58 protein-coding genes, 3 tRNA genes and 2 pseudogenes (2 of these 63 cut by a window edge) are annotated in these 55,351 nt (G+C 60.7%); 33 read left to right on the top strand and 30 right to left on the bottom strand.

The features are described 5' to 3' along the window. The 3 genes from J5286_RS08485 to J5286_RS08475 form a co-directional block, all read right to left on the bottom strand. On the bottom strand, positions 1–769 hold the start of the coding sequence (locus J5286_RS08485; RefSeq protein ID WP_209189927.1) for a valine--tRNA ligase. Its footprint begins 2,075 nt before the window's first position; only the first 769 of its 2,844 coding nucleotides appear in the window; it begins with the start codon at positions 767–769; the stop codon falls past the left edge of the window. Between the two features lie 120 nt (positions 770–889). Then, on the bottom strand, positions 890–1,828 hold the full coding sequence (locus J5286_RS08480; protein ID WP_209189926.1) for a DUF2497 domain-containing protein: 939 nt from the start codon (positions 1,826–1,828) through the stop codon (positions 890–892). A 222-nt stretch (positions 1,829–2,050) separates the two neighbouring features. Beyond that, positions 2,051–2,713, bottom strand: a complete 663-nt coding sequence (locus J5286_RS08475; protein WP_209189925.1) for a protein-L-isoaspartate O-methyltransferase family protein — start codon at positions 2,711–2,713, stop codon at positions 2,051–2,053. A gap of 717 nt (positions 2,714–3,430) precedes the next feature. On the opposite strand from J5286_RS08475, the gene J5286_RS08470 reads away from it, so the two are divergent. After that, positions 3,431–3,504 (top strand) — tRNA-Cys (locus J5286_RS08470). A 181-nt stretch (positions 3,505–3,685) separates the two neighbouring features. Here the strand turns inward: J5286_RS08470 and J5286_RS08465 are convergent. Further along, positions 3,686–4,129, bottom strand: coding sequence for a BA14K family protein (locus J5286_RS08465; RefSeq protein WP_209189924.1), 444 nt, complete (start codon positions 4,127–4,129; stop codon positions 3,686–3,688). 213 nt (positions 4,130–4,342) lie between these two features. On the opposite strand from J5286_RS08465, the gene J5286_RS08460 reads away from it, so the two are divergent. Beyond that, positions 4,343–4,984 (top strand): DUF47 family protein, encoded by a 642-nt coding sequence (locus J5286_RS08460; protein WP_209189923.1) that lies wholly within the window; start codon positions 4,343–4,345, stop codon positions 4,982–4,984. Continuing rightward, positions 4,984–5,988, top strand: coding sequence for an inorganic phosphate transporter (locus J5286_RS08455; RefSeq protein WP_111561368.1), 1,005 nt, complete (start codon positions 4,984–4,986; stop codon positions 5,986–5,988). Before J5286_RS08460 ends, J5286_RS08455 begins: the two co-directional genes overlap by 1 nt. 10 nt (positions 5,989–5,998) lie before the next feature. On the opposite strand, the gene J5286_RS08450 is transcribed toward J5286_RS08455, so the two are convergent. Then, a complete protein-coding gene (locus J5286_RS08450) occupies positions 5,999–6,283 on the bottom strand; it encodes a hypothetical protein (protein ID WP_209189922.1) in 285 nt (94 codons plus the stop codon). Positions 6,284–6,400: 117 nt separating this feature from the next. Between J5286_RS08450 and J5286_RS08445 the strand changes: the two genes are divergently transcribed. Then, positions 6,401–6,475: transfer RNA gene (locus J5286_RS08445), tRNA-Asn, on the top strand. A gap of 152 nt (positions 6,476–6,627) precedes the next feature. Here the strand turns inward: J5286_RS08445 and J5286_RS08440 are convergent. From J5286_RS08440 to J5286_RS08420, 5 genes are all read right to left on the bottom strand, one after another. Further along, entirely contained in the window at positions 6,628–6,810 is a 183-nt protein-coding gene (locus J5286_RS08440) for a hypothetical protein (protein ID WP_209189921.1), read from the bottom strand. A 109-nt stretch (positions 6,811–6,919) separates the two neighbouring features. After that, complete coding sequence (locus J5286_RS08435; RefSeq protein WP_209189920.1) at positions 6,920–8,143, bottom strand: MFS transporter; 1,224 nt, start codon at positions 8,141–8,143, stop codon at positions 6,920–6,922. Positions 8,144–8,322: 179 nt separating this feature from the next. Then, on the bottom strand, positions 8,323–8,757 hold the full coding sequence (locus J5286_RS08430; protein ID WP_209189919.1) for a hypothetical protein: 435 nt from the start codon (positions 8,755–8,757) through the stop codon (positions 8,323–8,325). A gap of 121 nt (positions 8,758–8,878) precedes the next feature. Then, positions 8,879–9,469 carry an alpha/beta hydrolase gene (locus J5286_RS08425; protein WP_209189918.1) on the bottom strand — a complete coding sequence of 197 codons (591 nt, stop codon included), beginning with the start codon at positions 9,467–9,469 and terminating at the stop codon, positions 8,879–8,881. A 9-nt stretch (positions 9,470–9,478) separates the two neighbouring features. After that, entirely contained in the window at positions 9,479–9,679 is a 201-nt protein-coding gene (locus J5286_RS08420) for a hypothetical protein (RefSeq protein WP_112941478.1), read from the bottom strand. Positions 9,680–9,984: 305 nt separating this feature from the next. Between J5286_RS08420 and J5286_RS08415 the strand changes: the two genes are divergently transcribed. From J5286_RS08415 to J5286_RS08400, 4 genes are all read left to right on the top strand, one after another. Then, positions 9,985–11,430: a cryptochrome/photolyase family protein gene (locus J5286_RS08415; protein WP_209189917.1), complete on the top strand. Its 1,446-nt coding sequence runs from the start codon at positions 9,985–9,987 to the stop codon at positions 11,428–11,430. Beyond that, positions 11,427–12,764: an NAD(P)/FAD-dependent oxidoreductase gene (locus tag J5286_RS08410; RefSeq protein ID WP_209189916.1), complete on the top strand. Its 1,338-nt coding sequence runs from the start codon at positions 11,427–11,429 to the stop codon at positions 12,762–12,764. The genes J5286_RS08415 and J5286_RS08410 overlap by 4 nt, the downstream gene beginning before the upstream one ends. Further along, positions 12,761–13,603 carry a DUF1365 domain-containing protein gene (locus J5286_RS08405; RefSeq protein WP_209189915.1) on the top strand — a complete coding sequence of 281 codons (843 nt, stop codon included), beginning with the start codon at positions 12,761–12,763 and terminating at the stop codon, positions 13,601–13,603. The genes J5286_RS08410 and J5286_RS08405 overlap by 4 nt, the downstream gene beginning before the upstream one ends. A gap of 164 nt (positions 13,604–13,767) precedes the next feature. Further along, complete coding sequence (locus J5286_RS08400) at positions 13,768–15,027, top strand: SAM-dependent methyltransferase (protein ID WP_113236999.1); 1,260 nt, start codon at positions 13,768–13,770, stop codon at positions 15,025–15,027. A 117-nt stretch (positions 15,028–15,144) separates the two neighbouring features. On the opposite strand, the gene J5286_RS08395 is transcribed toward J5286_RS08400, so the two are convergent. Further along, on the bottom strand, positions 15,145–15,978 hold the full coding sequence (locus J5286_RS08395; protein ID WP_209189914.1) for an SDR family NAD(P)-dependent oxidoreductase: 834 nt from the start codon (positions 15,976–15,978) through the stop codon (positions 15,145–15,147). A 100-nt stretch (positions 15,979–16,078) separates the two neighbouring features. Next, positions 16,079–16,765: a ChrR family anti-sigma-E factor gene (locus tag J5286_RS08390; RefSeq protein WP_245205583.1), complete on the bottom strand. Its 687-nt coding sequence runs from the start codon at positions 16,763–16,765 to the stop codon at positions 16,079–16,081. A gap of 188 nt (positions 16,766–16,953) precedes the next feature. Between J5286_RS08390 and J5286_RS08385 the strand changes: the two genes are divergently transcribed. From J5286_RS08385 to J5286_RS08365, 5 genes are all read left to right on the top strand, one after another. Continuing rightward, positions 16,954–17,994, top strand: a complete 1,041-nt coding sequence (locus J5286_RS08385; RefSeq protein ID WP_111561358.1) for a cysteine synthase A — start codon at positions 16,954–16,956, stop codon at positions 17,992–17,994. Positions 17,995–18,000: 6 nt separating this feature from the next. Next, positions 18,001–18,738 (top strand): alanyl-tRNA editing protein, encoded by a 738-nt coding sequence (locus J5286_RS08380; RefSeq protein ID WP_209189913.1) that lies wholly within the window; start codon positions 18,001–18,003, stop codon positions 18,736–18,738. Between the two features lie 21 nt (positions 18,739–18,759). Continuing rightward, positions 18,760–19,629, top strand: a complete 870-nt coding sequence (gene sseA, locus J5286_RS08375; protein WP_209189912.1) for a 3-mercaptopyruvate sulfurtransferase — start codon at positions 18,760–18,762, stop codon at positions 19,627–19,629. Between the two features lie 2 nt (positions 19,630–19,631). Then, the gene (locus tag J5286_RS08370; RefSeq protein ID WP_047510110.1) at positions 19,632–20,192 is read left to right on the top strand and encodes a GNAT family N-acetyltransferase; all 561 of its coding nucleotides are present in this window, start codon (positions 19,632–19,634) and stop codon (positions 20,190–20,192) included. 109 nt (positions 20,193–20,301) lie between these two features. After that, on the top strand, positions 20,302–20,772 hold the full coding sequence (locus J5286_RS08365) for a DUF1203 domain-containing protein (RefSeq protein WP_209189911.1): 471 nt from the start codon (positions 20,302–20,304) through the stop codon (positions 20,770–20,772). A 63-nt stretch (positions 20,773–20,835) separates the two neighbouring features. On the opposite strand, the gene ald is transcribed toward J5286_RS08365, so the two are convergent. Continuing rightward, the gene (ald, locus tag J5286_RS08360; protein WP_209189910.1) at positions 20,836–21,954 is read right to left on the bottom strand and encodes an alanine dehydrogenase; all 1,119 of its coding nucleotides are present in this window, start codon (positions 21,952–21,954) and stop codon (positions 20,836–20,838) included. A gap of 162 nt (positions 21,955–22,116) precedes the next feature. On the opposite strand from ald, the gene J5286_RS08355 reads away from it, so the two are divergent. The 4 genes from J5286_RS08355 to J5286_RS08340 all read left to right on the top strand — a co-directional run bounded on the left by J5286_RS08355 (position 22,117) and on the right by J5286_RS08340 (position 26,068). Then, entirely contained in the window at positions 22,117–22,578 is a 462-nt protein-coding gene (locus J5286_RS08355; RefSeq protein ID WP_209189909.1) for an Lrp/AsnC family transcriptional regulator, read from the top strand. A gap of 73 nt (positions 22,579–22,651) precedes the next feature. Beyond that, the gene (locus tag J5286_RS08350; protein ID WP_209189908.1) at positions 22,652–23,533 is read left to right on the top strand and encodes a DMT family transporter; all 882 of its coding nucleotides are present in this window, start codon (positions 22,652–22,654) and stop codon (positions 23,531–23,533) included. A gap of 89 nt (positions 23,534–23,622) precedes the next feature. Beyond that, a complete protein-coding gene (locus J5286_RS08345) occupies positions 23,623–23,955 on the top strand; it encodes a PilZ domain-containing protein (RefSeq protein ID WP_209189907.1) in 333 nt (110 codons plus the stop codon). Positions 23,956–24,079: 124 nt separating this feature from the next. Further along, the gene (locus tag J5286_RS08340; protein ID WP_209189906.1) at positions 24,080–26,068 is read left to right on the top strand and encodes a bifunctional 2',3'-cyclic-nucleotide 2'-phosphodiesterase/3'-nucleotidase; all 1,989 of its coding nucleotides are present in this window, start codon (positions 24,080–24,082) and stop codon (positions 26,066–26,068) included. 31 nt (positions 26,069–26,099) lie between these two features. Here the strand turns inward: J5286_RS08340 and J5286_RS08335 are convergent, their stop codons facing one another. Further along, positions 26,100–27,068 carry a LysR family transcriptional regulator gene (locus J5286_RS08335; RefSeq protein WP_209189905.1) on the bottom strand — a complete coding sequence of 323 codons (969 nt, stop codon included), beginning with the start codon at positions 27,066–27,068 and terminating at the stop codon, positions 26,100–26,102. A 144-nt stretch (positions 27,069–27,212) separates the two neighbouring features. On the opposite strand from J5286_RS08335, the gene J5286_RS08330 reads away from it, so the two are divergent. Continuing rightward, positions 27,213–27,827: an FMN-dependent NADH-azoreductase gene (locus tag J5286_RS08330; protein WP_209189904.1), complete on the top strand. Its 615-nt coding sequence runs from the start codon at positions 27,213–27,215 to the stop codon at positions 27,825–27,827. Positions 27,828–27,896: 69 nt separating this feature from the next. Here the strand turns inward: J5286_RS08330 and J5286_RS08325 are convergent, their stop codons facing one another. The 3 genes from J5286_RS08325 to ilvA form a co-directional block, all read right to left on the bottom strand. Continuing rightward, a complete protein-coding gene (locus J5286_RS08325) occupies positions 27,897–29,117 on the bottom strand; it encodes a GGDEF domain-containing protein (RefSeq protein WP_449089910.1) in 1,221 nt (406 codons plus the stop codon). A gap of 294 nt (positions 29,118–29,411) precedes the next feature. Beyond that, positions 29,412–29,741 (bottom strand): HlyU family transcriptional regulator, encoded by a 330-nt coding sequence (locus J5286_RS08320; RefSeq protein WP_112979568.1) that lies wholly within the window; start codon positions 29,739–29,741, stop codon positions 29,412–29,414. 61 nt (positions 29,742–29,802) lie between these two features. Further along, complete coding sequence (gene ilvA / locus J5286_RS08315) at positions 29,803–31,053, bottom strand: threonine ammonia-lyase (protein ID WP_209189902.1); 1,251 nt, start codon at positions 31,051–31,053, stop codon at positions 29,803–29,805. A gap of 196 nt (positions 31,054–31,249) precedes the next feature. Between ilvA and J5286_RS31175 the strand changes: the two are divergent. Next, positions 31,250–31,582 (top strand): annotated as a pseudogene (locus J5286_RS31175) (VanZ family protein); the annotation flags it as partial. Positions 31,583–31,629: 47 nt separating this feature from the next. On the opposite strand, the gene J5286_RS08310 reads toward J5286_RS31175, so the two are convergent. After that, positions 31,630–31,714, bottom strand: a tRNA-Leu gene (locus J5286_RS08310). 473 nt (positions 31,715–32,187) lie between these two features. Then, complete coding sequence (gene wrbA / locus J5286_RS08305; RefSeq protein ID WP_209189901.1) at positions 32,188–32,784, bottom strand: NAD(P)H:quinone oxidoreductase type IV; 597 nt, start codon at positions 32,782–32,784, stop codon at positions 32,188–32,190. A gap of 294 nt (positions 32,785–33,078) precedes the next feature. On the opposite strand from wrbA, the gene J5286_RS08300 reads away from it, so the two are divergent. From J5286_RS08300 to J5286_RS08280, 5 genes are all read left to right on the top strand, one after another. Then, the gene (locus J5286_RS08300) at positions 33,079–33,852 is read left to right on the top strand and encodes a competence/damage-inducible protein A (protein WP_209189900.1); all 774 of its coding nucleotides are present in this window, start codon (positions 33,079–33,081) and stop codon (positions 33,850–33,852) included. A 107-nt stretch (positions 33,853–33,959) separates the two neighbouring features. Beyond that, positions 33,960–34,802: a universal stress protein gene (locus tag J5286_RS08295; protein ID WP_209189899.1), complete on the top strand. Its 843-nt coding sequence runs from the start codon at positions 33,960–33,962 to the stop codon at positions 34,800–34,802. A gap of 190 nt (positions 34,803–34,992) precedes the next feature. Further along, entirely contained in the window at positions 34,993–35,490 is a 498-nt protein-coding gene (gene gpt, locus J5286_RS08290) for a xanthine phosphoribosyltransferase (protein WP_111561338.1), read from the top strand. Between the two features lie 185 nt (positions 35,491–35,675). Then, positions 35,676–36,263: a hypothetical protein gene (locus tag J5286_RS08285; RefSeq protein ID WP_209189898.1), complete on the top strand. Its 588-nt coding sequence runs from the start codon at positions 35,676–35,678 to the stop codon at positions 36,261–36,263. A 593-nt stretch (positions 36,264–36,856) separates the two neighbouring features. Then, positions 36,857–40,678, top strand: a complete 3,822-nt coding sequence (locus J5286_RS08280; RefSeq protein WP_209189897.1) for a vitamin B12-dependent ribonucleotide reductase — start codon at positions 36,857–36,859, stop codon at positions 40,676–40,678. An 83-nt stretch (positions 40,679–40,761) separates the two neighbouring features. On the opposite strand, the gene J5286_RS08275 is transcribed toward J5286_RS08280, so the two are convergent. Continuing rightward, positions 40,762–41,247: a BON domain-containing protein gene (locus J5286_RS08275; protein ID WP_209189896.1), complete on the bottom strand. Its 486-nt coding sequence runs from the start codon at positions 41,245–41,247 to the stop codon at positions 40,762–40,764. Positions 41,248–41,355: 108 nt separating this feature from the next. After that, positions 41,356–41,532, bottom strand: coding sequence for a hypothetical protein (locus J5286_RS08270; protein WP_209189895.1), 177 nt, complete (start codon positions 41,530–41,532; stop codon positions 41,356–41,358). A 500-nt stretch (positions 41,533–42,032) separates the two neighbouring features. Here J5286_RS08270 and J5286_RS08265 point away from each other — a divergent pair, with 500 nt between their 5' ends. After that, the gene (locus tag J5286_RS08265; RefSeq protein ID WP_018900140.1) at positions 42,033–42,359 is read left to right on the top strand and encodes a hypothetical protein; all 327 of its coding nucleotides are present in this window, start codon (positions 42,033–42,035) and stop codon (positions 42,357–42,359) included. Between the two features lie 80 nt (positions 42,360–42,439). On the opposite strand, the gene J5286_RS08260 is transcribed toward J5286_RS08265, so the two are convergent. From J5286_RS08260 to ftsZ, 3 genes are all read right to left on the bottom strand, one after another. Continuing rightward, positions 42,440–42,640 carry a hypothetical protein gene (locus J5286_RS08260; protein ID WP_018900141.1) on the bottom strand — a complete coding sequence of 67 codons (201 nt, stop codon included), beginning with the start codon at positions 42,638–42,640 and terminating at the stop codon, positions 42,440–42,442. Between the two features lie 44 nt (positions 42,641–42,684). Beyond that, a complete protein-coding gene (locus J5286_RS08255; protein ID WP_209189894.1) occupies positions 42,685–43,533 on the bottom strand; it encodes an oxidoreductase in 849 nt (282 codons plus the stop codon). A 194-nt stretch (positions 43,534–43,727) separates the two neighbouring features. Then, positions 43,728–44,759 (bottom strand): cell division protein FtsZ, encoded by a 1,032-nt coding sequence (gene ftsZ, locus J5286_RS08250; RefSeq protein WP_051110811.1) that lies wholly within the window; start codon positions 44,757–44,759, stop codon positions 43,728–43,730. A 223-nt stretch (positions 44,760–44,982) separates the two neighbouring features. Between ftsZ and J5286_RS08245 the strand changes: the two genes are divergently transcribed. Both J5286_RS08245 and J5286_RS08240 read left to right on the top strand, forming a co-directional pair. Then, a complete protein-coding gene (locus J5286_RS08245) occupies positions 44,983–45,195 on the top strand; it encodes a hypothetical protein (RefSeq protein ID WP_026283302.1) in 213 nt (70 codons plus the stop codon). A 77-nt stretch (positions 45,196–45,272) separates the two neighbouring features. Further along, positions 45,273–46,276 (top strand): annotated as a pseudogene (locus J5286_RS08240) (ketopantoate reductase family protein). Positions 46,277–46,354: 78 nt separating this feature from the next. On the opposite strand, the gene J5286_RS08235 reads toward J5286_RS08240, so the two are convergent. Next, entirely contained in the window at positions 46,355–47,518 is a 1,164-nt protein-coding gene (locus tag J5286_RS08235; protein ID WP_209189893.1) for a pyridoxal phosphate-dependent aminotransferase, read from the bottom strand. A 212-nt stretch (positions 47,519–47,730) separates the two neighbouring features. Between J5286_RS08235 and J5286_RS08230 the strand changes: the two genes are divergently transcribed. The 6 genes from J5286_RS08230 (at position 47,731) to J5286_RS08205 (ending at position 52,548) form a co-directional block, all read left to right on the top strand. Further along, complete coding sequence (locus J5286_RS08230; RefSeq protein WP_209189892.1) at positions 47,731–48,489, top strand: DsbA family protein; 759 nt, start codon at positions 47,731–47,733, stop codon at positions 48,487–48,489. A gap of 143 nt (positions 48,490–48,632) precedes the next feature. Further along, positions 48,633–49,070 (top strand): type II 3-dehydroquinate dehydratase, encoded by a 438-nt coding sequence (gene aroQ, locus J5286_RS08225; RefSeq protein WP_047510061.1) that lies wholly within the window; start codon positions 48,633–48,635, stop codon positions 49,068–49,070. Positions 49,071–49,088: 18 nt separating this feature from the next. After that, positions 49,089–49,568, top strand: a complete 480-nt coding sequence (accB, locus tag J5286_RS08220; RefSeq protein ID WP_112941510.1) for an acetyl-CoA carboxylase biotin carboxyl carrier protein — start codon at positions 49,089–49,091, stop codon at positions 49,566–49,568. Positions 49,569–49,578: 10 nt separating this feature from the next. Beyond that, positions 49,579–50,925, top strand: a complete 1,347-nt coding sequence (gene accC, locus J5286_RS08215) for an acetyl-CoA carboxylase biotin carboxylase subunit (protein ID WP_209189891.1) — start codon at positions 49,579–49,581, stop codon at positions 50,923–50,925. Between the two features lie 5 nt (positions 50,926–50,930). Then, on the top strand, positions 50,931–51,551 hold the full coding sequence (aat, locus tag J5286_RS08210) for a leucyl/phenylalanyl-tRNA--protein transferase (protein WP_209189890.1): 621 nt from the start codon (positions 50,931–50,933) through the stop codon (positions 51,549–51,551). A 67-nt stretch (positions 51,552–51,618) separates the two neighbouring features. After that, positions 51,619–52,548 carry a DUF2167 domain-containing protein gene (locus J5286_RS08205; protein ID WP_209189889.1) on the top strand — a complete coding sequence of 310 codons (930 nt, stop codon included), beginning with the start codon at positions 51,619–51,621 and terminating at the stop codon, positions 52,546–52,548. 10 nt (positions 52,549–52,558) lie between these two features. Here J5286_RS08205 and J5286_RS08200 read toward each other — a convergent pair whose 3' ends face one another. From J5286_RS08200 to gatB, 5 genes are all read right to left on the bottom strand, one after another. Then, positions 52,559–52,990, bottom strand: a complete 432-nt coding sequence (locus tag J5286_RS08200) for a DUF2155 domain-containing protein (RefSeq protein ID WP_113010746.1) — start codon at positions 52,988–52,990, stop codon at positions 52,559–52,561. A 108-nt stretch (positions 52,991–53,098) separates the two neighbouring features. Further along, positions 53,099–53,497: an NADH:ubiquinone oxidoreductase subunit NDUFA12 gene (locus tag J5286_RS08195; RefSeq protein WP_018900154.1), complete on the bottom strand. Its 399-nt coding sequence runs from the start codon at positions 53,495–53,497 to the stop codon at positions 53,099–53,101. A 105-nt stretch (positions 53,498–53,602) separates the two neighbouring features. Next, positions 53,603–54,067 (bottom strand): GNAT family N-acetyltransferase, encoded by a 465-nt coding sequence (locus J5286_RS08190; protein WP_209189888.1) that lies wholly within the window; start codon positions 54,065–54,067, stop codon positions 53,603–53,605. Positions 54,068–54,077: 10 nt separating this feature from the next. After that, positions 54,078–54,584, bottom strand: coding sequence for a GNAT family N-acetyltransferase (locus J5286_RS08185; RefSeq protein WP_209189887.1), 507 nt, complete (start codon positions 54,582–54,584; stop codon positions 54,078–54,080). Between the two features lie 63 nt (positions 54,585–54,647). Then, positions 54,648–55,351, bottom strand: partial view of an Asp-tRNA(Asn)/Glu-tRNA(Gln) amidotransferase subunit GatB gene (gene gatB / locus J5286_RS08180; protein ID WP_209189886.1) — the end only. 802 nt of this gene lie beyond the right edge of the window; the window shows 704 of its 1,506 coding nt (coding positions 803–1,506); its start codon lies off the right edge, out of view; the stop codon is at positions 54,648–54,650.

The raw sequence follows: 55,351 nt of genomic DNA, 5'->3' as shown, positions 1-55,351 counted from the left end.
CGTCTTCAGGGTTCACCGCGATGCCGGTATCGCCGAGCATAGTCTCCGGACGGGTCGTTGCGACGACGATGTAGTCGCGCGTCTCGAATTCCGTCGGCTTGCCTTCCTCGTCGAAAGCGACCGGATACTGGTAGGTGACGCCCGCTTCCAGCGGATAGCGGAAGTGCCAGAGATTGCCCTTGACCTCCAGCTGCTCGACTTCCATGTCCGAAATCGCGGTCAGTAGCTTCGGGTCCCAGTTGACGAGACGCTTGTCCTTGTAGATCAGGCCTTCCTTGTAGAGGCTGACGAAGACTTCAAGGACGGCCTCGGACAGGCCCTCGTCCATGGTGAAGCGCTCGCGCGACCAATCACAGGAGGCGCCGAGGCGCTTCAACTGGTTGAAGATCAGGCCGCCCGACTCGTTCTTCCACTCCCAGACCTTCTCGATGAAGGCTTCGCGGCCCATGTCGCGGCGGCCCGGAAGCTGCTGCTCCATCAGCTTGCGCTCGACGACCATCTGCGTGGCGATGCCGGCATGGTCCATGCCCGGCTGCCACAGCACGTCCTTGCCGCGCATGCGCTCGAAGCGGACCATGATGTCCTGCAGCGTGTTGTTCAGCGCGTGGCCCATGTGCAGCGAACCCGTCACATTCGGCGGCGGGATCACGATGGTGAAGCTTTCGGCGCCCGGCTTGGCGTTGGCGCCCGCGCGGAAAGCGTCCGCCTCGTCCCATTTCGCGGCGATCTTCGGTTCAACGGCTGCGGAATCGTAGGTCTTTTCGAGCATTTTTGGACCAAATCTGGAGGTTTTCTGGATGCGGGTTGTAAATAGGATGCCCGCCAGCAAGTCAATAAAAAAGCCGCCCCGGGGACCGGAGCGGCTCTTTGTAAAAAGCGACGGATCCGATCAGCGGCGCGGGCCGCGCGCCACGCGCTCGATCTCTTCGCGCACGAGGCGCTCGACCAGGGTCGGCAGGTTATCGTCGAGCCAGTCGCGCAGCATCGGGCGCAGCATGTCTTCGGCGATCTCATCCAGCGAGCGGCGCTCGGCGCCATCGATGGCGGCGGCCAACTCCTCGAACGAGCGGGCGATCTGCAGGCCGGCATCCTGCGACAACAGCGACTGCTGGGTTTCTTCCATCAGGCTCGGCAGAAGGCGATCCGACATCGGCGCGGAGACCGGCCCGGCGTAGAGCGGTTGTGTTGCGACCGGCGCGGCAGCCATGGGCGGAGCGATGGCGACCTGCTCCTGAACCGGCGCTGCTGCGGGCTGAACGGCTTCGGCCTCTACGGCCACCGGCTGCTGAGGCGGCATTTCGAACGCCATCGGGGCTGGTTCGTCAGCCAGCACGGGCTCGGGTGCGCGCTGCGGCGCCGGAGCCGCCTGCTGCATCACCGGGTGCTCCTCGACTGCCTGCGGCGGCTGAGCTTCCATGACGGGAGCCGGAGCGACAGGCGCCGGCTGCTGGCGGAATTCCAGAGGCGGCTCGCGCTGCGGCTGAAGCGTGTTGCGCTCGGAGGCGGCGCGAACGCGGGCGGCGACATCGGCGAGCGACATGGCGGCGCGCGGCGCTTCCTGCGCGGGTGCGGAGCCAGCGGAATTGGCGGCAACGAAGCGCGGATCGGTCTGCTGCGGTGCGGGATCGGGGAATTCCACGCCGGCATAAGCCTGATCGACAGTCAGATGAATGTCGGAGCCGTGATCGTCTTCATCATCACCGTAAACAGGCGGCAGCGATGCGGAGAGTGCCCTGCCCGCGCCCGGCTCATTGCTTTCGATGATCTGGCGGATCGACGCCAGGATTTCTTCCATGGACGGTTCACGCGCTACGCTTGGCTGAGCCATATCTATCCCCGTTATTCTCAAACAACGACCGGATTGCGAGGTGTCGGCATCCGAATCACCCAGACTGTAGGATAGCCGATCGGGGAAAAAAATCATCGCGAATCAAATGACTGTCGGTTTGCACAGTTTTCTCAAACGTCAATGACTGCTTCGATGGTCCGCCTGAAACAGAAACGGGCGCCAGTGGCGCCCGCATCATCAAGAACCCACGTCGCGCGTAACTCAGAACACGAATTCGCGTGCCTTGGCAAAGCCCGGCAGCGGCTTGACGGAAGCATTGAAGAAGACGTTTTCGGACACCGCGCCGCGCTCGCTGACGAACACCGTCGCACGCGCCGAGCCACCATATCCCTTGATGGTGACAAGGCGGCCGCCTTCACGCAGCTGCGAGAAGAGCGAAGCCGGAACCTCTTCCACGGCGCCGTTGACGAAGATCAGGTCGTACGGCGCGCCCTTGGCGCTGCCGGCTTCAAGCGATCCCGTGACGACAGAGACGTTGGCGTAGTCGGCGAGGTTTGCCGTCGCTTCAGCGGCAAGCGCTTCGTCTTCTTCGAGAGCGACGACCGAACCGGCGAGCTTGGAGAAGAGTGCGGAAACATAACCCGTGCCGCAGCCGACATCGAGAACGACGTCATCCTTGGTCACGGCTGCAAGCTGCAGCAGCTTGGCGAGCGGCGACGGCTGCATCAGGAAACGAGCCGGCTTGCCCGCCTGCGCCGGACAGATTTCGACGTCGGTGTCGATGTAGGAGATCGCCTTTGACTTTTCCGGGACAAAAGCCTCACGCGGCACGGCAAGGAAAGCGACCTGCACGGAGTGCGAGGTGACATCCGTGGTGCGGATCTGGTTGTCGACCATGTTGGCGCGTGCCGTCTCGAAATTCATAGTGTCCTCTCGCCCAATGAAAAGCGCTTATTGCTCATCCGTGTCTTAATCGCAGGGCAACCGGCTTTCAAGGCTTCCTGAGCGACTGCAGCAAGAATTCGGACAGTGTGGCCAATCGCCCAGGACCTTCAGAAAAATCCATGGTGACGTTCATAAGATTGTGATAATATTGCAACCGGAGGAATAAGGAGGAGAAGATCATGTCAGTCATAGCTGAATATTTCTCGCTGTTCGACTTTTTCATCGTCGCCGCGCTGATCGCAATCATGTGCTGCGGCTTACTCGGAAAAGAGACAGGCTGAGGTTCGGACATCGTCTCCCGCAACCAACACGTTCAGGTGATCGTCAGCTTTATTAGCGATGACTTTAACCAATAAGAACGATGGCCAGCGGGGTCTAATGGCGAAATCAGCTCTTTTGGGTGGTCTCTTTATCGGAGGCCTATTTGCAATCATCGTGATGATACCGCTTGTGCACGCGAGTGTGCCAAGTGTGGCGACCAACGGTGTATCGCCGCTCGTCTCGCTGCGAGGTAACTGACAGACGCGCGGCTGAGCTGCGGGCACGTTCCGCGGGCCTTAGTTCAGGCAGTGTCGGCCGGCCATGTTCCATAGCCAATTTTGGCGTCTGAAATCCCCAGGTTTTTGCACAACCCCCTTGCGCTTGTTTTCTATTCATTCTAAATGCCGCCCACGCTTTCGAAAGTAAGCGTCGTGAGGCCTCGTGGCGGAGTGGTGACGCAGAGGACTGCAAATCCTTGTACCCCGGTTCAATTCCGGGCGAGGCCTCCAAATTTTCTCACCGACAAATGATGTGATTGTGTTTGGGGCGGTAGCGATTTCGCATCAGCGCGTGATCGAACACACCAATTCGCGCTCCTGCCGCATTAAGCATTAAAAACCTGACCGCCGTGTAGGGCGATCAGGTTTATATTCATTGCATACAAGCCCCGCTATGCGAGCCCCGGCTCGTTCACGGGCCGGCGCACTGGCGGCGGGGGCCGTAGTTCGGCTGGTATGTGTTGTCGGATGCGCGATACGAGCGGTAGCGATTATAGCACCAACTCACATGGTCGTTGCCGACATATCTGGGCGCGCGCGGTTGCGAGGCGATAAGTCCGCCTATCAGAGCGCCCGCCGCCAGACCACCAATAATCAGACCGGCGTCGTTGTGACGATGATAGCGGTCATAGTCGTGATTATAATAGCGCCGATCATAACGTCTGTCGTAGCTATATCTGTTGCCGCAGCGGTAGTAGGCGCACCGGTTTCCGAAATGTCCGTTCCTGACACCGGAATCGCCAAAACTCCCGCGGCTCTGAACAGAGTGCGAATCGCCCCAGTTTTCGGCAAATGAGGGCCCTGCCCCGCCAATTGCGGTTGCCAATGCCACGATCATGATTGCAAGCTTTCTCATCTCACACACCTTCGAACAATTAATACGGCTCGCGTTTCGAACGCTTGAAAGAGAAACGCATTCCTAAGCGCAGTGTTCCCATAGCGAAGACGAGACTGATCTTGCGCCGGGGAAAACCGCAAAAGAATTGGCGCTGGCTCGATTGTGACACTTTTATTGCGAAGTGCGCTATTTTATGAGGAACGCACAAAAAATTTCATATGGATGGATAATATGCTGAGCTGGTTTCGGAAACTCATGCCCCGCGAAGACCGGTTCTTCGATCTCTTCGCGCAGCACGCGAAAACAGTCGTGGGCGCGGCCGAGGCGCTGAATGAGCTGCTCTCCGGACACGACACCGAAAAGCATTGCGCGCGCATCGTCACGCTGGAGAACGAGGCTGACGATATCACCCGCGATGTTCTGCTCGCCGTTCGCCGCAGCTTCATCACGCCTTTCGACCGGGTCGACATCAAGGACCTCATCCAGTCGATGGATGACGCGATCGACATGATGCACAAGACAGTCAAGACCATCCGCCTGTTCGAGCAGAAGAGTTTCGATCCCGTGATGCAGGAGATGGGCAAGACGATCGTCGAGGCCGCGCACATGATCGCCGAGGCCATTCCGCTTCTTGAGCGGATCAACGCCAACGCCCCTCGCCTGACGGCGATCGCCGAGGCGGTGACGCGGATCGAGGGACGGTCGGACGAACTGCACGATCAGGGTCTGAAAGACCTCTTCCACCGGCACGGTGCCACCAACCCGATGGCCTATATCATCGGCAGCGAGATCTACGGCGAGCTCGAGAAGGTCGTCGACCGCTTCGAGGACGTCGCCAACGAGATCAGCGGCATCGTGATCGAGAACGTCTGATGGACGCCACCCTTGCCTTCCCGCTGCTTGCCGGGCTGATCGCGGTCGCGCTGTTCTTCGACTTTCTGAACGGCCTGCATGATGCAGCGAACTCGATCGCGACGATCGTCTCGACGCGCGTGCTCAGGCCGCAGTTCGCCGTCGCCTGGGCGGCCTTCTTCAACTTCATCGCCTTCCTGTTTTTCGGGCTGCATGTCGCCGAGACGCTCGGGACCGGGATCATCGATCCGGCCATCGTCTCGCCGATGGTGATCTTCGCGGCGCTGATGGGCGCGATCATCTGGAACATCGTCACCTGGGTATTCGGCATCCCTTCGAGCTCGTCGCACGCGCTGGTCGGCGGGCTGGTCGGCGCCGGGCTCGCCAAGGTCGGCTTCAGCTCGATCGTCTGGAGTGGTTTGCTCAAGACCGCCGGCGCGATCGTCATGTCACCGATGATCGGCTTCCTCCTGGCGCTGTTTCTCGTGCTCATCGTTTCGTGGCTCTTCGTGCGGCAGACGCCGTTCGCGGTCGACCGCACCTTCCGCATCATGCAGTTCGTCTCGGCGTCGCTCTATTCCCTCGGACACGGCGGCAACGATGCGCAGAAGACCATGGGGATCATCGCCATCCTGCTCTATTCGCAGGGCTATCTCGGCGGAAGCTTCCATGTGCCGCTGTGGGTGGTGCTCTCCTGCCAGTCGGCGATGGCGCTGGGCACGCTGTTCGGCGGCTGGCGCATCGTGCATACGATGGGATCGAAGATCACGCGGCTGAACCCGATGCAGGGCTTTTGCGCGGAGACCGGTGGAGCGCTGACGCTGTTCGGCGCCACATGGCTCGGCATTCCCGTTTCGACCACACACACCATCACCGGCGCGATCATCGGCGTCGGCGCGGCACGGCGGGTATCCGCCGTGCGCTGGGGCCTTGCGGGCAATATCGTCGTCGCCTGGGTGGTGACGCTGCCGGCCGCAGCACTGATCGCGGCCGCCTTCTACTGGATCGCCGGCCTCTTCGCCTGAGCGATTAATATCAGGAGGCGGAATTCCGCCTCCTGTGCCACCACACCGAAAATCGTCGTCTCATCCGCCGCGCGATATGCAGGTCGTGCGACAGCAACAGCACGCCGAGCGGAATCATCCAGAAGCCGAGAATCGGAAGAAAGCCCAGACATCCGCCCAAAACCAGCAGTCCGCCGATCAAAAGCCTGGCTATGCGCGACTTTGGAAGCGGAATGCGGGTTGGCCCCATGACGATGTGGCCGGTGGTGTGATCGATGCCAAAGCGTTTGGCGGTGTTTTTCGGGGTCTCGGTCATCCACAGGATGTGGGGATAACCTGAATGATTGCAAGGAGATGTCATTTTTTTGAAAAAACCTCTTGGCAAATCGAGCAAGCATTTGTATTAGCCCACTCACACCGCGGCGAGCGGTGATCCCTGGTAGCTCAGCGGTAGAGCATTCGACTGTTAATCGACAGGTCGCCGGTTCGAATCCGGCCCGGGGAGCCAGTTTCTAAAAGGTCTGCATTGAAAAATGCAGGCCTTTTTCTTTTCCGAAATCAACGTGATAGGTTTTGCACCGAGATACCTCGGTGACTGCCTTCGCTCGCTTCATCCCCGCGGACAGTCAAGCTGCGGGGATGAACGGCAATCCGACGATATCAGTAGCTGCAGGAGCGTCCATCGCTCGGCCTGAAGCCATCTGAACAGGCCCGGTTCATGGAATCGCCCGGCACATAGCCGGATGCCGACCCCGAAGACGTTGGGACGCTGTTGCAGCCGGCCACGAGCGCCGAAAGGCCAATCAGCGTAAGCGCCATCAGCGCGGTTGAAATTCGTTTCATATGGACCTCTCCTCAAAACTGTTTCGGATATTAAGCTAGCACGCAGCTACGAAATGCCACGCAAATTTCTTGGGTCGGGCTAGATGCACATCTGTGGCGGCTAAGCCCCCTACCCTTGCAGCGTGTCGACCTTGCGAAGATCCGGGAACAGCCGCGTCCACATGAGCACCACGACGATGGTCCCAACGCCGCCGATCACGCCCGCAGCAACCGGGCCCATCATTCCCGCAAGCATGCCCGATTCAAATTCGCCCAGTTGGTTCGAGGTGCCGATGAAGAGCGAATTGACGGCGTTCACACGTCCGCGCATCGAATCCGGGGTCAGAAGCTGAACCAGAGAACTGCGCACCACGACGCTCACCGTATCTGCTGCGCCAACAACCAGCAGCGCAGCTATGGATAGCGCGATATTAGTCGATACGGCAAAGACGATGGTCGCGACGCCGAACACAGCCACGGCGGTCAACATCTTCGCTCCGACCCTGCTCGTCAGCGAGCGTCTTGCCAGAACGATCGACATGGAGAGAGCGCCGACGGCCGGGGCCGCGCGCAGCATGCCCAGCCCCCATGGGCCGGCATGAAGGATATCGCTGGCGAACATCGGGAGGAGTGCCGTGGCGCCGCCCAGCAGAACGGCGAAGAGGTCGAGCGAGATCGTGCCGAGCATCACGGGCTTGCTCTTGATGAAGGAGACGCCGGCGAAGACCGAGGCGAGCGTCACAGGTTCGCGCTTGCTCGGCGTCCATTCCATGCGGATCGAAATGACGTTGATGCTTGCGACGGCAAACAGGACGGCGGCCACGGCGAACGGGGCGACGGCATCGACGCCGTAGAGCAGTCCACCCAGCGACGGGCCGACGATCAGCGCCGTCTGCATCATCAAGGTGGATGTCGCCACCGCGCGCTGGAGCAGCGAGGGTGGCATGATGCTGGGGAGAAGGGCTGCCATCGTCGGGCGCTCGAAGGCGACGGTCGCGCCCATGATCGTCACCGCCGTCAGGATGCCCGCCGGTGTCCGCCAGTTCTGCCATGTGGCGACAGCAAGTGCCGCCGACACGGTGGCGAGGATCAGCTGGCAGACGAGGCCAATACGCCTTCGGTCGAAACGATCGGCGACGTGGCCGACCACGAAGGTCAGCACCACCATCGGCAGAAACTGGCAGAGACCGACCATGGCGAGCGCGAAGGCGCTGTGGGTCTGATCGTAGATCATCCAGCCCATCGCGATGGCGACGCATTGAAAGGAGAGAGAGGAAAAGACGCGGGAAGCCGCGAAATTGAGATAGCCGGGATGGCGCAGAACGCTATCCTGGTGAACTGCTGATGCATCCATGAGAAAACTGTCCGGCCCGCTGCCGACAGCGCGCCTCTGGGGGTTGTTGCTGCAACGGTTTCCGCCCGGACCGGCGTGCTTGTCAATGGCAGCGGGGCCGCTTTCCGTTCGGCTCTGCTAAAACACGTGATCGTGACCGCCGGCGGTGCTTGCCGCGGCGGTCATCCGATCAGGGATCGTTATCTCTTCTTCTTCGTCGAACGGACTTTGACCGGTGCCGGCGGCGGGATCAGTTCGGCGTCGGCGTAGCAATATCCGGCGACCCAGCCGTCGCTGGCGAACAGCTTGGAATCACCCTCGGCGTGCCACTGGCAGGTGAGCGAGTTGGCGTCCCATGCGGTGACGGTTACATCATAGACGCCCTTGCCGGCGAAGGTGGTCTTGGGATTGCCCGTCAGACGCCAGCCCTCGGCCGGCTGCATCGTCCATGACACCCGCTGGCCCTGGCGGGCTTTCTGCTTGATGCCGAATTCGGGGGTCTGGCAGCGGTTGGTGGCGGGATCGCAGTTCATTTTCGCCGTCGACATCTGCGTCGGCGTATTTGTGACCACCGTCTGGCAACTGCTGAGCGTAAACGCCACGAGTGTCATGGCCAAGGCAACTTCATACCACATATCCGGCCTCCCATCCGTCACATGCTGTCGATGGGGACCACATTACAGCATTACGACAACTGTCGCGCTTCACCGTTCGGGTGATACCGGCACGTACGTTTACATCGAACGGCAATGGCGATCAGCCAAGCGAGGTGTGCGACGTGTGTTCCGGTACGTATCGCCTCGGCGCCTTCGCCTTCTCCCTGAGATTGTCGAAGAGCGCATAGCCGCCGGTCCAGCGACCGAAGCCGCTGGCGATGTTGATGTGGCCCGCCAGACCGATGTTCCGGAGTTCGGTCTTCCACAGACGTGCGTAGAGCGTCAGGCGGTCGAGCTCCATGTAATGGTCGTTCAGGCTGCCGACGGTGATGCTGGGGAACGGCAGCGCCCGTGTCGGCATCGGCCCGAAGCGGATGGCGGCATCCGGGTGCCGCCGTTCCGTGGGGCGCAGGTCGCAGGGAGCGACCAACAGCGCGCCCTTGATGCGGCGCGCCGATGGCCGGTCGGCGAACTTCGCTGTCAGCAGGCAGCCGAGACTATGGGCAACGATATAGGCCTCGCCGTGCTCAAGCAGCACTGCTTCGAGCCGGTCGGCCCAGCGATCAACCAAGGGATCGTCCCAGTCGTCCTGCTCCACCAGAACGCTGTCGGGGCGGTCGCGGAGCCAGTAGCGCTGCCAGTGGCCCTGGTCGGAGCCGTTGAGCCCGGGAATGATCAATGTCGCTGTCATCGCCCTCTCCTAGAAATCGGAATAGCGCGGGCTGTGCATGAGCGCAGAGATTTCGTCGGTCATCTGCATGATGCGCTCGCGCAGATCAGCGCCCGTTCCATCCTCTATGTCCTCGCTACCAAAGCAGTATCGTGCCTCGTGCAGCTCGAGCCTCGCTTCCAGCTGGTCGCGGATGGTGCAAAGGCGATCAAAATGCCTGATGATACTCATCGTCGTCTCTCCTGTGCGGCCGCATTCTCCGGCCGCCATCTGATGAGAGCAGTATTCTCTATCTTTTTAGTGGATTAAAGGAATGAGCATCCCTGCATGCGCGAACGAGGGGAAAAATCGGCATGCCGATCTCGCCTGAGGGCGACGATCGACCCGCCAGGCGACCCGCGACGCGCGCAACCACCGATGCTGTCGGATAATTTACCGATGTGCCGTGTTAAATCTTTATGCGGGCTGAAACTTTTGATCCACACTCCCCGTAGCTTCGTAACAGAAGCAACACAGAAACAAGGGGATCACATTCATTGTCCGACGATGCAGCAAAGCCGCTTATCCTCTGGTTTCGCAAGGATCTTCGCCTCGACGACAATCATGCGCTGCATGCTGCCTGCCGCACCGGACGCCCGATCATTCCCCTTTATATACGCGAGCCCTCCTCTTCCGGCACCGGGCCTCTGGGCGGCGCGCAAGAGTGGTGGCTGCATCATTCCCTTGTGTCGCTCACGGCATCGATCGAAGCGCTTGGCGGCTCGCTCAATCTCTTGAGCGGCGATGCGCTCGATGTGCTCGGCGACCTGATCAAGAAGACGGGTGCGGACACCGTCATGTGGAACCGCCGCTACGATCCGCCGGGCATAGCCATCGATACGCGCATCAAGCGGGAACTCGAGCAGCAGGGCCTGGATGCGCAGAGCTTCGCCGGCCAGTTGCTGCATGAGCCGTCGCGGCTCAAGACGGGTGGCGGGACGCCTTACCGTGTGTATACGCCGTTCTGGCGGGCGCTCGAGGGTGCCGGTGAGCCGCCCCACCCTGTCGGTGCGCCCAAGAAGGTCGAATTCGCGCCGGAGCTGCCCGCAAGCGAGAAATTGGCGTCCTGGAAGCTTCTGCCGACCAAGCCGGACTGGGCCAAGGATTTCGCCGAAGTCTGGACTGCCGGCGAAGAGGCGGCGCGCGAGCGGCTTGCCGATTTTCTTGATGAAAGCCTTCAAGGCTACAAATCCGACCGTGATTTTCCGGCCAAGCAGTCGACCTCGATGATGTCGCCCTATCTGGCACTCGGCGTGATCTCGCCTGCCCGCATTTGGGAAGAGACGCGTGGACTGGATGTGCCGGCGGACGATCTGGTTCACTTCCGCAAGGAGCTCGCCTGGCGCGAATTCTCCTACCATCTGCTGTTTCACTTCCCGAAGCTGCCCTACGCCAACTGGAACGACCGCTTCGACGGGTTCGAATGGAGCAACAGCACCGCGCATTTTCGCGCCTGGACGAAGGGGATGACCGGCTATCCGATCATCGATGCCGGCATGCGCCAGCTCTGGAAGCACGGCTTCATGCACAATCGGGTGCGGATGATCGTCGCCTCGTTCCTGATCAAGGACCTGATGATCGACTGGCGGCGCGGCGAAGCCTGGTTTCGCGACACGCTTGTCGATGCTGACCCGGCAAGCAATGCGGCGAGCTGGCAATGGGTGGCGGGCTGCGGTGCGGATGCCGCTCCCTTCTTCCGCATCTTCAATCCGGTGTTGCAGGGCGAGAAGTTCGATCGCGATGGCGCCTATGTCCGCGAGTTCGTTCCCCAGCTTGCCGCGCTCGACACCAAATACATCCACAAGCCGTTCGCCGCACCGCAGAGCGTGCTCGACAAGGCGGATATCAAGCTTGGCGAAACCTATCCCAAGCCGATCGTTGACCACGCGACCGCCCGCGACCGGGCGTTGAAAGCCTACAACGCCGTAAAGGACGCAGCATGAATGCCCATTTTCACCACCCGCACAGTCGCTTGAAGATCGCGGTCATCGGCTCCGGCGTCTCCGGGGCATCGGCGGCATGGGCGCTCAATCCGCTGCATGACGTCACGCTCTATGAGAAGGAAACGCGCGCCGGCGGCCACACAGCCACCGTGGATGTCGACTACGATGGAGTGCCCATTTCGGTCGACACAGGCTTCATCGTCTATAACGAGCCGAACTACCCGAACCTGACCGCGCTGTTTTCACGGCTCGGCGTCGCCACCCATGCCAGCGACATGAGCTTTTCGCTCTCGCTCGACCACGGCAAGCTGGAGTGGAGCGGCAGCGGGCTGTCTTCAATCTTCGCGCAGAAACGAAACCTGGTGCGCCCGTCCTTCCTCCTGATGATCCGCGAAATCCTCCGCTTCAACAAGACCTGCCTCATCGACCGCGCCGCCGGCCACCTCGCCGCGCGATCGATCGGCGACTATCTCGACTGGCGGGGTTTTTCGCCGGGGTTCACCAACAATTATCTGGTGCCGATGGCAGCCGCGATCTGGTCGACGCCGGCCGCGAAGATGATGCAGTTTCCGGCCGAGCATTTCGTCAACTTCTTCGACAATCACCGTCTGATCTATTCAAGGCAGCACCAGTGGCGCACGGTGACCGGTGGCAGCCGAAACTATCTGGATAAACTGCTTGAGCCTCTGGGCGACCGGTTGAAACTCGGGCTCGGCGTGAGCGCCGTCATCAGGACCGAGAGTGGCGTCACTATCGTCGACGAACGCGGTGAGCAGCGCCGCTTCGACAAGGTGATCCTTGCCGCGCACAGCGATCAGACGCGGCGCATGCTTGCAGACGCAACCGAGCAGGAAAAGCGGCTGCTGGCGGCCGTTCCCTATCAGCCGAACAGGGTGGTGCTTCACCGCGATCCGATGCTGATGCCGCAACGCCGGAAGGTCTGGGCGTCCTGGAACTATCTCCGCTCCAGCTCGGCTAACGGTAGCGCCGATGTCGCCGTCACCTACTGGATGAACAAGCTGCAGGCAATCGACGATCGCTTTCCGTTGTTCGTGACTCTGAACCCCGATCGCGAACCGGACCCGCGCAAGGTCTTCGCGGAGTTCAGCTACGAGCATCCGCAGTTCTCCGCCGACAGCGTTCAGGCGCAGCGCGCGCTCATGGAGATACAGGGACGCAATGGCTGCTACTTTGCCGGCGCCTGGACAGGCTATGGGTTCCATGAGGACGGGTTGAGTTCTGGCCTTGCAGCAGCCAAGGCGCTCGGCGCGGCGCTCCCTTGGAGCACGCTCAAGACTGACAACATCGAACCGGAGCTGGACGCCGTCGCATGACGCAGGAACGCGAAGGACGAGGCGTGAGCATGCGCGGCAACGGGCCGCCGCCCGAGGCCGCGGCAGCACTCTATGTCGGCGACGTCATGCACCAGCGCATGAAGCCCTTCGGCCACCGCTTTCGCTACCGCGTATTCTCGATGGCGATCGATCTCGACCGGCTGGCTGAGGCGGATCGGCTGTCCGCGCTGTTTTCCGTGAACAAGCGCAACGCGGTGTCGTTCCACGAGAGCGACCATGGCGGCCGGATGGGCGCCAGGGCGCATGCCAACGAACTGCTGGCGCAGGCGGGCTTGCGTGCCCAGCGCATCGTGCTGGTCTGCTACCCCCGCATCCTCGGCTACGTCTTCAATCCGCTCTCTGTCTACCATGCCTATGACGCGCGTGATCAGCTGATCGCGATGATCTACGAGGTGCGCAACACGTTCGGCGAACGGCACACATACGTCTGCCCTATCGGCTCAGGTGAGATCAGCGAGACCGGCATTCGGCAGAGCTGCGACAAGATCTTTCACGTCTCGCCCTTCGTCGGGATGGGCATGCGCTACAATTTCCGCATGCTGCCGCCGGGCAAGGAGATCCGCTGGCGCATTCTCGAAACCGATTCCGATGGCCCGCTGCTTGCGGCGACCTTCTCGGGACGACAGGTGAGCCTCACGACGAGGAACCTGGCCTGGCTGACGGCCGCCGTTCCGTTTCTGCCGATCAAGATCGTCGGCGGCATTCATTGGGAGGCACTGAAATTGTGGCTGAAGGGTGCGAAATACATCCCAAAGCCCGCGCCACCCGCCCCTGTCAGCGTGGTCGCGCCGCGCGAGACGGCGGAGGCAGCGGAATAACATAAGCGTGCTTCGATATATGCGTCGATTGTGCGCAACACAGGATTGGAAAATTGTTTGGCTTTTCCAATTTTTACGATAGCGTTCAAAGCAATCGCCGGGGGGCGGAGATTTTCAGCGCATCGTCGTCCTGAACCGGCCAAATCTTGCCGGAGGAGAAAACCATGAGTGATGCTAGTGACTTGACCGATTCTCAACGCAACGCGATCCAGCTGACGCAGCAGAATATCGGACAGGTTTCGAAGGGACTGCCGTTGCGCGCCAAGCTGGCGCTGAGGGCATTGCTTCGCATGCAGCATGGCTCGCTGACGATCGCCTTTCCCGATGGCCGCGTGGTGCGGGTGACTGGCAGTACGCCTGGCCAGCACGCCGAGATTCACCTGAAGAACTGGAACATCTGCTACCGGGCGCTTTCCAACGGCACGATCGGCGTGGCCGAGAGCTACATGGATGGCGATTGGGACAGCCCCGATATCGCGGCCTTCCTGGAGCTGTTCATCGTCAACGACGAGGCGATCCAGGATTATGCCAACGGCAAGCGCGGCCTGCCGCGGCTCGTCGAGCGTATCCGCCACTGGATGAATGCCAATACCCGAAAGGGCTCGAAGCGGAACATCTCGGCGCATTACGATCTCGGCAACGACTTCTACAAGCAGTGGCTCGATCCGACGATGACCTATTCGTCGGCGCTTTATTCCACCGGCGCCAATGATCTGCAGTCGGCGCAGAACGCCAAGTATCGGGCTCTGGCCGAGGCAACCGGCATCAAGCCGGGTGATCATGTGCTCGAGATCGGCTGCGGATGGGGCGGGTTTGCCGAGTTCGCCGCCAGCGAACTGAATTGTCGGGTCACGGGTCTCACGATCAGCCGCGAGCAGCTGGCCTTCGCCGAGGAGCGCATCCGCAAGGCAGGGCTCAGCGACAAGGTCGACTTCCGCTTTCAGGACTATCGCGACGAAACCGGCGTCTACGACAAGATCGTTTCGATCGAGATGTTCGAGGCTGTCGGCGAGAAATACTGGCCGGCCTATTTCTCCAAGCTCGAGCAGTGCCTGAAGCCCGGCGGCAAAGCGGGTCTGCAGATCATAACGATTCGGCCGGAGTCCTTCGAGCAGTACAGGAGCAATCCAGACTTCATCCAGAAGTACGTTTTTCCCGGCGGCATGCTACCGACCCGCGAGCATTTGGCGGAACTTGGGCGAAAAGTGAATTTGTCACTGGTGCGGGACTTCGGTTTTGGGTTAGACTACGCACGTACTCTGGCCGAATGGCGAGAGCGTTTTTGGTCCGTTTGGGAACGAGTTCGCCCACTGGGATTCGACGAGCGCTTCAAGCGGCTCTGGGAGTTCTATTTATTTTATTGTGAAGCAGGTTTCCGCGCCCGAAACATAGACGTCCGCCAGGTCGTCTTTTCGCGGAGCTGACGAGAGCGGGTGGCGGGACCAGACAGTCGACCTCCTGTCCCGGTCGCCATCCGCCTCGTCTATCCCCTCATCAACATCCTGATTGGTTGTGGGCCTGATGACGCGTGAGCGTTTGCGCTATTCCGCCGGGCTTGGCGTCACCGGTCGGCGACCATCGGCGCCTGGGCGCTCCTGCCAGCCGGTGGCGCGGTTTACCAGCCAGAAGTACAGACTGTAGGGCAACAGGTTGAGAGCCTTCAGCGTATAGGTGAAGCGCTTCGGGAAGGTGATCTCGAAATTCTTCGACTTCAGGCCGGCATAGATTTCGGCGGCGGCCTCGTCGACCGGCACCAGCGACGGCATCGGGAATTCGTTCTTGCGGGTGGCCGGCGTGTCGACGAAACCAGGATTGATGAGCTGGATGCGGATGCCCATCTTGTCGAGATCGAATTTCAGGCTCTCGGCCATGTTGATCAAGGCAGCCTTGGTGGCGCCGTAGGCAGCACCCGTGGGCAGGCCACCGTAGCCTGTGACCGAGGAGACGATGGCGATCTGCCCCTGCCCCTTGTGCTTCATGTGACGCACCGCAGGCACGAGGCAATTGACCACGCCCTGCAGATTGACGGCGAAGCTCTGCTCGAAATCCTCGCGGCGCAGTTCCTCGGCATGAACAGGCAGATAGACGCCGGCATTGAAGACAGCGAGCGCCAGCGCGCCGTGCTCGTATTCGATCGATGCGAGCACATGCTCCATATCTTCGGGATTGGTGACGTCGCCATCGAGAACGATGATGCTGCCCGCAAGACCGTTGGCTTCCGATTGCAGTTCGGCAAGCTTTTCGTGGTCGCGGGCGGTCACGGCGACCTTGTAGCCTTCGCTTGCCAATTTCAGCGCCAGTGCCCGGCCGATGCCGGAGCTTGCGCCTGAGATCCAGGCAATTCCATGTTCGGGGCGGGCTACAAAATCGTTCATGGCGCGATTCCTCCGGTTGTATCGAAAAACGTCGAAACGGGCCCGGAAGTTCCTCTCAACCTCCCGGGATAATGGCTCTATCACGCTATTGTGGCTGCTTTCAGCCGATCAGGTCGCCAATCAGCTGGCGGAAGGACCCGGTCAGTTTGATGGGGGCGTCGAGAACGGAAAATGCAATGCAGGGACGATCTTTTTCGGCCACCGGACGGTGATCGATCGTCTCGTCGGCAACGGAGATGTCGCCGGGGCCGAAGCGGCCGCGATTGTCGTTGAAGGCGCCGTCGAGGATGAGCGTGAGCTCCATGCCCTTGTGTGTATGCGCCGGCATGGCGCGGCCGGGCTTGATCCACATGACGCTGACTTCGCAGCCGTCGATATCAACCGAATATTCCTTGAAGCCGGGGAGCTTGGTCTTCCACGGCACCGTATCGACATCGAAGCCGACGAGGCGGCGCAGCGCGCGCGGGAAGACGCTTGGTTTGTCAGTCGCGATCAATGGCTTGGGTTCGACCGGCGCGGCGGATGCGAATATCCGCGCCAATTTGGCATCGCGATCATCAAGATTTGCTTCGGATGTCTGCTCCAGAGCCTGGCCTGCCAGAAATTCCAGGTCGCGTACCAAAGGCCGACGATCCGGCTTCATTTGCAGATGCGATTCGACAAGAACGCGCGCCGGCTCCGGAAGGGAACCCGCAACATAATACGCCATCAATGCATCGACCGTGTCGATATGCTCGTGAACCATGTTGGTTTCGGTCGTTTCCGCTTTCAGTGATTGCTTTGTCATCGTCCATACGATGAATGTCAATCTCCGGATCACATAGCGACCCGGATCAGCACGTCGCGAACCAATCTGGGACGGGAAGTCTAATTTTACCGTGTTGGTTGAGGGCGAGGAATAGGATTTCTTGCCAACCCAGCCTTGTGAAGGGAAAAGACCGTTCCTAAACTAAGTGTTTCAAAGAGGCAGATTCCATGACCGTTCATCCTTCCGTCCTAGAAGCCATTGGCAACACTCCCCTGATCAAGCTCAAGGGAGCGTCGGAGGCAACCGGTTGCACCATTCTCGGCAAGGCGGAATTCCTCAACCCCGGACAGTCGGTGAAGGATCGCGCGGCGCTCTACATCATTCGCGACGCCGAAAAGAAAGGCCTGCTGCGGCCGGGCGGCGTGATCGTCGAAGGGACCGCCGGCAACACCGGCATCGGCCTGACGCTGGTCGCCAAGGCACTCGGCTATCGCACGGTGATCGTCATTCCCGAGACGCAGAGCCAGGAAAAGAAGGACGCGCTGAAGCTGCTTGGCGCCGAACTCGTCGAAGTGCCTGCGGTGCCCTACAAGAACCCCAACAACTACGTGAAGGTTTCCGGACGCCTCGCCGAGCAACTGGCCAAGACCGAGCCGAATGGCGCGATCTGGGCCAACCAGTTCGACAACGTCGCCAACCGGCAGGCGCATATCGAGACGACGGCGAAGGAAATCTGGGCGGATACTTCGGGCAAGGTCGACGGCTTCATTTGCTCGGTCGGATCGGGCGGCACGCTTGCCGGCACGGCGATGGGCCTCAAGAGCTTCAACAAGGACATCAAGATCGGCATCGCCGACCCGGATGGCGCAGCCCTCTACGAATTCTACAAGAACGGCGAGCTGAAGTCCGCGGGTTCCTCGATCACCGAGGGCATCGGCCAGGGCCGCATCACCGCCAATCTCGAAGGCTTCACGCCTGACTTCGCCTACAACATCTCGGATGCGGAAGCCCTGCCCTATGTCTTCGACCTCGTCGAGCATGAGGGGCTTTGCCTCGGCGGCTCGTCGGCGATCAACATCGCGGGCGCGGTGCGTCTGGCCAAGGACCTCGGCCCGGGCCACACGGTGGTGACCATTCTCTGCGACTACGGCAACCGCTACCAGTCGAAGCTCTTCAACCCCGATTTCCTGACATCGAAGTCGCTGCCGCTGCCGGCATGGCTGACCTCGCCCGTCGATATCAAGATTCCATACGAACCCGCAGCGTGAGGCCCAATGCCCGTTAATGCCCTCTATCGTGACGACTTCTATCTCTCGACCTGCGAGGCCGTCGTCACCGCCATTTACGAAGACGGGGGCATCGAGCTCGATCAGACCTGCCTTTACGCAACCTCGGGCGGCCAGCCGGGCGATACCGGTGTCATCGAGCGCGCCGACGGCAGCAAGATCACGCTTGCGCAGACCAAGCATGGCGCCGCCAAGGACATCATCATCCATGTTCCGCTCGAAGGGCAGGCAAGCCCTGAGGTTGGCGAGAAAGTGGTGCTGCATGTCGATTGGGAGCGCCGCCACAAGCTGATGCGCATGCACACCGCCTGCCACCTGCTTTCCGTCGTCTGCTCCTACCCGATAACAGGAGCGGCCGTCGGCGAAGAGGAAAGCCGTGTCGATTTCGACATGACCGACACGATCGACAAGGACGAGGTGACGGCCAAGCTGATGGCACTGGTCGACCAGGACCATCCGGTTTACCTGCAGTGGATCACCGATGAGGAACTGGCGGCCAATCCAGGGATCGTCAAATCCAAGAACGTGCGCCCGCCGATGGGGCTCGGCCGCGTCAGCCTCGTCTGCATCGGCGAGAACTCGGCGATTGACAGCCAGCCCTGCGGCGGCACACATGTTGCGACAACACGAGAAGTCGGACAGATTCACATCGCCAAGATCGAGAAGAAGGGCAAGGAGAACCGCCGCTTCCGTATCCGTTTCGGCGCTCCTGGCGACGACGCATAAGCATTGATTGGAGAGAACAGCATGAGCGAGACCACGAGCCGCTTCGTCGTTTCGGCCGATTGGGTCGAAAAGCAGCTGGGGACTTCAGGTTTCAAGGTGGTGGACGCCTCCTGGTATCTGCCGGCCCACAAGCGCGCGGCCAAGGACGAGTATGTGGCGGGCCACCTTCCCGGCGCCGTGTTCTTCGATCAGGACGTGATTGCCGACCACTCGACCGGCCTGCCGCATTCGCTCCCCTCGCCCGAATTCTTCGCTGCCGAAGTCGGCAAGCTCGGCATTTCAGAGACGGACACAATCGTCGTCTATGACGGCATGGGCTTCTTCTCGGCGCCGCGCGTCTGGTGGATGCTGCGGACCATGGGCGCCAAGGACGTCTACGTTCTGGATGGCGGCCTTGATGGCTGGAAGGCCGAGGGACGCACGCTTGAGACCGGGACAGCGGCTCCTGAGACAACCGAGTTCAAGCCGAAGTTCCGTGCCGACAAGGTTATCCCCTTCGAGACCATGCGCGAGATCGTCGATGACGGTTCGGCGCAGATCGCCGACGCTCGCGGCGCTGGCCGCTTTACCGGCGAGGAAGCCGAGCCGCGCGCCGGCATGCGCTCGGGTCACATGCCCGGCGCCCGCAGCCTGCCGGCAACTTCGCTCTCGGCCAATGGCCGCTTCAAGGATGTGGCCACGCTGAAGACGATGATATCAGATGCCGGCATCGATCTCTCCAAGCCTGTCGTGACGAGCTGCGGCTCGGGCGTGACCGCCGCCGTGATCATGCTGGCGCTGGAAAGCGTGGGGCATGACGACAACGCGCTTTATGATGGCTCTTGGAGCGAGTGGGGCAGCCGTGAGGACACGCCCATCGTTACCGGCCCCGCAGAAGCGATCAAAGCTTGACCATGGCAAAAGCTCCCTCTTCGCTGAAGGCCCATGTGACCCGCCTCGAAATGACGGCGGCGCCGAAGACGAGCCTGCCGGTGCCGGTCAATATCCAGACCGCCATCATGCGCGCGCCGGAAATTCCGCTGCCGTTCTACCGCTATCTCTACCGCCAGGTCGGCGCGCGGTGGCAGTGGGTGGATCGCCTGAGGATGAGCGACGAGGAACTGGCCGCCACGCTCTACGACAAGCGCAACACGATCTGCGTGCTCTACGTGAATGGTGCGCCCGCCGGGTTCTATGAGTATCTGACCGTTGACGAGGATACGATCGAGCTCAGCCATTTCGGGCTGATGGAGCACGCGCTGGGTCTGGGGATCGGCAAATGGTTCCTGCTGCAGGCGCTCTATGCGATCTGGACGCAGAACCCTCTGCGCGTGACGACCACAACCAACAATCTCGACCATCCCCGCGCATTGCAGCTCTACCAGATGTTCGGCTTTTCTCCGGTTTCGACGGGCACCGCGATCGTGCGGCCGCTCAGCGACAAGGAGTTGCTTGAGCTGGCGAAGAGAAGCTAGCCGGCGCGTTTCGGCTGTTTCTTCTGACGACGGTATAGAGGCGCAAGGATCGGGTGGTTTCCACTCAGGTTGAAGCGCATTCAAGGCAAGCTCGAAAAGGAGACTTGCCATGACCGCTCTACATTTCACCGCGATGCCCACTGCTGACGCCGAGACGATCTGGAACGGCGGGCACGATGCCTATGGTCACTTGCCGGAGACAATGATTTCCGATGGCCCGGGACACCCTTGCCGCCATTGCCTGAACAACATAGATGCAGGCGACGCGCTCTACGTCTTCGCCTACCGCCCCTTCCCGGAGATGCAGCCCTATGCGGAGACGGGACCGGTGTTCCTGCATCAGAAGCGCTGCGAACGCTATGCCGCCGAGGAAGTGCTGCCGCCTGTCCTGACGACCAGCCCCAACTTCATCCTGCGCGGCTATGGCAGCAACAACCGCATCGTCTACGGCACCGGCGCGGTGACCGAGGTTGCCGATATCCCTGCCTATGCGGCAGAGCTCCTGCGCAAGCCCGAGGTCGCCTATGTGCATGTGCGCTCGGCCCGCAACAACTGCTATCAATGCCGGATCGACGGTTAGCTCACGGAAAAAAGCCGGTTGCGGAGAGAGCAACCGGCTTCAGTTGACGTAGCGCGATGGACTTTACGCTACGTTGAGCACGGCTTCCGCAGCGTAAGGCTCGTAGCCCAGTGCCTCGGCAACGGCTTTATTGGTGACCCGTCCCTTGTGAACGTTGAGACCGTTTCTGAGATGTCTGTCTTCCGCGATGGCGCGCAGGCCGCGATCGGCGACCGCCAGGCCATGGACCAGCGTGGCGTTGTTCAGCGCATGTGCGGAGGTGACCGGAACCGCGCCCGGCATGTTGGCAACGCAGTAGTGCACGACGCCGTCGACCTCGTAGGTCGGGTCCGAATGGGTCGTCGCGTGCGATGTCTCGAAGCAGCCGCCCTGATCGATGGCGACGTCGACGATGACCGCGCCCTTCTTCATGCCCGAGAGCATTTCGCGGGTGACGAGCTTGGGCGCGGCAGCGCCGGGGATCAGCACCGCGCCGATGACGAGATCGGCGGAGAAGACTTCGTCTTCCAGAGCCTGGATGCTTGAATAGCGCGTGTGGATGCGTCCGGAGAAGAGATCGTCGAGCTGGCGCAGGCGCGGCAGCGACTTGTCGAGAATGGTGACATCGGCGCCGAGGCCGGCGGCCATGCGCGCCGCATGCAGGCCAACCACGCCGCCGCCGATGATGGTGACCTTGGCCGGCAGGACGCCGGGGACACCGCCCAGAAGAATGCCGAGGCCGCCATTGGCCTTCTGAAGCGCCGTCGCACCTGCCTGGATCGAGAGACGACCGGCAACCTCGGACATCGGCGCCAAGAGCGGCAGGCCGCCACGGTCATCGGTCACCGTCTCGTAGGCCACGCCGGTCACGCCCGAAGACAGCAGGCCCTTGGTCTGCTCGGGATCCGGCGCCAAGTGCAAATAGGTGTAGAGGATCTGGCCGTCGCGCAGTTGCGCCCATTCGGACGGCTGCGGCTCCTTGACCTTGACGATCATGTCGCACTTTTCGAAGATCTCCTTGGCGGATGACGCGATCTTCGCGCCCGCGGCGGCATAGGCCGCGTCATCGGCACCAATGCCGGAGCCCGCTTTCGTCTCGATCCAGACCTCGTGGCCATGCGCGATATATTCGCGAACGGCTGCAGGCGTCAGGCCGACGCGATATTCGTGATTCTTGATTTCCTTCGGACAACCGACGCGCATCTGGGCGCTCCTCCTCGTTTGTTTTTCAGCCTCGTCGAGCGAAGCGTTCACGAGGGAAATCCAATCACCGCGTGCACGAAATGTCCTTGCAAAGAGGATTTGCATGTATGGCAATTTTCGAAGAAAGATGCGTTTCAGACGCAATAATCGAAAGTTCTTCGAATGTCGGATCTCGACGCCATCGATCATGCCATTTTGAAAGCGCTGCAATCGAACGCGCGGATCACCAACGCCGATCTTGCCGCCAAGGTGGGGCTATCCGCGTCGGCCTGTTCGCGGCGGCTCGACATTCTCGACCGCAGCGGCGTCATCCTTGGTTATCACGCGCATGTCTCGCCCAAGGCGCTCGACTACAAGATGATCGCCATCGTGCACATCTCGTTGTCCGGCCAGTTCGCCAAGACGCTGTCGGAATTCGAGACCGCCGTGAAGCGCTGTCCCAATGTGCTCGTCTGCTACCTGATGTCGGGCGAGTATGACTATATCCTGCGCGTGGCGGCCCGCGATCTGGAGGACTATGAGCGCATCCATCGCGACTGGCTCTCGGCCCTGCCCCACGTCGTCAAGATCAACTCCAGCTTTGCCTTGCGCGAGGTGATGGACCGGCCCAATGTGGGCTTGTGACGGAGGAGCGGAATCACTTGCCTGCGCGGGTGTTTCCGGAATACGGCCGAGGCCGGTGCATTAAGAAGACGCTATGAGATCGAAGACCCGGGGCTATATTTTCGTTCTTCTGGCGATCACCATCTTTTCCATTCAGGACGGCATCTCAAAGCATCTGGGCGGCGCCTACCCGCCCGTTTTCGTGACGATGATCCGCTATTGGGCCTTTGGCCTCTTCACCATCCTTCTGGCCGCGAAGATGCGCGGCGGGATTGTCGCCACGGCACGCACCAAGCGGCCGGTCCTGCAGGTGATACGCGGGCTGCTTCTCGCCGCTCAGGTGGTTGTCGTGATCAGCTGCTTCGCGGTGATCGGGCTCGCGCACTCGCAGGCGATCTTTTCGGCGACGCCGATCCTGATTGCGCTGCTCGCCATGCCGCTGCTCGGCGAGCGGGTGGGCTGGCGGCGGTGGACGGCGATCGGCGCGGGGTTGGTCGGTGTGCTTCTGATCCTGAAGCCCGATAGCGGCTTCTTCGACGTCACGCTGCTGCTGGCCGTCTTCTCCTGCTTTCTCTTCGCTTTCTACGTCATTGCCACCCGGCTGGTCAGCCGCGACGATTCGTCGATGACCAGCTTCTTTTATACCGGTGTCGTTGGCGCCATCGCGATGACGCTGGTCGGGCCGTTCTACTGGACATGGATGGCGCCTACGGATTGGGTGTGGATGGCGCTTGTCTGCATGACCAGCATATCGAGCCACTATTTCCTGATCCGCGCCTACGACATGCTCGATGCCGCGGCCGTACAGCCGCTCACCTATCTGCAGCTCGTCTATGCCTCGATCATCGGGGTGACGATCTATGGAGAGACGCTAAGCCTCAACACGATCATCGGCTCGGTCATCGTCGTCGCCTCCGGCATTTTCACGATCTGGCGCGAGCATGTCGTCGGCCGCCGGGAAGCAATGCGGAAGTAAAAATCGATCGCGCAATTTTAGCGAATTGTATAAATTCATTTCAATCTACGCGACGTATGCTGTCTCCAGTTCAATTTGGGAGACGCGTCATGCATAATCTCAACATTATTACTCGCAAGGCCGAGCGCAAAACGTGCCGGCTGTTCGGCAAGGTTCGCTACCTTACCAAGGAAGTCGATGCGCGTATTCTCAACATGTCCATCTCGGGCGTAGCGCTCGAAGTCCGCGCGCCGCTGCATGCGGCCTCCGGCAGCCGCGTGCAGATTCTTGCCGACGATCTCGGCGTTCTCCACGGCGTCATCCGCTGGAGCCACAACGGCCGCGTCGGCATCCAGTTCGACCCGAACTCCAACGCCCGCGCGCAGGTAGCCTCCTACTTCCGATTCTTCCACAAGGAAGTGAAGCCCGTTCTTGCGCGGTAGGTCGCATCTCACACGCATAAAGCGAAAACCGATATTCCCCTGTCATTTACAGGGTTTACTCCTTCGAAAATCACCCTACTCTCGCCGCTGGGCGGGTTTCGCGTGATGTTTTGAAGGAGTTTTCATGTCTTCCAATCTTGATCTTTTATCCATGAGCCGTCGTTCTCTTCTCACCGGTATCGCCGCCACATCGGCACTCGTTTTGCTGCATCCATTCAGCGCACGCGCCGCCGCCAACCAAGCGCACCTCAGGCTGATGGAAACGACGGATATTCACGTCAACGTTTTCCCGTACGATTATTACGCCGACAAGCCGAACGACACGATGGGACTGGCGCGCACCGCGACGATCATCGACACCATTCGCGCCGAGGCGGCGAACTCGCTGCTGATCGACAATGGCGACGTCCTGCAGGGCAATCCGATGGGCGATTACATGGCCTATCAGCGCGGCTTGAAGGATGGCGACGTTCACCCCGTCATCAAGGCGATGAACACGCTCGGCTATACCGTCGGCACGCTTGGAAATCACGAGTTCAATTACGGGCTCGACTTCATGTTCAAGGTGCTTCGTGGCGCGAACTTCCCGTTCGTCTGCGCCAACCTAACCAAGGGCCAGCTCGCTTCCGATCCTAAGAACGACGAGCTCTTCTTCAAGCCCTACATCATCGTCGAAAAGATGATCAAGGACGGGGCCGGCAACGAAAGCCCGGTGAAGATCGGCTTCATCGGCTTCGTTCCGCCGCAGATCATGCTCTGGGATATCAAGAATCTCGAGGGCAAGGCACAAACGCGCGATATCGTTGAAGCCGCCAAGGCCTGGGTGCCTGCGATGAAGGAAGCGGGCGCGGATATCGTGATCGCGCTCTCGCATTCGGGCATCGATGGCAGCGCGCCCACGGACAAGATGGAGAACGCCTCGCTGCATCTGGCCGCCGTCGACGGCATCGACGCGATCTTTACCGGCCACCAGCACCTCGTCTTCCCCGGACCGAAGACCTGGGACGGCATTCAGAACGCCGATCCGATCAAGGGAACACTGCATGGCAAGCCCGCCGTCATGGCCGGCTTCTGGGGCTCGCATCTCGGCCTGATCGATCTGCTGCTCGAAAAGGACGGCAGGAGCTGGAAGATCGTCGACTTCACGTCTGAGGCGCGGCCGATCTATCACCGCGACGACAAGAAGAAGGTCGTGGCCGATGTCACCGACAAGAAGGAAGTCGTCGAGGCCGCCAAGGCGGAGCATGAGGCGACGCTCGCCTATGTCCGCACTCCCGTCGGCAAGACGTCGGCGCCGCTCTACTCCTACTTCGCGCTGGTCGCCGACGATCCCTCCGTGCAGATCGTCAGCCAGGCGCAGACCTGGTACATCAAGCAGATGCTTGCCGATACCGAATACAGGGATTTGCCGGTGCTCTCGGCGGCGGCGCCCTTCAAGTCAGGCGGTCGTGGCGGCGCCGACTATTATACGGATGTTCCGGCTGGCGATCTCGCCATCAAGAACATCGCCGACCTCTATCTCTATCCTAACACCGTCCAGGCCGTCGTCATCACCGGCGAGCAGGTGAAGAACTGGCTGGAAATGTCGGCCGGTATGTTCAACGAGATCAAGGAAGGCACGAAGGACGCCGAGCTTTTGAACGCCGACTTCCCTTCCTACAATTTCGACGTGATCGACGGCGTCACCTACCAGATCGACCTGGCGCAGCCGCGCAAATACGACAATGACGGCAACGCCATCAACGCCGGATCCAACCGCATCCAGAACCTTGCGTTTGACGGAAAGCCGATCGACCCGAGCCAAAAGTTCGTGGTCGTGACCAACAACTACCGCGCCGGCGGCGGCGGAAAGTTCCCCGAGATCGCGGCCGACAAGGTGGTGTTCCAGGCGCCTGATACGAACCGCGACGTGATCGTGCGTTATGTGCACGAGCAGGGAACGATCAATCCCGCCGCCGACGGCAACTGGACCTTCAAGCCAGTGACGGGGGCGACTGCGACGTTCCAGAGCGGGCCGAAGGCGAAGCAGTTCATCGCCGACATTAAGGGCGCGAAGATCGAGGACGCCGGCGAAGGCACGGATGGTTTCGCCAAGTTCCGGCTGGTTCTCTAAGATAGACTACAGGCGGGGCTTAGAGCCTCGCCTACTCCGCCGCGAGCGGCAGATCGGGAGCCTTGATCTCATTCAACGCCGCCGTGAAATCGGCGTGGTTCGGACAGTTCGACAGCCGCGAATGGAACGCTTCGATCAACCACGTGGCGGCCGGACCCGGCGGGTTGGCGATCCGTCGCATCGCGTAGATCGGGTATTCGCCCTGTTCATAGGCCGGCAGATCGAGATGGACGAGCGTGCCGTTGGCCAGATCCTCGCGGATGATCGACGCCGGCAGGCCGCCCCACCCCAGGCCGCCCCGGATCAGCGCATGCTTGGTGGCGATGTCGCTGACGCGCCACGTCTTGTAGGACAGCACGTTGAAATCACGGCCCTTGGTCAGCCCCGAGGCATCGGTGACGACGAGCTGCACCTCCTCGCGAACATCGCTAAGCGTCAGCGGCCTGTCGATATTGGCCAGCGGGTGGGAACGCGCGGCGACCGGAATCATGAATGAATGGCCGATCTTTTCAACGGCGATCGAATCGTCCTGCTTCAGCAACGCTCCGCCAATGCCGATCGTGGCCTTGCCCGACAAGACGGACTCCATGACCATGCCGAGTTCGCCGGCGCTGAGATTGAGCGAGACGGAGGGAAAGCGATCGCGGAATTCACGCAGCACGGTGACGACCGCCTGCGACGGCACCATGACGCTGATCGCCACATCGACCTCGGCCTCCAGCCCTTCCTTCAGGCTCTTTACCCTCGCCCGCATCACCTGCAGGTCTGTCATCAGCCGGCGGGCATCCTCGAGCATGGCCTTGCCGGCCTCGGTAAGCTTCGGCTGACGAGCTCCGGAGCGTTCGAACAGCTGCATTTCCAGCTGCGCTTCGAGATTGGCGATGGTGTAGCTGACCACCGACTGGGCACGATTGAGCACGCGCGAGGCGGCCGAGAAGCTGCCGGTCTCGGCGACGGTCAGGAAAACCTGCAGCTGGTCCAGTGTCGGGTTTGGCAACATTACATCCATCCAATCGATCGATAGTATTGATCGACATTATCCCAGTTTTTTCGATATGCCGCTAGACCTATTTCTTCACTCGAAGACGCGGTTCGACCTTCCCCCGATCGCGCCGCAAACGCAAAGATCAAAGGATTATCAATCATGTCGTCCATCCTGCTTCTGACCTCCAGCCCGCGCGCTGAGTCGCTTTCGACCGATATCGCCGTAGACCTCGCTGGCAAGCTCCAGGCACAGAAGGCCGGCAGCGTCATCGTCCGCCGTGACCTCGCCGCGAACCCGCTCGCGCACATGGACGATCTGTTTTCCGTCGCCATCCGCAAGCCGGCCGATGCTCGTACCGCTGAAGAGAGCGAAGCCGCGAAGATTTCCGATGAGCTGGTCAACGAACTGCTCGCTGCGGACACCATCGTCATCGGCACCGGCCTCATCAACTTCAACATCTATTCGTCGCTGAAGAGCTGGATCGACAACGTCGCCCGTGCTGGCCTGACGTTCAAGTACACCGAAAACGGCCCGGTCGGTCTTGCCACCGGCAAGAAGGTCTACGTCGTTCTCGCTTCCGGCGGTGTCTACTCGCAGGGCCCGGCCGCTGCGATGAACCATGCCGTACCGTATCTCAAGACCGTCCTCGGCTTCCTTGGCCTGACCGACGTCGAGACCATCTATGTTGAAGGTCTGGCTTTTGGTCCTGAGGCTGCCGAGAAGGCTGTCGGCGCTGCCAAGGCACGCGCTGAAGAACTCGCGCTCGCTGCCTAATTCAAAGGGTAGTCAGTTCAGGAAGACGGTCGGCTTGCCGGCCGTCTTTTTGTTTACGGAGACTTACTGTTAGCCGGCAACCGTGAGACCATGGACGCCGGTCTGGCCGAAGACACAGTTTCGGCCGTTCTTCTTAGCGCAATAAAGCCGCTCATCGGCGGCCGACAGGATCGCGGTAAAGGCGTCGCCGTCTTCGCTGGCCGTTGCGACGCCGATGCTGATGGTTACCGGCTTGCCGTCGGGCGTGGCGACACTGCTTTCGATCGTCCAGCGTAGCCTCTCGGCAAGACGCAGGCCTTCGGCGTGATCGGTCAACGGGCAGATCGCCACAAATTCCTCGCCGCCGAAGCGGAACACCCGGTCGCCGGCGCGCAGGATCGAGCCCAGGCGCGCTGAGATCGCGCGCAGGACATCGTCGCCCTGCAGGTGGCCGAACACGTCGTTGACGTTCTTGAAGTGATCGGCGTCGAGGATCATCACCGTTGCGGATTGTCCCTGGCGCAGCGATTCGCGGATCATGACCGGCGCTTCGAGTTCCATTCGCGTGCGGTCGTAAAGTCCGGTCAACACGTCCCGGCCGGTGCGGCTCAAGAGATCGTTGTAGCGCTCGCGGAAAGTCAGGTCGCTGAAGATGTCGCCGATCGGGCGTGCGCTCGATGTTGTCACGGCGCGGCCGATCCATTTCTCGTAGATCGCAAAGAGCACGGCGTAGATGCAGACGGCAAACATCTTCGCCTTCCAGCCACCCCAGAAGGCGGCGAGCGGGACGCCGACCGAGTAGTGCAGCGCGCCGAAGAAGGCGATCTGGTCGAAGGTCAAAAGCACGAAGCCGCAGATCATGAAGCGCAGGATCGGCCGCTGCCTGAAATAGCGGCCGAGCCGCTCGTAGAGCAGGATAATGCCGATGGCGTCGAGATAGAGGATGGCCGTGCCCCAGAGCATCAGCCAGCCCATTTCCTTCAGAAACTCGTCGCTCGGCAATGCGCCCGATGTAAGCTCCAGCGGCGCGTGCCATTGCTCGATCCAGGCGATCGCGACGGTCAAAAGGTTGCCGATGAAGAGCCCGTAGATGGGCTGGCGGACGACGGCGGCATCTTCCTGAAGATAGAGCATCAGGATCATCATCAGCTTGCCGGTGAAAAACACCGATGATCCCGGCGAGACGATCCCGAACGGCAGCTCGACATAAAAGACCGCCGCGAGGTAGGTCTCCATGAAGTGCATGACGCCGAGTGCCGTCAGGAATATGCCGAGGCCGATGCGGGCGCGAAAATGCAGCAGCGTCACCATCAGCGCGAAATAGCCGATGGCCTCGACGACGAAGAGGATGAGATTGACGTTTGCGATCAACGCCGCGACCTCCCGTCAAGGCGATGCGGCGGCCGCGCCGGCCCAACGACACCACGCAATGCCATCTCGGCCGCTCTGTCGGCGAAATTCATCACGGATGTGCGGCGGGCATTCTGAAGCACTGGATATTCCTGCGATGTCTGCTGAGCGCAGGATCGCCGCAATGTTTTAAAATAGCATGAGGGAATGACGGCGCGAGCGCTCAACACGCAAGGGCGCGCCAGCCTTCCGTGATCAGACCTGACGAACCTTGGCTCCGTCGCTGAACAGGGACGGTCCGTTCTGATCGATGATCTGCTGCGCCTTGCGCACGGTGCATTCGATCGCATCATCCGTCGACGAAAACATGTCGGCGCGGATGAAATTGCGCACCAGCACCTCGTCGCCAACGGTCTTTTCAATACGGCCAGCCAGACGGTACTGGCCGCCTTCCTTCATCGGTTCGGCATAGATCGTGCAATCGGCATAGGGCTGCGGATCGGAAGCGGCGCTGGAGGACGCAGCACCCGGCTGCTTTTCGCCGCCCGAGAACATGGAGAAAATGCTGGAAAAAATCGAAGCCATGATACGCCTTTGTGATGAGGGCGGATGCCATCAAGGTTAAATAGGGCCGCTGCCGTGAAAGTTAAATGATGAGGTTCGCGAGGATCTCATTTTCGGTGATGTCCTCGAAACTGATACCCGATGTCTCGAATTTCGCGAAGAGTGCCGCGAAGTTTTCCGGCGCCTTGGTTTCGATGCCGATCAGGACGGAACCGAAGTTGCGGGCAGTCTTCTTCAGATATTCGAAGCGGGCGATATCGTCATCGGGGCCGAGCAGGTTGAGGAAGTCGCGGAGCGCGCCCGGGCGCTGCGGTAGCCGGAGAATAAAGTATTTCTTCAGGCCCGCATAGCGCATGGCCCTTTCCTTCACATCCGGAAGTCGCTCGAAATCGAAATTGCCGCCGGAAACGATCGCAACCACCGTCTTGCCGCGGATCGTTTCGGGATCCATCGTGGCGATTGCCGTCAGCGACAGAGCGCCTGCTGGTTCCAGCACCACGCCCTCGACGTTCAGCATCTCGTTGATCGTCACGCAGATGGCGTTCTCCGGCATCAGCATCACCTGATTGCTCGGGAAATCCTTCAGCGCCGCGAAATTCAGGTCGCCGATGCGGGCAACCGCCGCGCCATCGACGAAGTTGTCGACCTTCGAGAGCGTCACGACCTCACCGGCCTCGATGCTGCGCTTCAGGCTCGGTGCGCCCTGCGGCTCGACGAAGAAGAAGCCCGTGCTCGGCACCGTGTCCTTGAGATAACCGCTGATGCCGGCCGCCAGACCGCCGCCGCCGACAGGCATGACGACGAGATCGGGCACCGTGCCCTCGGGCAGCTGCTGCATGATCTCGGAAGCGACGGTCGACTGGCCCTCGATGATATCTTCATGATCGAAGGGCGGCACCATGACGCCGTCGATCGTCTCGACGTGGTCGCGGGCTGCCTTGTAGCACTGGTCGAAGAAGTCGCCCGTCAGCTTGATGGTGATGGATTCGCCGCCGAAGATGCGGGTCTTGTCGATCTTTTGCTGCGGTGTCGTCACCGGCATGAAGACGACGCCGGGAACGCCGAAATGGCGGCAGACGAAGGCAAAGCCTTGCGCATGATTGCCGGCAGACGCGCAGACGAAGGTCTTGCCCGAGGCGCCTTCCTCGATGCGCTTGCGGAAGAAATTGAAGGCGCCACGGATCTTGTAGGAGCGGACGGGCGACAGATCCTCGCGCTTCAGCCAGATATCCGCGCCGTAGCGAGCGGATAGATGCTCGTTGAGTTGCAGCGGTGTTGCCGGAAATAGGCTGCGCAGAGCCTCCTCGGCAGCTTCGACATTCTGTCTGGTCACGGTCTCAGTCCCTTGTTATTGCGCCCCACGCTATGCCATAGGCAGACCCTCGAAAGAAGCCCATTTTCAACCACAGCGGTTCGGCAGAGTGCAGTGATGCGCGTTTGGGAAAACGCATCAAGATAATGCGAGCGCGCCACCGAGATAACGCAATCGTGCGGTGAAACCGCCCGGTGACATCAATAGTGTGAGTTTCATGACAGCAGACAGATTTTCAAAGCCGCTCGCCTGGCTCCTCCTCGCCGCCATCATTTTCGTAACCGTCTCGCCGATCGGCCTTCGTCCTCATACGATTACTTCAGTCAACATCGACCGGGCGCTCGCCTATCTGGTGGTCGGCCTCGCCTTCGCCGTGGCTTATCCCAGGCACTGGATCATGGTCGGCGCCCTTCTCGTCATCGGCGCCGTTGGGATTGAATTTCTGCAATACCTCTCGCCTACCCGGCACGCGCGGATACACGATGCCGCCGTGAAAGCAGTCGGGGCTTGCCTCGGTGTTTTGGTCGGAATGCTCGTGAACCGTCTTCGCCGGCAATATTCAGTACGGGCCAAAGATCAGGATGTGGAAGGAAGAGTTGGTGCGGGCGGCGGGGGTCGAACCCGCACAGCCAAGGCCGAGGGATTTTAAGTCCCTTGCGTCTACCAGTTTCGCCACGCCCGCAATAGCACCCTCAATCAACGACTGCGGCGATTCAGTCAAGTGCATCCGGTATCGTACAAAGTGCAACGTGATGCGATTCGGCCACGGTCGCCAAACATATTACGAAGTCATTAACAAGCATCTTTTTTGCAATGTTAGAATGTGATTGTATGCCTGTGTCAGTAAAGCCACGGCTTCTGGTCGTGTATTTGTAAAGCTTGTCTTGTGGTGGGAGTAAGACGATGGTTTACGATTGGGATGGCGCCCGCACACGGCGCCTGAGACTGTTCAGAACAAGCACGGCATTCTTGATTGGACTTGCGGTATTTGGGGTACCGCTCTTCGTTTACACAGCCAAGTTTCATGGATTGTATGGCTGAACGACCGCAAGGTCACCAGCCGGAGACTACGGGTACCACATAAGGCGTTTTGACGCCCCACATGAAAAGGCGCGGCCCGAGGCCGCGCCTTCACTATTTTCGCTACAGGTGGGCTCAGGCGAGCTTGGCTGCCAGCTTGGCAACATGCGCGCCCTGAAACTTGGCTGCGTCGAGTTCGACAGCCGAAGGTTGGCGCGAACCGTCACCGTCGGTGATCGTGGATGCGCCGTAGGGCGAACCGCCCTTGATCTCATCGACGCCCATCTGGCCCTGGAAGGCATAAGGAAGTCCGGCAACGACCATGCCTTGGTGGAGGAAGGTCGGGATAAAGCCGAGGATCGTGGATTCCTGGCCGCCGTGCTGCGTGGCGGACGAAGTGAAGACCGAGCCGACCTTGCCGACCAGCTTGCCGGCAAACCACAGGCCGCCCGTCTGATCCCAGAAGTTGCGCATCTGCGACGCAACCGTGCCGAAGCGGGTGCCGGCGCCGACGATGATCGCATCGTATTCGGCGAGCTCGTCGACGGTGGCGATCGGTGCCTGCTGGTCGAGCTTGAAGTGTGACGACTTCGCGACTTCTTCCGGTACCAATTCCGGTACGCGCTTGACGGTCACGTCGGCGCCAGCGGATTTCGCGCCTTCGGCAACGGCGTATGCCATCGTCTCGATGTGGCCGTACGACGAATAGTAGAGAACCAGAACCTTAGCCATCTTGGACGTTTCCTCTTTCTGGGTTGCGGCGGGTGCTGCGCTCGGTGCACCGACCAAAATCCGTTTGATGAATTCGCGTATCATAAAGAATGCCTCGCAACGCATCGTGCGTCTGCCAGATAGCTAGCGCAAGCACCTGGTGACGGCCAGCCACGCCGCGAGAGACGGACTGTTCAATCTTATCGCACGTTTTTGCCTTGCGTTCACATCTCCGTATTGGTGGGCACGGGCTTCCCGTCCGCTCTATTTGGTATAAGCTCGACACCAAAGACTGAATGAAGACAGAGACCTAACATGACCCAACAGATTGTGACCGCAGCCATTCTGGCAATCGGCGACGAGCTTTTATCCGGCCGCACCAAGGACAAGAACATCGGCCATCTCGCCGATATGCTGCTGCTTGCAGGCATCGATCTCAAGGAAGTCCGCATCGTCGCTGACGAGGAAGACGCGATCGTCGAGGCGCTGAACGCGCTGAGGACGAAATACGACTACGTCTTCACCTCCGGCGGCATTGGGCCGACCCATGACGACATCACGGCCGAAGCCGTTTCCAAGGCTTTCGGCGTTGCCTGCCATCATGACGAGAAGGCGATGGCGCTGCTTGGCGATATGTACAAGCGCCGCGAGATGGAGTTCACCGAGGCCCGCCAGCGGATGGCGCGCATGCCTGTCGGCGCAACGCACATTCCCAACCCGGTCTCTACCGCGCCGGGTTTCGTCATGGGCAATGTCTATGTCATGGCCGGGGTGCCACAGGTGTTTCAGGCGATGGTCGACGCGGTGATCCCGACGCTTCGGACAGGAACGCCGGTGCTGTCGCTGGCGATCTCGTGCCCTTATGGCGAAGGCGACATCGGCACGCCGCTCACGGCCATCCAGAAGGCGCATCCGGAAACCAGCATCGGCTCCTATCCGCGCTATGTCGGCCAGAAATTTTCGACCGAGATCGTCGTTCGTGGTCGCTCGCAGGCCGTGATCGATGCCGCCGGCGCGGATGTCGCGGCGATGATCGAAGGCATTCGCCGCGAGCGGACTGTCCTGGAAAACCCATCAGCGGAGGCCTAATCTCTTTCGAGACCGGCTTATGGGACTTGATCTCGGTCAAGGAAACAAATGCCGGCCAAGCGCATTGCTTCTCTTACGGACTTTTTCATCCGAGCAAGGAGATACCCATGTCTTACAAAACCATTCTTGCGATTCTCGATACTTCAGACAATTGCGTTGCAGTCGCCGATCTCGCCTTCGCGCTGGCTGCGGAACACGGTGCCCATGTGATCGGGCTTCATGCGGAAACGATCGCCGTCGTGCCGCTCGTGGCGCCGATGGAGATCCCTGATCCCGTCGCCGTGCAGGCGCTGCAAGACATGGCGCATAGCGAAAGGGTCAAGATCGAGACGATCGTTCGCCGCAAGGCCGAAGTGGAAGGCGTCTCGTTTGAGTGGCGCAGCTTTGCGTCCTCGACGGGATACGGCTCGGCGCCTTTGATCGAGAGCGCGCGCAGCGCCGATCTCTTGATCGCCTCGCAGGCCGATCCGGCACGGCCGTCGGACAGTCATGTCGATGTCGATAACTTCCTGCTCGAAAGCGGACGGCCGGTTTTGATGATCCCCTTCATCATTCGCCAGCCGAAGCCGATCAAGCGGGTGCTCGTCGCCTGGAACGGCTCGAAGGAAGCGGCGCGGGCGACCTTCGACGCCCTGCCCTTCCTGAAGGCCGCCGACGAGGTTGAGATCTTCTCCGTCGATCCGGTCGACAACGCGCTGCAATCGGCGGCGGTCGCGGGTGCGGAAATCGCGGCAGCGCTCGCCCGCCACGGCGTCAACGTCACCCTCGCGACGGCGACGACCACGGACAAGAGTACCTCGGCTGTCATCGAGAACAGGCTGTCCGACAGCAGCATCGATCTGTTGGTGATGGGTGCCTACACGCATTCGAGGCTCTGGCAGATGATCTTCGGCGGCACGACGAAGACGCTCCTGCATTCCATGACGGCGATGACGCTGCTTTCGCGTTAACAGCCGCGGTCAGCGGGGGCTTGCGTTTTGCAGCCAAATTCCGCTAATTGCCACGACCGACGACGAGCTCCGGCTTCGGTCCTTCCATCGCGCAGTCTCGGCTGCGCGATTTGCGTTTGACCCGAGTGAACGGAAGAGCGTCCGGCCGCCGGCAAACGGCGTGTCATCATTCATGCCTCGGAGCGAGCCCATGTCCCTTCCCGATAAAGCCTTTCCCGTTTCCTGGGATCAATTTCACCGCGATGCACGCGCGCTGGCCTGGCGTCTCGCCGGCTTGAACCGCGAGTTCAAGGCGATCGTCTGCATCACCCGCGGCGGCCTCGTGCCGGCTGCCATCATTTCGCGCGAGCTCAACATCCGCCTGATCGAGACGGTCTGCGTCGCGTCCTACCACGACTATGTGAACCAGGGCGAGATGATGCTCCTCAAGGGGATCGCGGCCGAACTGCTTGAAGATGGCGGCGAAAGCGTGCTCGTCGTCGATGATCTGACGGATACCGGCAAGACGGCGTCGGAAGTCCGCACGCTGCTCCCGAAGGCGCACTTTGCCTGCGTCTACGCAAAACCACAGGGTGTGCCGACGATCGATACCTTCGTCACCGAGGTGAGCCAGGACACCTGGATCTACTTCCCGTGGGATATGGGTTTCAGCTATCAGGAACCGATCTCCAAGGGCAGCAAGGGCTGATTTTCCAGGCTCTTAGCAGACAAAGACGAAAGCAACTTTAAATTGCTCCAATCTTTGTTTACTAACATAATCAAATTCGCTGTCCGCCCCTCGCCGTCCGCTGTATTATCATATGGCATCAGGCGGCAAGGGCGCGGCAGGGTGTTTGGGTAGAGGGCGGTCGCTAGCGCGACACTGGAACGACCATGCAGCGTTGGCGGTTTATCGGCTTGATCGCGGCCTTCGGGCTGTGTTTGAACGTGCATCCGCGCGCGGTGTCGGCCGAACCCGCCTATATCTCCGTCGTGCGCGAATATGTGGATACGCTCGTCAAGCCGATGATCAACAAGCCGAACGTTCTGGCCGCGATCAAGGCGCAGAACAGGAAGTTCGGCGATATCAGCCCGATGGATATCCAGGTGCTCGACAACAGCTACCGCTCGGAGATCAAGAGCGGGCAATGGCAGATGCTCACCCGCCTCCTCAACAATCCGGTCTCGCGATACCTCAAAGCCAAGCAGGATGATTCGCAAGGAACGATTGTGGAAATATTCGTGACCGACCGGAACGGCCTGAATGTCGCACAGAGCGTGCCCACCAATGACTACTGGCAAGGCGACGAAAACAAGTTCCTGAAGACATTCGCCAGAGACTCCGACGAGGTCTTCATCGATCGCGCCAGCCGTGACGATGCCACGCAATTGCTGGAAACGCAGGCAAGTTTCACTGTTCGCGACGAGAATGGACAGGCGATCGGAAGCGCCACCGTGACCATCGCCATCGACGCACTTTAGCGCCTTGTTCGGCCTTGCGAATCACAAGGCTCATTTGCGCTCCAAAAGCCACCGCCAAATGACAAAATATGGCAAAATTTATCAGGCTTTGGCATTTCCCTTGCGCATCCCGTAGCAAGCCATTGAAATTCTTGCCCAACTGGTTTTTCCCCAGTCTCCACAGGCCACTCCACAATATCTTGTGGTGAACAGTTCGTTAAGAACAAGCCCTTGACGGAATCGCCTGTTTTCAACTTAATGAACTTCGATGTTGCGGCGGCAACTGAACCGGACATGACGAGGCCGGTTCTCACCAGAAATCGAGCATTGAATCAGGGCGTTGATCCATGAGGGGTGAGCCGCCATGAGTATGTTCTGCGCGATTTTTGCCGCCTGAAAAAGCGACATCCGGGGCTGGCGGAAAAAGGCTGTTAATACTATATTTAGTGATTGCAGTCACCATCACCACAAGATACAGGATGACCCATCTCCGGATGACACTCCTGTGACGATACGGAAACGAGAACTGGCTGCGCTCCTTACGGCGCCGCCGGAGGTGGAAACTTGCGCCTTGGTCAACGGGGACGGGGCGCGCGAGCTAGAGGTTAAGGCAAATGCGCATAGAACGCCGATTTACGAAGGCAGATCAGGGCGCTTACGCGGCTATCGAATTCCGCAAGGCAACCAGCGAGATCAAGAACCCTGACGGGTCGATTGTATTCCGCCTCGAGAACATCGATGTTCCCGCGCAGTTTTCGCAGGTCGCGGCCGACATTCTGGCGCAGAAGTATTTCCGCAAGGCCGGCGTCCCTGCCCGCCTCAAGAAGGTCGAGGAAAACGACGTTCCTTCCTTCCTGTGGCGCTCGGTTGCCGATGAGGCCGCTCTGAAGGAACTCCCCAAGGATCAGCAGTACGGTTCCGAAACCGATGCGCGCCAAGTCTTCGACCGTCTGGCCGGCACCTGGACCTACTGGGGCTGGAAGGGTGGCTATTTCTCTTCCGAAGAAGACGCGGCAGCCTTCCGCGACGAACTTGCCTACATGCTCGCGACACAGCGCGTCGCCCCGAACTCGCCGCAGTGGTTCAACACCGGCATGCACTGGGCCTATGGCATCGACGGCCCCGGCCAGGGCCACTTCTATGTGGACCCCTTCACCGGCAAGCTGACGAAGTCGAAGTCGGCCTATGAGCATCCGCAGCCGCACGCCTGCTTCATCCAGTCCGTCGAAGACGATCTCGTCAACGAAGGCGGCATCATGGACCTTTGGGTTCGCGAAGCTCGCCTCTTCAAGTACGGCTCCGGCACCGGCTCCAACTTCTCGTATCTGCGCGGCGAAGGCGAACGCCTTTCCGGCGGCGGCCGTTCCTCCGGCCTGATGAGCTTCCTGAAGATCGGCGACCGCGCTGCCGGCGCCATCAAGTCTGGCGGCACGACGCGTCGCGCGGCCAAGATGGTCGTGGTCGATATCGACCATCCGGATATCGAGGAATACATCAACTGGAAGGTCAAGGAAGAGCAGAAGGTTGCTGCCCTCGTCACCGGTTCCAAGATCGTCAATCGCCACCTGAAGGCGATCATGAAGGCTTGCGTCAATTGCGACGGCGACAATGACGATTGCTACGACCCGAACAAGAACCCTGCCCTGAAGCGCGAAGTGCGCGCTGCCAAGAAGGACCAGGTTCCCGAGAACTACATCGGCCGCGTCATCCAGTTCGCTCGCCAGGGCTACAAGGACCTCGAGTTCAAGACCTACGACACCGACTGGGATTCGGAAGCCTACCTCACGGTTTCGGGCCAGAACTCCAACAACTCAGTCTCGATCAAGGACGACTTCCTGCGCGCAGTCGAAAACGACGGCGACTGGAACCTGACCGCCCGCAAGGACGGCAAGGTCATGAAGACGCTGAAGGCACGCGACCTGTGGGAATCGATCTCCTACGCCGCATGGGCCTCGGCCGATCCGGGCCTGCACTTCAACACGACGATGAACGACTGGCACACCAGCCCGGCTGCCGGCCCGATCCGCGCGTCGAACCCGTGCTCGGAATACATGTTCCTCGACGACACGGCCTGCAACCTTGCTTCGCTGAACCTCATCCAGTTCAAGGATGCGGCCACCAAGCGCATCAACATCGCTGATTACGAACACGCCGTTCGCCTGTGGACGATCGTGCTTGAAGTTTCCGTGATGATGGCACAGTTCCCGTCGAAGCAGATCGCCGAGCGCTCCTACGAATACCGCACGATCGGCCTCGGCTACGCCAACATCGGCGGCCTGCTGATGTCTTCGGGCATTCCCTATGACAGCGACGAAGCCCGCGCCATCGCAGGCTCGCTGACCGCGATCATGACCGGTATCTCCTACGCCACTTCGGCCGAGATCTCGTCTGAACTCGGACCTTTCCCGATGTTCAAGCCGAACCGCGAAGCCATGCTGCGGGTCATCCGCAACCATCGCCGCGCTGCTTACGGCGAGACGTCGGGCTACGAAGGCCTGTCGATCAACCCGGTCGCGCTCATCCACTCCGAGAACCCGGACCAGGATCTGGCGGCTCACGCCAAGAGCGCTTGGGACAAGGCTCTCGAGCTCGGTGAAAAGCACGGCTACCGCAACGCCCAGGCAACCGTGATTGCGCCGACAGGCACGATCGGCCTCGTCATGGATTGCGACACGACCGGTATCGAGCCTGACTTCGCGCTGGTGAAATTCAAGAAGCTCGCCGGCGGCGGCTACTTCAAGATCATCAACCGCGCCGTTCCGGAGGCGCTCCGCACGCTCGGCTACTCCGAGAGCCAGATCGCCGAGATCGAAGCTTACGCTGTCGGCCACGGCAACCTGAACCAGGCGCCGGCAATCAACCCCGGCTCGCTGAAGGCCAAGGGCTTCACCGACGAGAAGATCGAAGCGCTTAACGGCGCGCTGAAGTCGGCCTTCGACATCAAGTTCGTCTTCAACCAGTGGACGCTCGGCACCGACTTCCTGAAGGGCACGCTGAAGGTTTCCGACGAACAGCTCGGCGACATGAGCTTCAACCTGCTCGAGCACATCGGCTTCTCGAAGAAGGACATCGAGGCTGCCAACGTTCACGTCTGCGGCGCGATGACGCTGGAAGGCGCACCGTTCCTGAAGAACGAGCACCTCGCGGTCTTCGATTGCGCCAACCCATGCGGCAAGATCGGCAAGCGTTACCTCTCGGTCGACAGCCACATCCGCATGATGGCTGCTGCCCAGCCGTTCATCTCGGGTGCGATCTCCAAGACGATCAACATGCCGAACGACGCGACGGTCGAGGATTGCAAGAGCGCCTACATGCTCTCCTGGAAGCTCGGCCTGAAGGCAAACGCTCTCTACCGCGACGGCTCCAAGCTGTCGCAGCCACTGAACGCCTCGCTGATCGAAGACGAAAGCGATGAGGACGCACTGGACGATCTGCTGCAGCAGCCGGTCGCCGCCCAGGCCGTCACCATCACCGAAAAGATCATCGAGCGTGTGGTCGAGCGCGTGACCCGCGAACGCGAGAAGCTGCCGAACCGCCGCCAGGGCTACACCCAGAAGGCCGCCGTCGGCGGACACAAGGTGTACCTGCGCACCGGTGAATTCGGTGACGGTCGCCTCGGCGAAATCTTCATCGACATGCACAAGGAAGGTGCCGCCTTCCGTGCGATGATGAACAACTTCGCCATCGCCATCTCGCTCGGTCTGCAGTACGGCGTGCCGCTCGAAGAATATGTGGAGGCCTTCACCTTCACCAAGTTCGAGCCGGCTGGCATGGTCATCGGCAACGACGCGATCAAGAACGCCACGTCGATCCTCGACTACGTGTTCCGCGAACTCGCCGTCTCCTACCTCGGCCGCCACGACCTGGCGCATGTCGATACGTCGGACTTCTCGAACACGGCTCTCGGCAAGGGCATCCAGGAAGGCAAGACGAACCTCGTCTCGACCGGCTGGACCCGCGGCTACAAGCCGACGATCGTTTCGAACAGCGAACGCCAGGCTGCCGGCGAGCCGAAGGGCTCGGCAACGGCTGCCCCTGCCCGCGCCTCGTCCGGTGCGACGGTAACGTCGTTTGCAGGCGCTGCTGCCCGCAAGATCGAACCGACGACCGCCATCTCGACCTCCGAAATCGTCGCCTTCAAGCGCGATTACGAAGAGCGCGCCAAGGAACTGGCCGAAGAGATCGCCGAGGAAGTGATCGAAGAAGTCACGACCGAGAACCAGCAGCAGGCAACGGCCCTGTTCTCCGACAAGGCAGCGGCTGACGCCGCATCGGCCAAGACGGAAGCCAAGAAGATCGAATCCGAGCGCCGCGCCCGGTCGATCATGCAGGGCTACACCGGCAACATTTGCTCGGAGTGCCAGAACTTCACGATGGTGCGCAATGGCACCTGCGAGAAGTGCGACACTTGCGGCGCGACCAGCGGCTGCAGCTGATCGGCTTTAGAGAACGCTAATTGAAAAGGCCGTCCGCTTCTCCAAGCGGGCGGCCTTTCTCGTTGCAGGCAGGGCGCAAATTATCAATGCGCATCCACACCCGTCGTGTGCAGCCTGTTCCGTACATGGTGGACGCCATCTACCGAGGAGGCGGCGAGTTCGACCTTGCGGGCGATACCGATCGTTTCGACAGAGCCTTCGACCGTGACGACATGGCCGTTAGCATGGACCTCGATGCTGTCGATGTCGACTTCGGGGACGTTCTCGATGTTTTCGGTGACCCGCGCTTCGAGATCGTCGCTGTCATCGCGGTCGATCGTGTCGGCGCGCAGCGAATCCTTCAGCCGGTTCTCGTTGCCATCGCGGTCTATGCCGTCGATGCGGAAGCCTGGATTGTCGCTGCTGTCGAAATTGGCGGGCGTTTCACCATAGGCTCGATTTTCAGGCGATGCCGACGCGGCGTCCGTTCTGTCCGCATAGGGCCAGCCGTCGTCGATATTGCGCTCTTCGAAGTCGCGATAGTCCTCGCTGCGCGACAGCGGCTTCTTTCCATCATCGTTGATTGGCATCGATCTTCTCCTTCAGCGTGTTTTCAAACAACGCCCAAGGAGGCAGATGGTTCGCCATGGATGGCTGGATTAACGCATCACGCAGCGCTGGAGCGTAGCGCGGAACGCTTACCGCGCGCTCTTCGCGTCGGCGATCACTGGCGCCGCCGACAACGGCACGTCATCGGCCACTTCCTGCGCGACGGCGGAGAGGTCGAGATTGCCCCAGATGGATTTTTCCTTGCTGCGATCGGTACGGCGGGAAGTCTTGATTTCAACAACGAACGGCTTCGATTGAGCGCGCATGTGATTCCTACTGAAAAGCGTTGAACGAATCCATCAACGCAGCGAGCCTATGAAGCGTTCCCTCGCCGCGCAAGCGCATTCGGCTTCGCATCCCCTGACCTCGGCTGACATATACAGCCTCAAGTCAGCCACGAGCAAAATTCACGCCCATGGCGCGAGCCGATGAGGGCGCTGCTACCGTTTTTTCGCCGCGACTGGCAGCCATGCAAAATTGTTTCAGGAAAATCCTTGAAGGAACAATCAATGTCGACTAGGTAGCACGTCGCCGAACGTAATGGCGTCCCAGCTCAGGCTTCGACGGCGTTCAATCGGCCACCTTTCCTACTCGTGTAGAGGCACCGGCGGCGGCCCCAGGTCGCTTATCGATCGTTTGATCGGCAGCCGGTTTGCAAACAAAATATCAGCGTGCGGATGGCACCTGGACAGCGGAACGGCCGATCAACATCGCTCGCTTCGACGGCTAGGGAGTCGCTGACGCCAAGGAATGAAAAAGACTGCGAATGACCATTAAAGAGCGTTTTCTGAAACAGCAGCATGCCTGGATGATCGGCGCATGCTACTCCCGCAAACACCCCGATTTTCATCGCTACGGCGGCGTCGATGTCGCCGTTTCGCCCCGCTGGAAAGAGTGTCTCGACACGTTCATGAACGACATGATCGACACCCTGCCCCGCAGCCTGTCCGAGCGCCGCCTGGCGCTGCGCAATCCGCGCCGGCCGTTCGAGCCGGGCAATGTCGAGTGGATTTTCGTCAGCAAGCATCGCGGTCTGCGCGCGCCTGACGGCACCCGGCCTGAACTGCCCGAGGCGCGTCTGCGCCGCGCTTGAACGCTTCCACGCGATCGATTATCGCCGGCTGGCGGGGGTTTTCTGGCCCCTCCAGCCGGCGAATTTGTTTTGGGCGCCGCTTAACGCCTGCCGCGCAGGCTCTTGGTCAGCACGATTAGAATGAGGCCGACGGCAACCGCAAGCGCGCCCCAATAAATCCAGGGCGTCTGGTCGATCATGAAGCTTTCGGCCGGATACGGAAAATAGCCGCTGCCCTGCCCCATCCAGATCAGACCGGCGAGGATCAACAAGCCTTCAAGGCCATAGACGAGCTTCACCATCACATCCTCCTCTACAGCACCCTGTTCATGCTAGAGCGCGAGCCTCAAGACTTAGGGAAATCGGCGCCGAGGCTGGTATCCTTCCATTCCTCGATCAGCGCCAGTCGCTCCTTCAGCTTGGCCGTGACTGCGCCATAGCCGAATTCGCCCAGCACGAGATGGCGCGGCGCTTTCTCGACCTCGGTGATCTTGATGATCGCTTCGCCGGCGCGCACTGGATCGCCCGGCTGCTGGCCGCTGTAACCGGCCGTCTGACGCATGCGCGCGGCCGCGGTCTCCGCGTAATCGGCGATCTTGCTCTCGGTCTGCCGCAGCGAACGGCCGGCCCAATCGGTGCGGAACGGACCGGGCTCGACACAGGTGACCTTGATGCGGAGCGGCGCGACTTCGGCGGCAAGCGCATCCGACATGCCCTCGACCGCGTGCTTGCTGGCCGAGTAGTAGCCGGATCCAGGAAAGCCGATGAAGCCGGCCACCGAGGTGATGTTGATCACATGGCCGCGTCGGCGCGTGCGCATGCCGGGCAGAACGGCGCGGGTCATGGCGAAGAGGCCGAAGACATTGGCCTCGAACTGATCGCGGATCTCGCTGTCGCTGCCTTCCTCGATCGGCGATTGATAGCCATAGCCGGCATTGTTGACGAGGACGTCGATCCGCCCGAAGCGCTCCTCGGCGGCCTTTACGGCGGCGGTGATCTGCGCGGTATCGGTCACATCGAGATCGACGGCGAGCGCATTGCCCTCATGGCCGGTGACGAGATCGGCGACGCGAGCCTTGTTGCGGGCGCTGACGACAGTCGGCCAGCCACGGGCGATGGTGAGTTTCGCCAGTTCACGGCCGAAGCCTGTCGAGCAACCGGTGATGAACCAGACGGGATTCTTATCTTGAGACATGGTGTTTTCCTGAAATGTTCGTCTGAAATTGAAAGCGCCCTCGGATGTATTCCGGGGCGTCTTGGGGGCACCTTTTGATCTAGGGTCGTCCGACTGGTTTTTCCAGAATTGGCGGGACGTTGCGGCCAATAGACGCAAAAAAGCCGCGCGCTCGCAGGAGCACGCGGCCGGATCGGACCAAGTTTTTGTTGTGCTTACTGCAGCGTGCGCGGCGGCAGGCCCGGGACCATGGTCGCGCCCTGCTGAACAGGAGCGACGCCGGCACCAGCGCCATCGAGGCCGGTGGCGACAACGGAGACGCGGAACTTGCCATCCAGATTGCGGTCGAAGATCGCGCCGACGACGATATCGGCATCGTCCTGCACTTCGTCGCGGATGCGGCTTGCGGCTTCATCGACTTCGAACAGCGTCATGTCGGAGCCGCCGGAGATCGAGATCAGCACGCCCTTGGCGCCGCGCATCGAGATGTCGTCGAGCAACGGATTGGCGATCGCGGCTTCCGCCGCCTTCATCGCGCGCTCTTCGCCCGAAGCTTCGCCGGTGCCCATCATGGCGCGGCCCATGCCGCGCATGACCGACTTCACGTCGGCGAAATCGAGGTTGATCAAGCCTTCCTTGACGATCAGGTCGGTGATGCAGCCGACGCCAGCAAACAGCACGCGGTCGGCGGTCATGAAGGCGTCGGCAAAGGTGGTCTTCGCGTCGGCGATGCGGAACAGGTTCTGGTTCGGGATGACGATCACGGTATCGGCAGCCTGGCGCAGCGCTTCGATGCCGGCATCTGCCGTCTTCATGCGGCGGTTGCCTTCGAAGGTGAAGGGCTTTGTGACGACGCCGACGGTCAGGATGCCGGCATTGCGGGCCGCCTGTGCGATAACAGGTGCGGCACCCGTGCCAGTGCCGCCGCCCATGCCGGCGGTGACGAAGCACATGTGCGAGCCGGCCAGGTGATCCATGATCTCGTCGATCGATTCTTCAGCGGCGGCGCGGCCGATCTCGGGCAGCGAACCGGCGCCGAGGCCTTCGGTCACATGCGCGCCAAGCTGGATGCGGCGCGAGGCCTTCGACGTGGCAAGCACCTGCGCATCGGTATTTGCGGCAATGAATTCAACACCTTCGAGGCTTTCCGCGATCATGTTGTTGATGGCGTTTCCGCCACCACCACCAACGCCGATCACCGAAATTCTGGGCCGCATCTCGGAAATCCCGGGCTTGGCGTTCGTCATCGCAATCTCCTTCGTGCGCATTCTTCCGTGGGCTCTACCGCTTTATCGGGACCCGAATCGCGCATCAGCCTATGGGCGCAAGAAGGCAGAGGCGGGGCGAAAGAACAAGATGCAGGCTTTTCTAAAATTTATCCGGAACCTTTTTTGAGGTTGGCGCATTAGGTCGATTCAAGCCAGCTAAAAAGAAAGCCCGCCTACCCAAAAAGAGAGGAGTACCGCGCAGATGCCTATGCTCGCTTCCAGCCAGTCGATAGCCCCTCCGAAAGACCATGTCGTGACCGCTCAGGAAGCGCTGGAGCCGCTCTTCCTGCAGATCGAGGCCGAGGCCGAGTTGCGGATGATTTCCGCTGCTCTGAAGGCCGGCTGGTCGGCAGAGGACGCGGTGAGCGCGATCGACGAATTGCGTCGCAGCGAGTTGCTGCCGGGCGATCGCTGAACACCAAAAAATCATTCGCCTTCGAGGCCGGATGGCCTATCTCTACCGCTTTCAAGTGATTGCGGAGATAGGATTTCATGACCATCAAGACCATCTGCATTTTTGGCGCCGGCGCGCTGGGCGGGATGATCGCGACCAAGATCGCGGCGTTGCTTGGAAGCGATGTCACGGTGTCGGTCATCGCGCGCGGCGCGCATCTTGATGCCATCCGCCGCGACGGTCTGACGTTGCATGAAGCGGGCGCCGAGACGCCGATCAACGTGAAGGTAATGGCCACGGACAATCCGGCCGATCTTCCGCCGCAGGATCTGGTCATTACCGGTCTCAAGGGACATCAGCTCAGCGCCGCCGCCGAGGGCATGGCAAAGCTGTTGAAGGCCATACGCGCGTCTTGATGATCCTCAACGGCATTCCGTGGTGGTATTTCCACCGCGACGACCACCCTGAATTCGCCGAACTGCAATTCGAGGAGCTCGATGAAGGCGGTGCGCTCTGGCGCCTTGTCGGCCCGCACCGCGTCATCGGTTGCGTCGCGCATCAGGGCGCGGAGGTCAGTCAGCCCGGTCATATCAATCTCAGCAACAAGGGACGTTTCATTCTAGGCGAGCCCTCCGGCGAGGTCACGAGCGATCTTGAGGCTATTCAGGCGTTGCTGCAGAAGGCCGATCTCAACATCACGCTGTCACCGGAGATCCGCAACGACATCTGGAGCAAGCTGATGGGCAATGCGTCGTTCAATCCGATCAGCGCGCTGACACGCTCCACCATGTCCGACCTCATGGCCGACGTGGCCGTCACCGACCAGATCGGCAAGGTGATGAAGGAGGTCAAGGGCGTTGGCGAGGCGCTGGGTGCCAATGTGGGCATGTCGGTCGAGGAGCGCCTTGAGCAGGCCAGCCAGATCGGCCCTGTCCGGACCTCGATGCTGCAAGACCTGCTTGCCGGAAAGGCGCTTGAGATCACGCCGCTGGTCGGCATGGTCGTGGCACTCGGCAGGCTGACTTCTGTGCCGACGCCGGTTTCGGAAACCTTGCTTGCGATGGTTTCGCAGCTTGATCGCGAGAACTGCAAGCCGGCCTAAATGGCCGGCCTCCCTCTTCACAATGCTCTTTCAAGGCGCTCAGAAAATGAGTCCGGAAACGCCTGCAGTGCCTTGAAATCAGCTCGCTTTGAGCCAGCCCGTCATGCGATCGACCGCCTCGGCGATCTCAGCTTCGGAGCCGGCGTAGGACATGCGCATGGCGCGATGTCCTTCCAGCGGATCGAAATCGAGGCCCGGCGTGGCGGCAACATCAATCTCGGTCAACATCCGCTTGGCGAACTCCATGCTGTCGTTGGTGAAGCGCGTCACATCCACATAAGCGTAGAAGGCGCCATCCATCGGCGAGGCGATCGTAAGGCCCATGTCCGGGAGACGCCGCATCAGGAAGTCCCGGTTGGCGGCGTAGCTTGCCCTGTAGACATCGAGCTCGGCGGAAGCGCCAAGCGCTGCGGTCGCGGCGATCTGCGATAGCTCCGGCGCAGAGATGTAGAGGCTTTGGGCGACCCGCTCGATCGGGCGCACGAGACGATCGGGCAGCACCATCCAGCCGATGCGCCAGCCGGTCATGCAATAATATTTCGAGAACGAGTTGATGACGATGGCTTCATCGGTCAGTTCGAGCGCGCTCGTCTCCTCGCCCGCAAAGGTGAGGCCGTGATAGATCTCGTCGGAAATGAAGGCGATCGAATTGGCCGAACAGTATTCCGCCAATTCCGCGAGCGCCTGGCGGCCCGTCACCGTGCCGGTCGGGTTTGCCGGGCTTGCGAGCAGAACGCCCTTCACGCGGACGCCGCTTTTCTTCTGGGCCGCCTCGATGCTCTGGGGCGTCAGCGTGAAATGCGTTTCGGCGGTGACGGGCACCTCGATGACCCGCAGGCCGAGCGCGCCGAGGATGTTGCGGTATGCGGGATAGCCGGGCCGGGCGATCGCAACCGCATCACCGGCATCGAAGAGCGACAGGAATGCGAGGTTGAAGCCGGCGGATGAGCCTGTCGTGATCGCGATGCGCGCGGGATCGATGTCTAGGCCGTGGCGCTCACGGTAATTCGCTGCAAGCGCTTGCTTCAGGCTCACAGTCCCCAGCGCATCGGTGTAGCCTATCCTGCCGTCATCCAGCGCTGCCCTTGCAGCATCGAGTGCGGCGCGGGGAGCCGGATGCGAGGGCTGGCCAACGGCCATTGAGATCACCGGTCGGCCACTTGCGCGCCGCCGCGTCGCTTCCGCCAAAACATCCATTGCGTGAAACGGCTCGACTGCACTGCGCTTGGAAATGGAAAACAATTACTCTGCTCTTTCGACTTCGATTTGCGGCCAGACAAATGCCGCATTAGTGAGATCTTCACAATCCCGCGACCAGATAACGAACACGAGAATTCCTGTTTCAATACGCCGGAATGCGCCGTATTTTTGTTGCTTCGCATTGCGTTCCGATCATGGGACTGTGATACCCGAAGCATTGAACGACCAAAATCACCTGCAAAGACGAGGATATCATGGCCATTCTCCCGAAAATCTTCACGGCGCTCGCGCTGACCGCCTCCGTAGCCTCCGCCCAGCCGGCAGCTGCACTCGATGATGCGCAGAAGAAGGAGTTCGGCGAGTTCATCAAGCAGTATCTGATTGAGAACCCGGAGATCATGCTCGACGTGCAGGACGCCCTGCAGAAGAAGCAGGAGACCGCGCGCCTGGTGAAGGCCAATGCGACGATCTCGGAAAACAAGGCGACGATCTTCGATTCCAAATACGACATGACGATCGGCAACCCGAAGGGCGACGTCACGATCGTCGAGTTCTTCGACTACAATTGCGGTTACTGCCGCCACGCGCTGACCGACATGCAGACTATGCTGAAGAAGGACCCGAACGTCCGCTTCGTGCTCAAGGAATTCCCGATCCTCGGACCTGAATCGGTTGCCGCCCACAAGGTGTCCGATGCCTTCCGCAAGATCGCTCCTGAGAAGTACAGCAAGTTCCACGTCGCCCTGCTCGGCAGCGACGGACGCGCCGACGAGGCGAGCGCCATCGAAGCGGCCCAGTCTCTCGGCGTTAGCGAAAAGCAGATCCGGGCGGAGATGGCCAAGAGCCCGAGCGACGCTTCCGTGCAGGAAACCTACTCGCTGGCGCAGAACCTCGGCATCACAGGCACGCCCTCCTATGTGATCGGCAACGAGCTGGTGCAGGGCGCAGTCGGCTATGACGACCTCGAGACCAAGGTCAAGAACATGCGGACCTGCGGCAAGACCAGCTGCTGAGCCAAGCCCCATCAAATTGCCAAAATCCCGGTGCTTCAGCCATGTGGACAATGTGGCGCGATTCCTGATGCCTTGTCCAAAGGGCTTTCATTAAGCCTTTGGTGAGTCTATAGGTTGCCCTCGCACATTTGACGGAACACTCGATGACGCAAACCATTTTCGTCCTGAACGGGCCAAACCTGAACATGCTCGGCAAAAGAGAGCCCGGCATTTACGGCGGCAAGACGCTTCAGGACATCGAGGCGGACTGCAAGTCGGCCGGGCGAGAGCTTGGCGTCGATGTCGATTTCCGTCAAAGCAACCATGAAGGTCAGCTCGTCGACTGGCTGCATGAAGCCGGCGACAAGGCCATCGGCGTTGCGATCAACGCCGGCGCCTACACGCACACATCGGTTGCGCTACATGATGCGATCCGCGCCATTTCCATTCCCGTTGTAGAGCTCCATATCTCCAACGTGCATGCGCGGGAAGAATTTCGCCACAAGTCGATGATCGCGCCCGCTGCAAAGGGTGTCATCGCCGGCTTCGGACCATATAGCTACATTCTGGCGCTCCATGCGCTAAAGAACGTCACCGCATAAAAAGACAGGGCAAAACTCATGGCTGAAAAAAAGAACGGTATCGACCAGGCACTGATCCGCGATCTCGCGAACATCCTCAACGACACGGATCTGACCGAGATTGAAGTCGAGCAGGACGATCTGCGTATCCGCGTTTCGCGCGCCGGCAACACACAGTATATCCAGGCGCCGATGGCTGCCCCTGCTTACGCCGCCGCTCCGGCAGCGATTGCAGCTCCGGCCGCAGCAGCGCCTGCCGCTTCCGCCGCACCGGCCCGCAACCCGGCCAACACGGTTTCCGCTCCGATGGTCGGCACCGCCTACATGGCACCGGCTCCGGGCGCGCGCGCATTCATCGAAGTTGGCGCGACGGTCAAGGAAGGCCAGACGCTGCTCATCATCGAAGCGATGAAGACGATGAACCAGATCCCTGCCCCGAAGTCGGGCAAGGTCGTTGAAATTCTTGTCGAGGACGGCAGCCCCGTCGAATACGGCCAAGCTCTCGTGGTCGTCGAATAAGGCGGACGTCATGGTCTCGAAAATCCTCATCGCCAACCGCGGGGAAATTGCCCTTCGCGTGCTTCGTGCCTGCAAGGAGCTCGGCATTCCCTGCGTCGTCGTTCACTCGACCGCCGATGCCGACGCCATGCATGTGCGCCTGGCCGACGAAAGCGTCTGCATCGGCCCGCCGCCGTCGCGCGACAGCTATCTGAACATTCATCAGATCGTTGCTGCCTGCGAGATCACCGGCGCCGACGCTGTACACCCCGGCTACGGCTTCCTGTCGGAGAACGCCAAGTTCTCCGAGATCCTCGAAGCGCACGGCATCACCTTCATCGGCCCGACCGCGGAACACATCCGCATCATGGGCGACAAGATCACCGCCAAGACGACGGCGCAGGAACTCGGCATCCCCGTGGTTCCCGGCTCCGACGGCGAAGTGAAGACCGAGGAAGAGGCCATCAAGACGGCCGCCGAAATCGGTTATCCGGTGCTGATCAAGGCGACTGCCGGTGGTGGCGGACGCGGCATGAAGGTCGCCAAGAGCGCTGACGACGTGATCGAGGCCTGGTCGACGGCCCGTACCGAAGCGGCTGCCGCATTCGGCAACGAAGCCGTCTACATGGAAAAGTACCTCGGCAAGCCGCGGCACATCGAAATCCAGGTGTTCGGTGACGGCGAAGGCAATGCCATCCATCTCGGTGAACGCGACTGCTCGCTGCAGCGCCGCCACCAGAAGGTCTGGGAAGAAGCCAACTCGCCTGCCCTCAACGTCGAACAGCGCATGAAGATCGGCCAGGTCTGCGCCGACGCCATGAAGAAGCTGAAATATCGCGGCGCCGGCACGATCGAGTTCCTCTACGAAAACGGCGAGTTCTATTTCATCGAAATGAACACCCGTCTTCAGGTCGAGCATCCGATCACCGAAGCGATCACCGGCATAGACCTGGTGCACGAGCAGATCCGCGTCGCCTCCGGCGGCGGTCTGTCGGTCACCCAGGATGAGATCCACTTCCATGGCCATGCCATCGAATGCCGTATCAACGCCGAGGACGCGCGCACCTTCGTGCCCTCGCCCGGCACGATCACGCATTTCCATGCACCTGGCGGTCTCGGCGTTCGCATCGATTCGGGTGTCTATCAGGGCTACAAGATCCCGCCCTATTACGACAGCCTGATCGGCAAGCTCATCGTGCACGGCCGCACCCGCGTCGAATGCATGATGCGTCTGCGTCGTGCGCTTGACGAGTTCGTGGTCGACGGCATCAAGACGACGCTGCCGCTCTTCCAGGATCTGGTCGACAACCAGGACATCGCCAACGGCGATTACGACATCCACTGGCTGGAAAATTATCTGGCCAGCAAGCCGGCTTAACCGCAATGGCCGGGTCGCGCAGGAAATCTCCAGGCATCACACCGGAAATTCTCCTGCGCGCCTATTCCATCGGCCTCTTCCCGATGGCCGAATCGGCTGATGATCCCGAGATCTTCTGGGTCGAGCCCGATCTTCGCGGCGTTCTGCCGCTCAATGATTTCCACGTCTCCAAAAGCCTCGCCAAGACCGTCCGGCGCAAACCTTTCGAGATCCGCTTTGACCATGACTTCGAGGCTGTGATCGCGGCATGCGCGGAGGAGACGTCAGGTCGCCCGAGCACCTGGATCAACCAGACGATAAGGTCGCTCTACGCATCGCTCTTCCGCATGGGACACGCCCATACCGTCGAGGCCTGGGACGGCGACCAACTGGTGGGCGGGCTTTACGGCGTGTCGCTGGGTGCCGCCTTCTTCGGCGAGAGCATGTTCTCGCGGCGCACGGACGCCTCAAAAATCTGCCTCGTGCATCTGGTGGAGCGGCTGAAGGAGAAGGGTTTCGTGCTGCTCGACACCCAGTTCACCACCGAGCACCTGAAGACCTTCGGCGCCATCGACGTTCCGAAGGACGAGTACGAGCACATGCTCGCCAAGGCGATGGGTTCGCCGCATCTGTCTTTTGCACAGTAAAATACACCTTCACGTTGACGTTACTCCCAAGTCGCATATGGTCGCGCCTTTAACGGGAGTATTGTTCATGAAGTTGAAAATTGCCGCACTGACATCCGTTTTCGTTCTGGCAGCAACGCTGGCTCAGGCGAAACCATATCAGGAGATGTTTCCGGGTGCGGATCGTTTCGGGGATGCCGACAAGGCTATCCTGGAAAAGATCGACTTTCAGCAAGGCGCGATCAAGATTCCGGGCGCGAACGCCACCCTCAATATTCCCGAGGAATTCTACTATCTCAGCCCGGCCGACGCACGCCGCGTGATCGTCGACATTTGGGGCAATCCGCCGCAAGCGGGCGAAGGAACGATGGGAATGGTCTTCCCCGCCAAATACGCTCCGGTTGAGGGCGAATCATGGGGCTCTGTCGTCGAATATAGTGCTGACGGCTATGTCACCGACGTGGATGCTGCATCCACCGACTACGACGAGCTGCTCCGGAACATCAAGGACTCGATCGCGGAAACCAATCCGGAACGCGAGAAGCAGGGTTTCGAGAAGATCACGCTCGTCGGCTGGGCGTCGCCCCCGCATTACGACCAATCCGCGCATGCGCTGCATTGGGCGCGCGATCTCATCTTCGGCGACGACATGAGTCAGCCGCACACACTGAACTATTCCGTGCGCGTCTTTGGGCGCGAAGGCGTCTTCATGTTCAATTTCGTGGCGGGAATGGACCAGCTGAAGGAAATTCAGTCAGCCGTCCCAGACGTCCTGACCATGGTCAAATTCGACAGCGGCAAGACCTACAAGGACTATGAAAGCGGAGACAAGCTGGCAGCCTATGGTATGGCGGGCATGATCGCGGCCGGAGCCGGCGCAAAGGTCGCGGCCAAAGTCGGACTGCTCGCAATGGCAGCCGTTTTCTTCAAGAAGGCCGGCGTGATTGTTCTTGTCGCGGGAGCAGCGCTATTGCGGGCCCTAAAGGGACAATTCTCCCGCAAGAAGCCCTCGGCGTGATCGCAGAGGGTTAGTTCGTCTTGGCGTCGGGCGCAGGCACGTCCGACGTCGCCTTGCAGTCCTTCAGCCAGACGTCATAGATCGGGTGCTCGACGGCGTTGAGACCGGGGCTGTCGGCGAACATCCAGCCGGTAAAGATGCGGCGGATCTTGCGGTCCAGCGTGATCTCGTCGACTTCGACGAAGCCGTCGATCTTCTGCACTTCGCTCTGGTCCCGTGAATAGCAAGCCTTCGGCGTAACCTGCAGCGCGCCGAACTGCACCGTTTCGTTCACATAGACGTCGAATGTGGTGATGCGGCCGGTGATCTTGTCGAGGCCGGAAAAGACGGCGACAGGATTGTCGATGCGGGCGGCCAGAACCGTCTGCGGCAGAAAGGACGAGCCAAGCGCCAGGGCAATGCCGGCGGCACGCAGGACGGGGTTCCGCGTGAGAAGCTTCATATCTTTCCGTCTCCACCGCATTTCAAAAATAGAAGGCCGCAGTGTCTGCGGCCGTTCTGCGGGTATAGGTCAATTGTGGCCAAAAACCGGGCCGGACTGGCTGCTATATCAGCTGCCGGGCGTCCATGCGTCGTAGTCGCCGGTGACGCGCGGACGTTCGCCGGCAACGGCGAGCGAACCCGGCGGGCGGTAAGCCTGCGGCGAACCGGTCGGGTTGGCGCGGTGTCCCTTCTGCCATTCCTTGGCGACATAGGTCTCCTTGGACGGAGGTACGTCGGTGCGGTAGTGCATCCAGCCGTGCCAGCCCGGCGGGATCGCCGATGCGTCCGCGTAGCCCTTGTAGATCACCCAACGGCGCGGAAGGCCGAAGGAGGTGGTGCCGCCTTCGTAATAGACGTTGCCCAATTCATCTTCGCCGACGCGCTTGCCGAAACGCCAGGTCGCGAAGCGGGTACCGATCGTCTGACCGTTCCACCAGGTGAAGATTTGCAGGAGGAGAGTTTTCATGTCTTTTCCTTGTGCCTGCCTTGGGAGCAAGCGGGACCAGAATTCGATCCTTCGCTTATGCCGCCAGCAGCGCCTGTTGTCCAGTGATTCCGAAGGCAAAAGGGTTCATTTCAGCGCCATCTTGAAGCCGAGATGCGAGGGCTCGAAACCGAGCCGCTCATAGAAGCGATGGGCATCCTTGCGCTTGGCATTGGAGATGAGCTGCACGCGCGGAAGGCCACGCGCCCTCGCCTTTTCGATGCAGAATTCGATCATCCGGGCGCCGATGCCCTGCCCGCGCATGTCGCCGCGCGTCTGCACCGCTTCGATGATCATGAAAGACGTTCCGCGGCCTGTCAGCGTCGTGGTGATCACGGTCTGTAAGGTGCCGACGACTTCGCCGGCGAGTTCGGCGACGAAGAGCGTCTGGTCGGGAGAGGCCGCGATAGTCTTAAACGCGCGCTCGTAATCCGGCAGCGCGTCTTCGGAAACCGTATCGCCGTGCCCACCGACATCATCGGCAGCGAACATGGCGATCAATGCCTTCAGATCGTCCAGGCGGGCTTCGCGAATGATGATCTCTTTGGCCATTTGAAACGTCTCAGTAGCTGGCGAGCGGTTTTTCGAGGATCAGCGCCGGTACTCCGGATTGGCCGGGGCCATTGTTTTCGCTCTGACCGACATCGGCGAAACCGAGCCGGTGATAGAACGTGATCGCCGCCTCGTTGCGCGGCTCGACCTCGAGCCGCATGATCTCGGCCGCCGGAAAGCAGGTTTCGAGCTCGGCGAAAATATCGCGGCCGATACCCTCGCGCTGAAGCGAGTGGCGCACGTAAAGCAGATGCAGAATGACCGTCTTCGTCATTTCGCCGGACATGGCAGCATAGCCGACGCCACCGATTTCCTTGCCGTCATCGGCCACCAGAAATTCGGCATTCTTGTTTGCCATGCGCGTCTTTAGCGCCGCGGGCGAGAAGAGCGTTGAGACCAGTTCATCAACCTTCGGGGCGCCGAGCAGCGCGTCGTAGGTCGCATGAAAGGTTTCGACCAGGAGAGCGCGAACCTTGTCGAGATCGCGCTCGCTGGCGGTGCGGACGAAGTAGACCATTTTCTTCCTTCCGGCATCGGCTATCCGAAAACCGCTTCACACTTTTCGGCGATGCCGGATGACCTATTCCTCGACGATGCCGAGCTTGGCCTTGACCAGAGCCTGGACGGCCTGCGGGTTGGCCTTGCCGCCGGTCGACTTCATCACCTGGCCGACGAACCAGCCGGCGAGAGCAGGCTTGGCCTGAACCTTGGCGACCTGATCCGGGTTGGCGGCGATGATCTCGTCCACGGCCTTTTCGATGGCGCCGGTGTCGGTGACCTGCTTCATGCCGCGGCTTTCGACAATCTCGGTCGGGTCGCCGCCTTCGCTCAGAACGATTTCGAACACGTCCTTGGCGATCTTGCCGGAGATCGTCTCGGCCTTGATGAGGTCGATGATCGAACCGAGCTGAGCCGCAGAAACCGGAGTCGATTCAATATCCTTGCCGAGTTTGTTCAAGGCGCCCAAGAGGTCGTTGATGACCCAGTTGGCCGCCATCTTGCCATCGCGACCTTCGGCAACGGCCTCGAAATAATCGGCGATCGCCTTCTCCGACACGAGCACGGAGGCATCGTAGATCGACAGACCGAGTTCGCGCACGAAGCGCTCCTTCTTGTCGTCGGGCAGCTCGGGCAGATCGGCTGCGAGTGCCGTGACATAGGCGTCATCGAATTCGAGCGGCAGCAGGTCGGGATCGGGGAAGTAGCGATAATCGTGCGCGTCTTCCTTGGAGCGCATCGAGCGCGTCTCGCCCTTGCCGGCGTCGAACAGGCGGGTTTCCTGGT

Source organism: Rhizobium sp. 16-488-2b (genome assembly GCF_017741815.1).
Taxonomy (GTDB): Bacteria; Pseudomonadota; Alphaproteobacteria; order Rhizobiales; family Rhizobiaceae; genus Rhizobium.
The sequence above is the reverse complement of the archived record's forward strand: the minus strand, read 5'-3'. Positions and strand labels throughout refer to the sequence as shown.

Excerpts from the sequence above, each read along its gene's own strand:
- J5286_RS08480 (WP_209189926.1), bottom strand. The coding sequence starts at position 1,828 with ATGGCTCAGCCAAGCGTAGCGCGTGAACCGTCCATGGAAGAAATCCTG.
- J5286_RS08475 (WP_209189925.1), bottom strand. The coding sequence starts at position 2,713 with ATGAATTTCGAGACGGCACGCGCCAACATGGTCGACAACCAGATCCGC.
- J5286_RS08465 (WP_209189924.1), bottom strand. The coding sequence starts at position 4,129 with ATGAGAAAGCTTGCAATCATGATCGTGGCATTGGCAACCGCAATTGGC.
- J5286_RS08460 (WP_209189923.1), top strand. The coding sequence starts at position 4,343 with ATGCTGAGCTGGTTTCGGAAACTCATGCCCCGCGAAGACCGGTTCTTC.
- J5286_RS08455 (WP_111561368.1), top strand. The coding sequence starts at position 4,984 with ATGGACGCCACCCTTGCCTTCCCGCTGCTTGCCGGGCTGATCGCGGTC.
- J5286_RS08450 (WP_209189922.1), bottom strand. The coding sequence starts at position 6,283 with ATGACCGAGACCCCGAAAAACACCGCCAAACGCTTTGGCATCGATCAC.
- J5286_RS08440 (WP_209189921.1), bottom strand. The coding sequence starts at position 6,810 with ATGAAACGAATTTCAACCGCGCTGATGGCGCTTACGCTGATTGGCCTT.
- J5286_RS08435 (WP_209189920.1), bottom strand. The coding sequence starts at position 8,143 with ATGGATGCATCAGCAGTTCACCAGGATAGCGTTCTGCGCCATCCCGGC.
- J5286_RS08430 (WP_209189919.1), bottom strand. The coding sequence starts at position 8,757 with ATGTGGTATGAAGTTGCCTTGGCCATGACACTCGTGGCGTTTACGCTC.
- J5286_RS08425 (WP_209189918.1), bottom strand. The coding sequence starts at position 9,469 with ATGACAGCGACATTGATCATTCCCGGGCTCAACGGCTCCGACCAGGGC.
- J5286_RS08420 (WP_112941478.1), bottom strand. The coding sequence starts at position 9,679 with ATGAGTATCATCAGGCATTTTGATCGCCTTTGCACCATCCGCGACCAG.
- J5286_RS08410 (WP_209189916.1), top strand. The coding sequence starts at position 11,427 with ATGAATGCCCATTTTCACCACCCGCACAGTCGCTTGAAGATCGCGGTC.
- J5286_RS08405 (WP_209189915.1), top strand. The coding sequence starts at position 12,761 with ATGACGCAGGAACGCGAAGGACGAGGCGTGAGCATGCGCGGCAACGGG.
- J5286_RS08400 (WP_113236999.1), top strand. The coding sequence starts at position 13,768 with ATGAGTGATGCTAGTGACTTGACCGATTCTCAACGCAACGCGATCCAG.
- J5286_RS08395 (WP_209189914.1), bottom strand. The coding sequence starts at position 15,978 with ATGAACGATTTTGTAGCCCGCCCCGAACATGGAATTGCCTGGATCTCA.
- J5286_RS08390 (WP_245205583.1), bottom strand. The coding sequence starts at position 16,765 with ATGACAAAGCAATCACTGAAAGCGGAAACGACCGAAACCAACATGGTT.
- J5286_RS08385 (WP_111561358.1), top strand. The coding sequence starts at position 16,954 with ATGACCGTTCATCCTTCCGTCCTAGAAGCCATTGGCAACACTCCCCTG.
- J5286_RS08380 (WP_209189913.1), top strand. The coding sequence starts at position 18,001 with ATGCCCGTTAATGCCCTCTATCGTGACGACTTCTATCTCTCGACCTGC.
- sseA (WP_209189912.1), top strand. The coding sequence starts at position 18,760 with ATGAGCGAGACCACGAGCCGCTTCGTCGTTTCGGCCGATTGGGTCGAA.
- J5286_RS08370 (WP_047510110.1), top strand. The coding sequence starts at position 19,632 with ATGGCAAAAGCTCCCTCTTCGCTGAAGGCCCATGTGACCCGCCTCGAA.
- J5286_RS08365 (WP_209189911.1), top strand. The coding sequence starts at position 20,302 with ATGACCGCTCTACATTTCACCGCGATGCCCACTGCTGACGCCGAGACG.
- ald (WP_209189910.1), bottom strand. The coding sequence starts at position 21,954 with ATGCGCGTCGGTTGTCCGAAGGAAATCAAGAATCACGAATATCGCGTC.
- J5286_RS08355 (WP_209189909.1), top strand. The coding sequence starts at position 22,117 with ATGTCGGATCTCGACGCCATCGATCATGCCATTTTGAAAGCGCTGCAA.
- J5286_RS08350 (WP_209189908.1), top strand. The coding sequence starts at position 22,652 with ATGAGATCGAAGACCCGGGGCTATATTTTCGTTCTTCTGGCGATCACC.
- J5286_RS08345 (WP_209189907.1), top strand. The coding sequence starts at position 23,623 with ATGCATAATCTCAACATTATTACTCGCAAGGCCGAGCGCAAAACGTGC.
- J5286_RS08340 (WP_209189906.1), top strand. The coding sequence starts at position 24,080 with ATGTCTTCCAATCTTGATCTTTTATCCATGAGCCGTCGTTCTCTTCTC.
- J5286_RS08335 (WP_209189905.1), bottom strand. The coding sequence starts at position 27,068 with ATGTTGCCAAACCCGACACTGGACCAGCTGCAGGTTTTCCTGACCGTC.
- J5286_RS08330 (WP_209189904.1), top strand. The coding sequence starts at position 27,213 with ATGTCGTCCATCCTGCTTCTGACCTCCAGCCCGCGCGCTGAGTCGCTT.
- J5286_RS08325 (WP_449089910.1), bottom strand. The coding sequence starts at position 29,117 with ATGGTGACGCTGCTGCATTTTCGCGCCCGCATCGGCCTCGGCATATTC.
- J5286_RS08320 (WP_112979568.1), bottom strand. The coding sequence starts at position 29,741 with ATGGCTTCGATTTTTTCCAGCATTTTCTCCATGTTCTCGGGCGGCGAA.
- wrbA (WP_209189901.1), bottom strand. The coding sequence starts at position 32,784 with ATGGCTAAGGTTCTGGTTCTCTACTATTCGTCGTACGGCCACATCGAG.
- J5286_RS08300 (WP_209189900.1), top strand. The coding sequence starts at position 33,079 with ATGACCCAACAGATTGTGACCGCAGCCATTCTGGCAATCGGCGACGAG.
- J5286_RS08295 (WP_209189899.1), top strand. The coding sequence starts at position 33,960 with ATGTCTTACAAAACCATTCTTGCGATTCTCGATACTTCAGACAATTGC.
- gpt (WP_111561338.1), top strand. The coding sequence starts at position 34,993 with ATGTCCCTTCCCGATAAAGCCTTTCCCGTTTCCTGGGATCAATTTCAC.
- J5286_RS08285 (WP_209189898.1), top strand. The coding sequence starts at position 35,676 with ATGCAGCGTTGGCGGTTTATCGGCTTGATCGCGGCCTTCGGGCTGTGT.
- J5286_RS08280 (WP_209189897.1), top strand. The coding sequence starts at position 36,857 with ATGCGCATAGAACGCCGATTTACGAAGGCAGATCAGGGCGCTTACGCG.
- J5286_RS08275 (WP_209189896.1), bottom strand. The coding sequence starts at position 41,247 with ATGCCAATCAACGATGATGGAAAGAAGCCGCTGTCGCGCAGCGAGGAC.
- J5286_RS08270 (WP_209189895.1), bottom strand. The coding sequence starts at position 41,532 with ATGCGCGCTCAATCGAAGCCGTTCGTTGTTGAAATCAAGACTTCCCGC.
- J5286_RS08265 (WP_018900140.1), top strand. The coding sequence starts at position 42,033 with ATGACCATTAAAGAGCGTTTTCTGAAACAGCAGCATGCCTGGATGATC.
- J5286_RS08260 (WP_018900141.1), bottom strand. The coding sequence starts at position 42,640 with ATGGTGAAGCTCGTCTATGGCCTTGAAGGCTTGTTGATCCTCGCCGGT.
- J5286_RS08255 (WP_209189894.1), bottom strand. The coding sequence starts at position 43,533 with ATGTCTCAAGATAAGAATCCCGTCTGGTTCATCACCGGTTGCTCGACA.
- ftsZ (WP_051110811.1), bottom strand. The coding sequence starts at position 44,759 with ATGACGAACGCCAAGCCCGGGATTTCCGAGATGCGGCCCAGAATTTCG.
- J5286_RS08245 (WP_026283302.1), top strand. The coding sequence starts at position 44,983 with ATGCCTATGCTCGCTTCCAGCCAGTCGATAGCCCCTCCGAAAGACCAT.
- J5286_RS08230 (WP_209189892.1), top strand. The coding sequence starts at position 47,731 with ATGGCCATTCTCCCGAAAATCTTCACGGCGCTCGCGCTGACCGCCTCC.
- aroQ (WP_047510061.1), top strand. The coding sequence starts at position 48,633 with ATGACGCAAACCATTTTCGTCCTGAACGGGCCAAACCTGAACATGCTC.
- accB (WP_112941510.1), top strand. The coding sequence starts at position 49,089 with ATGGCTGAAAAAAAGAACGGTATCGACCAGGCACTGATCCGCGATCTC.
- accC (WP_209189891.1), top strand. The coding sequence starts at position 49,579 with ATGGTCTCGAAAATCCTCATCGCCAACCGCGGGGAAATTGCCCTTCGC.
- aat (WP_209189890.1), top strand. The coding sequence starts at position 50,931 with ATGGCCGGGTCGCGCAGGAAATCTCCAGGCATCACACCGGAAATTCTC.
- J5286_RS08205 (WP_209189889.1), top strand. The coding sequence starts at position 51,619 with ATGAAGTTGAAAATTGCCGCACTGACATCCGTTTTCGTTCTGGCAGCA.
- J5286_RS08200 (WP_113010746.1), bottom strand. The coding sequence starts at position 52,990 with ATGAAGCTTCTCACGCGGAACCCCGTCCTGCGTGCCGCCGGCATTGCC.
- J5286_RS08195 (WP_018900154.1), bottom strand. The coding sequence starts at position 53,497 with ATGAAAACTCTCCTCCTGCAAATCTTCACCTGGTGGAACGGTCAGACG.
- J5286_RS08190 (WP_209189888.1), bottom strand. The coding sequence starts at position 54,067 with ATGGCCAAAGAGATCATCATTCGCGAAGCCCGCCTGGACGATCTGAAG.
- J5286_RS08185 (WP_209189887.1), bottom strand. The coding sequence starts at position 54,584 with ATGGTCTACTTCGTCCGCACCGCCAGCGAGCGCGATCTCGACAAGGTT.